This is a genomic window from Methylobacterium sp. TK31 (genome assembly GCF_055361545.1).
Genome location: NZ_CM143964.1, coordinates 3,502,300 through 3,555,694, shown reverse-complemented (window position 1 = coordinate 3,555,694; position 53,395 = coordinate 3,502,300). Strand labels below are relative to the sequence as shown.

General features: G+C 73.1%; 55 protein-coding genes, 1 tRNA gene, 1 pseudogene and 1 riboswitch (2 of these 58 running past the window's edge). Of the genes and pseudogenes, 19 read left to right on the top strand and 38 right to left on the bottom strand.

Translation table 11 applies throughout. The annotated features are described in order from the left end of the window. Positions 1–2,006, bottom strand: the 5' portion of a protein-coding gene (scpA, locus tag ACXJY8_RS16470) for a methylmalonyl-CoA mutase (RefSeq protein WP_463770747.1). 160 nt of this gene lie to the left of the window's left edge; 2,006 of the gene's 2,166 nt are visible here — the first part of the coding sequence; it begins with the start codon at positions 2,004–2,006; its stop codon lies beyond the left edge, outside the window. A 165-nt stretch (positions 2,007–2,171) separates the two neighbouring features. Then, positions 2,172–3,080: an N-formylglutamate amidohydrolase gene (locus tag ACXJY8_RS16465; protein WP_463770745.1), complete on the bottom strand. Its 909-nt coding sequence runs from the start codon at positions 3,078–3,080 to the stop codon at positions 2,172–2,174. Between the two features lie 207 nt (positions 3,081–3,287). On the opposite strand from ACXJY8_RS16465, the gene cpdR reads away from it, so the two are divergent. From cpdR to ACXJY8_RS16445, 4 genes are all read left to right on the top strand, one after another. Then, positions 3,288–3,644: a cell cycle two-component system response regulator CpdR gene (gene cpdR, locus ACXJY8_RS16460; RefSeq protein ID WP_003603128.1), complete on the top strand. Its 357-nt coding sequence runs from the start codon at positions 3,288–3,290 to the stop codon at positions 3,642–3,644. A gap of 94 nt (positions 3,645–3,738) precedes the next feature. Continuing rightward, positions 3,739–3,996 carry a glutaredoxin 3 gene (gene grxC / locus ACXJY8_RS16455; RefSeq protein WP_463770742.1) on the top strand — a complete coding sequence of 86 codons (258 nt, stop codon included), beginning with the start codon at positions 3,739–3,741 and terminating at the stop codon, positions 3,994–3,996. Continuing rightward, on the top strand, positions 3,993–4,841 hold the full coding sequence (locus ACXJY8_RS16450; RefSeq protein ID WP_463770739.1) for a carbon-nitrogen hydrolase family protein: 849 nt from the start codon (positions 3,993–3,995) through the stop codon (positions 4,839–4,841). Before grxC ends, ACXJY8_RS16450 begins: the two co-directional genes overlap by 4 nt. Before the next feature lie 36 nt (positions 4,842–4,877). Then, on the top strand, positions 4,878–5,369 hold the full coding sequence (locus ACXJY8_RS16445) for a DUF1178 family protein (protein WP_463770735.1): 492 nt from the start codon (positions 4,878–4,880) through the stop codon (positions 5,367–5,369). A 3-nt stretch (positions 5,370–5,372) separates the two neighbouring features. On the opposite strand, the gene ACXJY8_RS16440 is transcribed toward ACXJY8_RS16445, so the two are convergent. Continuing rightward, positions 5,373–5,861 (bottom strand): disulfide bond formation protein B, encoded by a 489-nt coding sequence (locus ACXJY8_RS16440; RefSeq protein WP_463770733.1) that lies wholly within the window; start codon positions 5,859–5,861, stop codon positions 5,373–5,375. A 2-nt stretch (positions 5,862–5,863) separates the two neighbouring features. After that, positions 5,864–6,445: a YqaA family protein gene (locus tag ACXJY8_RS16435; RefSeq protein ID WP_463770730.1), complete on the bottom strand. Its 582-nt coding sequence runs from the start codon at positions 6,443–6,445 to the stop codon at positions 5,864–5,866. 154 nt (positions 6,446–6,599) lie between these two features. Here ACXJY8_RS16435 and ACXJY8_RS16430 point away from each other — a divergent pair. Further along, positions 6,600–6,684: transfer RNA gene (locus ACXJY8_RS16430), tRNA-Leu, on the top strand. Positions 6,685–6,785: 101 nt separating this feature from the next. Here the strand turns inward: ACXJY8_RS16430 and ACXJY8_RS16425 are convergent. Further along, positions 6,786–6,899, bottom strand: a pseudogene (locus ACXJY8_RS16425) (IS5/IS1182 family transposase); the annotation flags it as partial. A 194-nt stretch (positions 6,900–7,093) separates the two neighbouring features. Next, complete coding sequence (locus tag ACXJY8_RS16420; protein WP_463770728.1) at positions 7,094–8,512, bottom strand: sensor histidine kinase; 1,419 nt, start codon at positions 8,510–8,512, stop codon at positions 7,094–7,096. Between the two features lie 249 nt (positions 8,513–8,761). Between ACXJY8_RS16420 and ACXJY8_RS16415 the strand changes: the two genes are divergently transcribed. Together ACXJY8_RS16415 and ACXJY8_RS16410 are read left to right on the top strand one after the other, a co-directional pair. Then, the gene (locus ACXJY8_RS16415) at positions 8,762–9,019 is read left to right on the top strand and encodes a type II toxin-antitoxin system prevent-host-death family antitoxin (protein ID WP_463770725.1); all 258 of its coding nucleotides are present in this window, start codon (positions 8,762–8,764) and stop codon (positions 9,017–9,019) included. Between the two features lie 210 nt (positions 9,020–9,229). Then, positions 9,230–9,466: a hypothetical protein gene (locus tag ACXJY8_RS16410; protein WP_463770722.1), complete on the top strand. Its 237-nt coding sequence runs from the start codon at positions 9,230–9,232 to the stop codon at positions 9,464–9,466. A 2-nt stretch (positions 9,467–9,468) separates the two neighbouring features. Here the strand turns inward: ACXJY8_RS16410 and ACXJY8_RS16405 are convergent, their stop codons facing one another. From ACXJY8_RS16405 to ACXJY8_RS16355, 11 genes are all read right to left on the bottom strand, one after another. Next, positions 9,469–10,146, bottom strand: a complete 678-nt coding sequence (locus ACXJY8_RS16405) for a response regulator transcription factor (RefSeq protein WP_463770718.1) — start codon at positions 10,144–10,146, stop codon at positions 9,469–9,471. 101 nt (positions 10,147–10,247) lie between these two features. Further along, a complete protein-coding gene (locus ACXJY8_RS16400) occupies positions 10,248–10,619 on the bottom strand; it encodes a PepSY domain-containing protein (RefSeq protein ID WP_463770716.1) in 372 nt (123 codons plus the stop codon). Between the two features lie 99 nt (positions 10,620–10,718). Continuing rightward, on the bottom strand, positions 10,719–10,928 hold the full coding sequence (locus tag ACXJY8_RS16395; RefSeq protein WP_463770713.1) for a hypothetical protein: 210 nt from the start codon (positions 10,926–10,928) through the stop codon (positions 10,719–10,721). Between the two features lie 10 nt (positions 10,929–10,938). After that, positions 10,939–11,286 carry a hypothetical protein gene (locus ACXJY8_RS16390; RefSeq protein ID WP_463770710.1) on the bottom strand — a complete coding sequence of 116 codons (348 nt, stop codon included), beginning with the start codon at positions 11,284–11,286 and terminating at the stop codon, positions 10,939–10,941. A gap of 90 nt (positions 11,287–11,376) precedes the next feature. Beyond that, positions 11,377–11,901 (bottom strand): hypothetical protein, encoded by a 525-nt coding sequence (locus ACXJY8_RS16385; protein ID WP_463770707.1) that lies wholly within the window; start codon positions 11,899–11,901, stop codon positions 11,377–11,379. A gap of 47 nt (positions 11,902–11,948) precedes the next feature. Beyond that, positions 11,949–12,575: a lysozyme gene (locus ACXJY8_RS16380; protein WP_463770703.1), complete on the bottom strand. Its 627-nt coding sequence runs from the start codon at positions 12,573–12,575 to the stop codon at positions 11,949–11,951. Positions 12,576–12,936: 361 nt separating this feature from the next. Continuing rightward, on the bottom strand, positions 12,937–14,457 hold the full coding sequence (locus ACXJY8_RS16375) for a DUF2793 domain-containing protein (protein WP_463770701.1): 1,521 nt from the start codon (positions 14,455–14,457) through the stop codon (positions 12,937–12,939). Positions 14,458–14,513: 56 nt separating this feature from the next. Further along, positions 14,514–18,407, bottom strand: a complete 3,894-nt coding sequence (locus ACXJY8_RS16370) for a baseplate multidomain protein megatron (protein WP_463770699.1) — start codon at positions 18,405–18,407, stop codon at positions 14,514–14,516. Between the two features lie 71 nt (positions 18,408–18,478). Next, complete coding sequence (locus ACXJY8_RS16365) at positions 18,479–18,934, bottom strand: NlpC/P60 family protein (protein ID WP_463770697.1); 456 nt, start codon at positions 18,932–18,934, stop codon at positions 18,479–18,481. Positions 18,935–18,941: 7 nt separating this feature from the next. Beyond that, positions 18,942–19,835: a phage/gene transfer agent baseplate hub protein gene (locus tag ACXJY8_RS16360; protein ID WP_463770694.1), complete on the bottom strand. Its 894-nt coding sequence runs from the start codon at positions 19,833–19,835 to the stop codon at positions 18,942–18,944. Positions 19,836–19,863: 28 nt separating this feature from the next. Then, positions 19,864–20,733 (bottom strand): LysR family transcriptional regulator, encoded by an 870-nt coding sequence (locus tag ACXJY8_RS16355; protein WP_463770691.1) that lies wholly within the window; start codon positions 20,731–20,733, stop codon positions 19,864–19,866. Positions 20,734–20,881: 148 nt separating this feature from the next. Here ACXJY8_RS16355 and ACXJY8_RS16350 point away from each other — a divergent pair, with 148 nt between their 5' ends. Together ACXJY8_RS16350 and ACXJY8_RS16345 are read left to right on the top strand one after the other, a co-directional pair. Next, a complete protein-coding gene (locus ACXJY8_RS16350) occupies positions 20,882–21,496 on the top strand; it encodes a glutathione S-transferase family protein (RefSeq protein WP_463770689.1) in 615 nt (204 codons plus the stop codon). Positions 21,497–22,095: 599 nt separating this feature from the next. Beyond that, positions 22,096–23,022 carry a pyridoxamine 5'-phosphate oxidase family protein gene (locus ACXJY8_RS16345; protein ID WP_463770686.1) on the top strand — a complete coding sequence of 309 codons (927 nt, stop codon included), beginning with the start codon at positions 22,096–22,098 and terminating at the stop codon, positions 23,020–23,022. On the opposite strand, the gene ACXJY8_RS16340 is transcribed toward ACXJY8_RS16345, so the two are convergent. From ACXJY8_RS16340 to ACXJY8_RS16305, 8 genes are read right to left on the bottom strand one after another with little or no spacing between them, the layout of a single operon-like run. Continuing rightward, a complete protein-coding gene (locus ACXJY8_RS16340; protein ID WP_463770684.1) occupies positions 23,003–23,656 on the bottom strand; it encodes a phage distal tail protein, Rcc01695 family in 654 nt (217 codons plus the stop codon). The genes ACXJY8_RS16345 and ACXJY8_RS16340 overlap by 20 nt on opposite strands. 20 nt (positions 23,657–23,676) lie before the next feature. Further along, positions 23,677–24,255, bottom strand: coding sequence for a phage tail tape measure protein (locus ACXJY8_RS16335; RefSeq protein ID WP_463770682.1), 579 nt, complete (start codon positions 24,253–24,255; stop codon positions 23,677–23,679). A gap of 15 nt (positions 24,256–24,270) precedes the next feature. Next, a complete protein-coding gene (locus tag ACXJY8_RS16330; RefSeq protein WP_463770680.1) occupies positions 24,271–24,489 on the bottom strand; it encodes a phage tail assembly chaperone in 219 nt (72 codons plus the stop codon). After that, positions 24,486–24,809: a gene transfer agent family protein gene (locus ACXJY8_RS16325; protein WP_463770678.1), complete on the bottom strand. Its 324-nt coding sequence runs from the start codon at positions 24,807–24,809 to the stop codon at positions 24,486–24,488. The genes ACXJY8_RS16330 and ACXJY8_RS16325 overlap by 4 nt, the downstream gene beginning before the upstream one ends. Continuing rightward, positions 24,809–25,216 carry a phage major tail protein, TP901-1 family gene (locus ACXJY8_RS16320; protein WP_463770676.1) on the bottom strand — a complete coding sequence of 136 codons (408 nt, stop codon included), beginning with the start codon at positions 25,214–25,216 and terminating at the stop codon, positions 24,809–24,811. The genes ACXJY8_RS16325 and ACXJY8_RS16320 overlap by 1 nt, the downstream gene beginning before the upstream one ends. Positions 25,217–25,245: 29 nt before the next feature. Further along, a complete protein-coding gene (locus tag ACXJY8_RS16315; protein WP_463770674.1) occupies positions 25,246–25,692 on the bottom strand; it encodes a DUF3168 domain-containing protein in 447 nt (148 codons plus the stop codon). Beyond that, positions 25,689–26,042, bottom strand: a complete 354-nt coding sequence (locus ACXJY8_RS16310; RefSeq protein ID WP_463770671.1) for a head-tail adaptor protein — start codon at positions 26,040–26,042, stop codon at positions 25,689–25,691. The genes ACXJY8_RS16315 and ACXJY8_RS16310 overlap by 4 nt, the downstream gene beginning before the upstream one ends. 26 nt (positions 26,043–26,068) lie before the next feature. Next, positions 26,069–26,638 carry a head-tail connector protein gene (locus ACXJY8_RS16305; protein ID WP_463770668.1) on the bottom strand — a complete coding sequence of 190 codons (570 nt, stop codon included), beginning with the start codon at positions 26,636–26,638 and terminating at the stop codon, positions 26,069–26,071. A 40-nt stretch (positions 26,639–26,678) separates the two neighbouring features. Here ACXJY8_RS16305 and ACXJY8_RS16300 point away from each other — a divergent pair, with 40 nt between their 5' ends. Beyond that, positions 26,679–27,476, top strand: a complete 798-nt coding sequence (locus tag ACXJY8_RS16300) for a S1 family peptidase (RefSeq protein WP_463770665.1) — start codon at positions 26,679–26,681, stop codon at positions 27,474–27,476. Between the two features lie 114 nt (positions 27,477–27,590). Next, a complete protein-coding gene (locus ACXJY8_RS16295) occupies positions 27,591–28,490 on the top strand; it encodes a S1 family peptidase (RefSeq protein WP_463770663.1) in 900 nt (299 codons plus the stop codon). Positions 28,491–28,561: 71 nt separating this feature from the next. Here the strand turns inward: ACXJY8_RS16295 and ACXJY8_RS16290 are convergent, their stop codons facing one another. The 3 genes from ACXJY8_RS16290 to ACXJY8_RS16280 all read right to left on the bottom strand — a co-directional run bounded on the left by ACXJY8_RS16290 (position 28,562) and on the right by ACXJY8_RS16280 (position 32,017). Further along, complete coding sequence (locus tag ACXJY8_RS16290) at positions 28,562–29,758, bottom strand: cupin domain-containing protein (protein WP_463770661.1); 1,197 nt, start codon at positions 29,756–29,758, stop codon at positions 28,562–28,564. Between the two features lie 349 nt (positions 29,759–30,107). Beyond that, complete coding sequence (locus tag ACXJY8_RS16285; RefSeq protein ID WP_463780707.1) at positions 30,108–31,316, bottom strand: phage major capsid protein; 1,209 nt, start codon at positions 31,314–31,316, stop codon at positions 30,108–30,110. Between the two features lie 116 nt (positions 31,317–31,432). Next, complete coding sequence (locus ACXJY8_RS16280) at positions 31,433–32,017, bottom strand: HK97 family phage prohead protease (RefSeq protein ID WP_463770659.1); 585 nt, start codon at positions 32,015–32,017, stop codon at positions 31,433–31,435. A gap of 83 nt (positions 32,018–32,100) precedes the next feature. Here ACXJY8_RS16280 and ACXJY8_RS16275 point away from each other — a divergent pair, with 83 nt between their 5' ends. Together ACXJY8_RS16275 and ACXJY8_RS16270 are read left to right on the top strand one after the other, a co-directional pair. Continuing rightward, positions 32,101–32,337: a type II toxin-antitoxin system VapB family antitoxin gene (locus ACXJY8_RS16275; protein WP_463770657.1), complete on the top strand. Its 237-nt coding sequence runs from the start codon at positions 32,101–32,103 to the stop codon at positions 32,335–32,337. Positions 32,338–32,339: 2 nt separating this feature from the next. Further along, positions 32,340–32,750 carry a type II toxin-antitoxin system VapC family toxin gene (locus tag ACXJY8_RS16270; protein ID WP_463780705.1) on the top strand — a complete coding sequence of 137 codons (411 nt, stop codon included), beginning with the start codon at positions 32,340–32,342 and terminating at the stop codon, positions 32,748–32,750. Here ACXJY8_RS16270 and ACXJY8_RS16265 read toward each other — a convergent pair. From ACXJY8_RS16265 to ACXJY8_RS16245, 5 genes are all read right to left on the bottom strand, one after another. Beyond that, the gene (locus ACXJY8_RS16265; protein WP_463770656.1) at positions 32,726–33,904 is read right to left on the bottom strand and encodes a phage portal protein; all 1,179 of its coding nucleotides are present in this window, start codon (positions 33,902–33,904) and stop codon (positions 32,726–32,728) included. The genes ACXJY8_RS16270 and ACXJY8_RS16265 overlap by 25 nt on opposite strands. A 34-nt stretch (positions 33,905–33,938) precedes the next feature. After that, on the bottom strand, positions 33,939–35,216 hold the full coding sequence (locus ACXJY8_RS16260) for a DNA-packaging protein (protein WP_463770655.1): 1,278 nt from the start codon (positions 35,214–35,216) through the stop codon (positions 33,939–33,941). Beyond that, positions 35,161–35,889 (bottom strand): hypothetical protein, encoded by a 729-nt coding sequence (locus tag ACXJY8_RS16255; RefSeq protein WP_463770654.1) that lies wholly within the window; start codon positions 35,887–35,889, stop codon positions 35,161–35,163. The genes ACXJY8_RS16260 and ACXJY8_RS16255 overlap by 56 nt, the downstream gene beginning before the upstream one ends. Before the next feature lie 117 nt (positions 35,890–36,006). After that, entirely contained in the window at positions 36,007–37,179 is a 1,173-nt protein-coding gene (locus ACXJY8_RS16250; RefSeq protein ID WP_463770653.1) for an acetyltransferase domain-containing protein, read from the bottom strand. Next, positions 37,179–39,299, bottom strand: a complete 2,121-nt coding sequence (locus tag ACXJY8_RS16245; protein WP_463780703.1) for a TonB-dependent siderophore receptor — start codon at positions 39,297–39,299, stop codon at positions 37,179–37,181. The genes ACXJY8_RS16250 and ACXJY8_RS16245 overlap by 1 nt, the downstream gene beginning before the upstream one ends. 223 nt (positions 39,300–39,522) lie before the next feature. Then, a riboswitch (cobalamin riboswitch) is annotated at positions 39,523–39,732 on the bottom strand. A gap of 212 nt (positions 39,733–39,944) precedes the next feature. Here ACXJY8_RS16245 and ACXJY8_RS16240 point away from each other — a divergent pair. Next, positions 39,945–40,361, top strand: a complete 417-nt coding sequence (locus ACXJY8_RS16240; protein WP_463770652.1) for a cupin domain-containing protein — start codon at positions 39,945–39,947, stop codon at positions 40,359–40,361. A gap of 28 nt (positions 40,362–40,389) precedes the next feature. On the opposite strand, the gene ACXJY8_RS16235 is transcribed toward ACXJY8_RS16240, so the two are convergent. Then, entirely contained in the window at positions 40,390–40,959 is a 570-nt protein-coding gene (locus tag ACXJY8_RS16235; RefSeq protein ID WP_463770650.1) for an SH3 domain-containing protein, read from the bottom strand. A 276-nt stretch (positions 40,960–41,235) separates the two neighbouring features. Between ACXJY8_RS16235 and ACXJY8_RS16230 the strand changes: the two genes are divergently transcribed. The 3 genes from ACXJY8_RS16230 to ACXJY8_RS16220 all read left to right on the top strand — a co-directional run bounded on the left by ACXJY8_RS16230 (position 41,236) and on the right by ACXJY8_RS16220 (position 43,919). After that, positions 41,236–42,240 carry a 2-hydroxyacid dehydrogenase gene (locus ACXJY8_RS16230; protein WP_463770648.1) on the top strand — a complete coding sequence of 335 codons (1,005 nt, stop codon included), beginning with the start codon at positions 41,236–41,238 and terminating at the stop codon, positions 42,238–42,240. A gap of 143 nt (positions 42,241–42,383) precedes the next feature. Next, on the top strand, positions 42,384–43,424 hold the full coding sequence (locus tag ACXJY8_RS16225) for a sensor histidine kinase (protein ID WP_463770645.1): 1,041 nt from the start codon (positions 42,384–42,386) through the stop codon (positions 43,422–43,424). Positions 43,425–43,493: 69 nt separating this feature from the next. Continuing rightward, on the top strand, positions 43,494–43,919 hold the full coding sequence (locus ACXJY8_RS16220) for a SufE family protein (RefSeq protein ID WP_463770643.1): 426 nt from the start codon (positions 43,494–43,496) through the stop codon (positions 43,917–43,919). Between the two features lie 10 nt (positions 43,920–43,929). Here the strand turns inward: ACXJY8_RS16220 and ACXJY8_RS16215 are convergent, their stop codons facing one another. Together ACXJY8_RS16215 and ACXJY8_RS16210 are read right to left on the bottom strand one after the other, a co-directional pair. Continuing rightward, the gene (locus ACXJY8_RS16215; protein ID WP_463780701.1) at positions 43,930–44,736 is read right to left on the bottom strand and encodes a DUF6456 domain-containing protein; all 807 of its coding nucleotides are present in this window, start codon (positions 44,734–44,736) and stop codon (positions 43,930–43,932) included. A gap of 304 nt (positions 44,737–45,040) precedes the next feature. After that, entirely contained in the window at positions 45,041–45,475 is a 435-nt protein-coding gene (locus ACXJY8_RS16210) for a Ros/MucR family transcriptional regulator (RefSeq protein ID WP_463770641.1), read from the bottom strand. 453 nt (positions 45,476–45,928) lie between these two features. Between ACXJY8_RS16210 and ACXJY8_RS16205 the strand changes: the two genes are divergently transcribed. Further along, positions 45,929–48,082: a S9 family peptidase gene (locus tag ACXJY8_RS16205; RefSeq protein ID WP_463770638.1), complete on the top strand. Its 2,154-nt coding sequence runs from the start codon at positions 45,929–45,931 to the stop codon at positions 48,080–48,082. Between the two features lie 9 nt (positions 48,083–48,091). Here ACXJY8_RS16205 and ACXJY8_RS16200 read toward each other — a convergent pair whose 3' ends face one another. Next, positions 48,092–51,688 (bottom strand): AsmA family protein, encoded by a 3,597-nt coding sequence (locus ACXJY8_RS16200; protein WP_463770636.1) that lies wholly within the window; start codon positions 51,686–51,688, stop codon positions 48,092–48,094. A gap of 114 nt (positions 51,689–51,802) precedes the next feature. After that, a complete protein-coding gene (locus ACXJY8_RS16195) occupies positions 51,803–52,057 on the bottom strand; it encodes a hypothetical protein (protein ID WP_463770631.1) in 255 nt (84 codons plus the stop codon). A gap of 402 nt (positions 52,058–52,459) precedes the next feature. Here ACXJY8_RS16195 and ACXJY8_RS16190 point away from each other — a divergent pair, with 402 nt between their 5' ends. Continuing rightward, a protein-coding gene (locus ACXJY8_RS16190) for an ATP-dependent helicase (protein ID WP_463770629.1) crosses the window boundary here: on the top strand, positions 52,460–53,395 show its 5' portion. The gene runs 1,431 nt beyond the window's last position; 936 of the gene's 2,367 nt are visible here — the first part of the coding sequence; its start codon is at positions 52,460–52,462; the stop codon falls past the right edge of the window.

Below are 53,395 nucleotides of genomic sequence, written 5' to 3'. Positions count from 1 at the left end.
ACGATCATCACGTCGCCGCGGCCCTGCTCGGTCAGCGCGGCCTTCAGCTCGGGCACCAGGGTCAGGTGGCCGGCGGCCAGCGACGACACGCCGACGATGTGGACGTCGTTCTCCACCGCCTGGCGCGCGGCCTCGGCGGGGGTCGCGAAGAGCGGCCCGATATCCACGTCGAAGCCGAGATCGGCGAAGGCCGAAGCGATGACCTTCTGCCCGCGGTCGTGCCCGTCCTGGCCCATCTTGGCGACGAGGATGCGCGGGCGGCGCCCGTCGTTCTCCTCGAAGGTCTCCACGAGCTTGCGAACGGTCTCGACCACCGGCGACATGCCACCCACCTCCCGCTTGTAGACGCCCGAGATCGAGCGGATCTCGGCCCGGTGACGGCCCCAGGCCTTCTCCAGGGCATCCGAGATCTCGCCCACCGTGGCCTTGGCCCGCGCCGCGCTCACGGCGAGTTCGAGGAGGTTGCCCGTCCCCTGCGCCGCCGCCGTCAGCGCCGCCAGGGCCGCGTCGACGTCGGCCTGGCTGCGCTCGGCCCGCAGGCGCTTCAGCTTGTCGATCTGCAGGGTGCGGACATTGCCGTTGTCGACGCGCATCAGCTCGATGGCGCGGTCGTCGTCCGGCTTGAACTTGTTGACGCCCACGATGGTCTGGCGGCCGGAATCGATCCGGGCCTGGGCCCGGGCCGCCGCCTCCTCGATGCGCAGCTTCGGAATGCCGGCCTCGATGGCCTTGGCCATGCCCCCCAGCTCGTCGACCTCGCGCAGGTGCTCCCAGGCGCGGGAGACGATGTCCTGGGTCAGCTTCTCGACGTAGTAGGAGCCGCCCCACGGGTCGACGATGCGCGTGGTGCCGCTCTCCTGCTGCAGGAAGAGCTGGGTGTTGCGGGCGATGCGGGCCGAGAAATCGGTGGGCAGGGCCAGCGCCTCGTCCAGCGCGTTGGTGTGCAGGGACTGGGTGCCGCCTTGCGTCGCCGCCATCGCCTCGATGCAGGTGCGGGTGACGTTGTTGAACACGTCCTGCGCGGTTAGCGACCAGCCCGAGGTCTGGCTGTGGGTGCGCAGGGGCAGCGACTTGTCGGATTTCGGCTCGAATTCCTTGACGAGCTTGGCCCAGATCAGGCGCGCGGCCCGCATCTTGGCGATCTCCATGAAGAAGTTCGTCGAGATCGCCCAGAAGAACGACAGGCGCGGGGCGAACTGGTCGATGGTCAGGCCGGCGGCCAGCCCCGCCCTGATGTACTCGACCCCGTCGGCCAGCGTGTAGGCCAGCTCGAGGTCGTTCGTCGCCCCGGCTTCCTGCATGTGGTAGCCGGAGATCGAGATGGAGTTGAATTTCGGCATGTTCTTCGACGTGTAGGCGAAGATGTCGCCGATGATCCGCATCGAACCCGCCGGCGGGTAGATGTAGGTGTTGCGGACCATGAACTCCTTGAGGATGTCGTTCTGGATCGTGCCGGCGAGCTTCTCCGGCGGCACGCCCTGCTCCTCGGCCGCGACGATGTAGAGGGCGAGGATCGGCAGCACCGCGCCGTTCATCGTCATCGAGACGGTCATCTCGTCCAGCGGAATGCCGGAGAAGAGGGTGCGCATGTCGTAGATCGAATCGATCGCGACGCCCGCCATGCCGACATCGCCCGAGACGCGCGGGTGGTCGGAATCGTAGCCCCGGTGGGTGGCGAGGTCGAAGGCCACCGACAGGCCCTTCTGGCCGGCGGCCAGATTGCGCCGGTAGAACGCGTTCGAATCCTCGGCCGTGGAGAAGCCGGCATATTGCCGGATCGTCCAGGGCTGGGTCACGTACATCGTCGGGTAGGGGCCGCGCAGGTAGGGCGCCACGCCCGGATAGGTGTCGAGGAACTCGATGCCCTCGCGGTCCTGCGGACCGTAGACGCCCTTCACCGGAATGCCCTCGGGCGTCATCCAGGGCTCGCCCGTGGGCGGCACCGGGGCCGGGACGGCATCGGCCGCGTAGGGAACGGTCGCGAAGTCGGGGATGCGAGACGTCATGGGCTCTGGCTCGTGCGGCGGCAGCGGACCTGCATTATAGGTACGCGCCCGGTCTGGGCTACTCCTAACCGGACTTGCCCCGGATGGGGTCGCCCAAACCGTCACTTTCCCGCGCGGACCGGCGAAATCTTTTGGAGCCGGCCGCAAAAGTTTCTTGGGAGCGCTCTACTCGGCGGCCATCCGCGTCGGGGAGAGACCCTGGACTTCGGCGGCGACGGCCGCCACGACGCCGCGCAGGTGCCAGACCAGTTCCGAGAAACCCGGGGTGATCGCGAGGCTGGCCTCGTTCATGTAGAGGCCCCGGTTGATCTCGATCTGCAGGGCGTGCCGCTCGACGTTCGGCTCGCCGTAATGCTCGGTGATGAAGCCGCCCGCATAGGGCTTGTTGCGCAGGACGCGGTAGCCGCGGGCGCGCAGGTGGTGCTCGAAGGCGTCGATCAGGATCGGCGCGCAGGCGGTGCCGAAGCGGTCGCCCAGGATGATGTCGGCCCGTGCCGCCTCGTCGCGCCCGAGGCTCGACGAGGGCATCGAGTGGCAGTCGATCAGGATGGCGTGCCCGAACTGGCGCGCCGTGCGCTGGATCAGCGCGCGCAGCGTGCGGTGGTAGGGCTTGTAGAGGCTCTCGATCCGCTCGACCGCGGCCTCGACGGGCAGGCGCCCGCGATAGATCTCCTGCCCGTCCGCCACGAGGCGCGGGATGGTGCCGAGGCCGCCCGCCACCCGCATGGAGCGGGTGTTGGCGAAGGCCGGCAGGCGCCCGTCGAACATGCGCGGGTCGAGTTCGTAGGGCTCCCGGTTCACGTCGAGGAAGGCCCGCGGGAAATGCGCCCGCATCAGGGGCGCGCCGAGGTCGACCACCGGGGCGAAAAGCCGGTCCACATGCGCGTCCTCCGAGCGCCGGAGGGCGAGGCCGTCGAGGCGCGAGGCGGCGAGGAAGGCGGGCGGATAGACCGCCCCGGAATGGGGCGTGTTGAACACGAAGGGCAGGGTGTGCGCGGTCGGTTCGTCCACCGTGAAGGGCGGATCGAAGGCGGCCGTTCCGGACGGATCGGGGGTCTGGGACGGCTCTGTCATCGTGGCGCGGGCGCCTCGGTGCGGACGGGACAACGCATGCCTGCACTGTGCGGTTTGCCGGCTGGCCTGTCCAGCAGGACGGGCGCGCCGAAAGGACCCTGCGGGTGCCGTTGGACACCCCGTCCGGATCGCATGGCAACGTTCTGTTTACCAAGCCGGTGCTTTGTGAAAAGAACACATCGAATCAAAGGTACGGGACGCTGCTCGATGAAGATCCTCCTGGCGGAAGACGACAACGACATGCGCCGCTTCCTGGCCAAGGCGCTGCAGAACGCCGGCTACGACGTTCTGTCATTCGACAACGGCCTGTCGGCCTATAACCGCCTGCGCGAGGAGCCGTTCGAGCTGCTCCTCACCGACATCGTGATGCCCGAGATGGACGGGATCGAGCTGGCGCGCCGCGCCACCGAACTCGACCCCGACATCAAGGTCATGTTCATCACGGGCTTCGCCGCCGTGGCCCTGAACCCGGATTCGAAGGCCCCGAAGGACGCCAAGGTCCTGTCGAAGCCCTTCCACCTGCGCGATCTCGTGAACGAGGTCGAGAAGCTGCTCGCCGCCTGAGCGTATCCGCCGGCGTCCCCACCGAATCGAGGCAGTAGGAAGAGCCCGCCGGCTCGCCTATATGCTGTTGGGATTGGGGTGGGGCGTTTCGACGATGAAGCCGGTCACGATCTACACAACCGCGTGGTGCCCGTACTGTTCGGCGGCCAAGAGCCTGCTGCGCGACAAGGGCATCGCCTTCACCGAGATCGACGTCGAGAAGACGGCCGGCTCGCGCACGATCATGGTCCAGCGCGCCGGCGGCCGCACCAGCGTCCCGCAGATCTTCGTCGGCGACACCCATGTGGGCGGCTGCGACGACCTCTATGCCCTGAACGGGGCCGGCCGGCTCGACGCGCTGGTGGCCGCGTGAGCGCGGCGCCGACCTTCACCGCCGCCTGCGTGCAGATGCGCTCGGGCCGCGATCCCCTCGCCAACCGCGACGCCGCCGTGGCCCTGGTGCGCGAGGCCGCGGGCGCCGGCGCGCATTACGTGCAGACGCCCGAGATGACCTCCCTGGTGGAGCGCAGCAAGGCGAGCCTGTTCGAGAAGGTGACGTCCCAGGACGACGACCCGACCCTGGCGGCCCTGCGCGAGGTGGCCCGCGAGCGCGGCATCGTGGTCCAGATCGGGTCCCTCGCCGTGCGCAACGGCGACAAGGTCGCCAACCGCGCCTTCCTGATCGACGCCGAGGGCGCGATCACCGCCTCCTACGACAAGCTGCACCTCTACGACGTGGACCTGCCGAACGGCGAGCGCTGGCGTGAATCCGCGACCTATACCGGCGGCGCCTGCGCCGTCGTCGCCGACACGCCATGGGCGCCGATCGGCCTCGCCATCTGCTACGACATCCGCTTCCCGGCCCTGTACCGGGCGCTGGCCGAGGCGGGCGCCACCATCCTGACCGCGCCGGCCTGCTTCACGAAGCAGACGGGCGAGGCCCATTGGCACGTGCTGCACCGGGCCCGCGCCATCGAGACCGGCTCGTTCATGATCTCGGCGGCGCAGGGCGGCCACCACGAGGACGGGCGCGACACCTACGGCCATTCCCTCATCGTCGATCCCTGGGGGCGGGTGCTGGCCGATGCGGACGGGGCCGAGCCGGGGGTGATCCTGGCCGAGATCGACCTCTCCCGGGTCGCCGATGCCCGCGCCCGCATCCCGACCCTGCAGCACGCCCGGCCCTTCACCATCGAGCGCGTGGGCCGCCCCGCCTGATCCCGCACGCGCAACCGTCCCCAAACCCCTGATCCCATGATCCGCTACACCCTCGTCTGCGAGGCCGGGCACAGCTTCGAGAGCTGGTTCCCATCGAGCGATTCCTTCGACGCGCAGGCCGCGCAGGGGCTCGTGGCCTGTCCGGTCTGCGGCTCGGCCCGGGTCGGCAAGAGCATGATGGCGCCCTCCGTCGCCCGCACGGATCGCGGGAGCCGTACCGGACCGCCGCCGGCCGAGGCGTCGTCGGACGCGGGTCCACCCGCCATCGTGCCGCCGGCCGCGCCGCAACTGACGGCCACGGAGCCGGAGCAGCGCCTGCGCGCCCTGATGCGCGCCCTGCGCGAGGAGGCGACGCGCAACGCCGACGATGTCGGCGCGCGCTTCCCCGAGGAGGCCCGCCGCATCCACTATGGGGAAGTCGAGACCCGCGCGATCTACGGCGAGGCGAGCCTGGAGGAGGCCCGCGCCCTCGTCGACGAGGGCATCGCGGTGGCGCCCCTGCCGCCGGCCTCCGACGACCGGCACTGAGCCTCAGCGCTTCAGCGCCGCGGTGCCGGCGATCGACCCGAGAACGAAGGCGATGAGGGCGTTCCAGCCCGCCAGGGAGATGCCGGCCAGGCGCCACGCCGCGGTAGAGCAATCGGCGACCCGCGTGCTCTGGAGGGCGTTCAGGAAGTCGCCGACATCGGCCGGGTTGGCGCCGGCGCCGCCGCCGCAATCGGTGGGGCCGGCCCACAGGCTCCATTCCGCGCCGGCGTGGTAGACGCTGAGGCCGGCGCCGTAGAGCAGGCCCAGGGCGGCGAGGCCGAGGACGAGCCGCGCGGCCCAGGCCGGCAGGAACAGGCCGAGAAGCGCCAGCGGGACCGCCGCGTAGTAGGGGATCCGCTCCTGCAGGCAGAGCTTGCACGGCACGTAGCCGAGCCCCCACTGGAAGTACCAGGCCCCCGCGAGCGTCAGCACGGACCCGGCGAGGACGAGGAGCGCGGCGCGGCGCAGGCGCAGGAGCGAGGAATAGTCCATCTCTACAGGAGCACCTTGAACAGAACGAAGCCCAGGATGATCACCGCGACGGAGATCGCCGCCACGACGTTGAGGTGCCGGTCGAGCACGCCCCGGATCTGAACGCCGTAGCGGCCCAGAAGTCCCGCGAGCAGGAAAAATCGTGCGCCGCGCGTCAGCAGGGACAGCACCACGAACCAGAACAGATCGTAGTGCGCGAAGCCCGACGTGATGGTCACGAGCTTGAACGGGATCGGCGTCAGGCCCTTCAGCAGGATCACCCAGTGGCCGTACTGCGCGTAGGAGGCCTGGAAGGTCTCGGCCTTGTCCGAGAGGCCGTAGACCCGGAACACCCATTGCCCGACCGAGTCGAACAGGAGGGCGCCGATGGCGTAGCCGAGGAGGCCGCCGGCGACGGAGGCCAGCGTGGTGATGAGGGCGTAGAACCAGACCCGGTCCGGCCGGCTCACCGCCATCGGCACCAGCATCACGTCCGGCGGCACCGGGAAGAACGAACTCTCGGCGAACGCCACGGCGCCGAGGGCGTAGGGCGCGGTGGGCTTGCCCGCGAGCGCGAGGATCCACTCGTAGAGGCGACGGATCATGAAGGGTCCGGGAAGGCTGGAAGGCGGGGAGGCGGCGAGCCCGAGGCTGCGCCCTTTGACCACACGCCGCCCCGTCTGGCGAGCGTCGCCCTACCGCAGCGCGAAGAAAACGGCACTGGCCGAATCCGGGAAGGTGTGCGATGAGGCGAGCGTTGCGGGCGTGGTGGAACTGGTAGACGCGCCGGACTCAAAATCCGGTTCCGCAAGGAGTGTCGGTTCGATTCCGACCGCCCGCACCATCCTTCCAAATCAGGTCAAGCTTGGCGCCCTAGGCGTGATTGCCGGGGAGGTTGTCCTCGGCCAGGGAGGTTGTCCTTGGCGATGCGGCTACTCGCCGCCGGAAGATCCCGTTCAGCACCCGCCGGTCATCCACGCGCGCCTTGCCGCGCGCGTCCGTTGGCAACAGCGGCTCGATCACCGCCCACTCGGCATCCATCCGGTCAAACCGCGCCATCCAGTCCCTCCTGCTCAGAAGGCTGACAGTGCCGCGCCTCAACCGTGCCAGCAATCGTGGGTTCGCGACCTAGGGCATCCCGGGAGGCGGGAAAACCGTCCGGCGCGCAACCGGCCCGCGGTCGGGGCGTCCCGCCAAACCGGCCCCTGCGCGGGGAAGGTCATCGCCCGGAGAAGGTCAGTGCGCGGAGGAGGTCAGTGCGCGGCCACGCCGGCCGGCGCGTCGCCCGGCACCTCGATCACCGCCCGCAGGCCGCCCAGGGTCGCCTCCTCCAGGCGGAAGCGGCCGCGGTAGAGGGTGGCGAGATCGGCCACGATCGACAGGCCGAGCCCCGAGCCCGGCTTGGTCTCGTCGAGGCGGCGGCCGCGCCCGAGCACCTCCGCCCGGTCCTCCGGGGCGAGGCCCGGGCCGTCGTCCTCGATCGCCACGCGAAGGTGGGGATAATCGTTCTTGCCCACCGCCTCGGCCCGGATCGCCACCCGGCCGTGGGCCCATTTCGAGGCGTTGTCGACGAGGTTGCCGATCATCTCCTCGAAGTCCTGGCGCTCGCCCCGGAACCGCAGGCCGGCCGGCACGTGGACCTCGTAGGCGATGTCCTTGTCGCGGTAGATCTTGCCGAAGGTGCGCACGAGGCCGGCGAGCGCCGGCTCGACCTCGGTCGAGGTGCCGAGGGTGCCGGCGAGGGCCGCCGCCCGGGCGCGGTCGAGGTGGTAGTTCACCTGGTCGCGCATCACCGCCGCCTGCTCGCGGATCTTGGCGGCGAGGTCCTCGGGCGCGTCGGCGGCGCCGACCTCGTTGACGATGATCGAGAGCGGCGTCTTCAGGGCGTGGGCGAGGTTGCCGACCTGGGTCCGTGCCCGCTCCAGGATCTCCCGGTTGGTCTCGATCAGCAGGTTCACCTCGCCGGCCAGGGGGGCGATGTCGCGCGGGTATTCGCCGGTGATGCGGTCCGATTCGCCCCGCCGGATCGCGCCGAGCGCCGTGCGCAGCTTGGCCAGCGGCGCGAGGCCGAAGCGGATCTGCAGCAGGGTGGTGAGCGCCAGCGACAGGCCGAGCAGGCCGAAGGTGACCATCAGCGAGAAGCGGAAGCGGTCGACGTCGTTCTCGATCTCGTCGGCGGGGCCGGCGACCCGCACGGTGTAGCGGCCCTCCTCGCCGAGATCGACGTCGCGCTCGATGATGCGCAGGCGGCGCTCGTCCTGGGCCCGGCCGTAGCCCTGGCGGATCTGGCCGATGCCTGCCTTGCTGTCGGGGGTGGCGGCGGCCTTCAGCGGCACCCCCACCAGGGAGCGCGAGGTGCGCAGGTCGCGGGGGCGCGCGTCGGGCCGCCCGATCTGCCAGTACCAGCCCGACAGGGGCAGGTCGAAGCGCGGGTCGCTCAGGGTGAAGGAGCGGCTCTCCGGATCGTTGGGCGAGACGAGGTCGGTGGCGAGGTTGTTGGCATAGACCAGCAGGCGGCTGTCGAAGGCCCGCTCGGTGTTCTCGCGGTACAGGGTCGTGAGGATCCAGGCGGCGATCAGCAGGATCGCGGAACTCGCCAGCAGCGCCGAGGTGGCGAGGCGCACCGCGATCGAGCGGCGGCGCATCGGGAGCCAGGAGGGGGAGGGAATCATGGGCGCCAAGTCTACGTTGCAGGCGAAGTCTACGTTTCAGGCGAAGGTCTACGCCGTAGCCAAGTGCAGGCCGGCGGCGGCAAGGGTTTCGAGGCGCATGCGCGGGCCCTGGATCCCCCCCCGGACTCCCCGGCGGGATATCCTAGCCTGCGCGCAGCCCCGTGTCTCACCTTGACGAAATCCGCAATACCCGCATAATACGGATTATGCGGAACTCCTTTCCGCCCTGTGTTCGAGGGTCGGATCGACATGAATCTGTTCAAGCTCATCGATACGGACGCCACCGACTTCGCCAAGCGAGCGGGGTTCTATCAGGACGAGGCGATCCGGAACCCGGTCGTGATCAGCAAGAACGGACGGCCGAAGACCGTCCTCGTGGCCTACGATGAATTCATCCGCCTGCGCGACCGCGACCGGCGTTCCTTCACGGTCGACGACATCCCGGACGACATCGCCGACGCGATCCTGGAGGCCAGGGTCCCGGAAGGTCTGACGGATCCGGATTAGCGCGGGCTCTCGACGGTGATCCCGGCAGAGCCGCCGATCGCCGGGACCGCAATCCGCTACGCGTTCCTCTGGTCGACCGAGGACCGCGCAGGTTTCGGGTCCGGTCAGAAGGAGAGGCCCGCCGTCCTCGTGGTTGCCCGCAAGCCCAGGGATGGAAGCTGCATCGTGGTTCCGATCACGCATCGTGAGCCGGAGGGTCGGACCGTCGGCGTGGAAATACCCTCAGCGATCTGCCGAAGCATCGGCCTCGACGACCGACGTCAGTGGGTCATCGTGTCCGAGGGCAACGACTTCGTCTGGCCGGGACCGGATCTGCGGGCCATTCCGGAACTCGACCCGCCGACCGTCGTCTATGGAACGGTGCCGCGGCGCTTCTTCGCTCTCGTGCTGGCGCACATGCAGACCCTGATCAGGGCCCGGCGCCTCGCGATCAGCCCGCGCCGCTGAGATCACCCCCGCGCCACCGGCTGGTTCGGATCGACGAGGTAGCCCAGCCCGCGCACGGTCTGGATCAGGTCGACGGCGAGCTTCTTGCGCAGGCGGCCCACGAAGACCTCGATGGTGTTGGAATCGCGGTCGAAATCCTGGTCGTAGAGGTGCTCGGTCAGCTCGGCCCGCGAGACCACCCGGCCGGTATGGTGCATCAGGTAGGAGAGCAGGCGGTACTCGTGGCTCGTCAGCTTGACGGGGTTGCCGTCCACGAAGACCCGGCCGGAGCGGGTGTCGAGCACCACCGGGCCGCAGGCGATCTGGCTGGTGGCGTGGCCGGCCGCGCGCCGCAGCAGGGCGCGCACCCGGGCCATCAGCTCCTCCATGTGGAAGGGCTTGGTGACGTAGTCGTCCGCCCCCGCATCGAAGCCGTCGACCTTGTCGGACCAGCGGTCCCGGGCCGTGAGGATGATGACCGGGGTCTTGATGCCCGCCCGGCGCCACTTCTGCAGCACGCTGACGCCGTCGGTCTTCGGCAGGCCCATGTCGAGGATGATCGCGTCGTAGGGCTCGTTCTCGCCGAGATAGCCGCCCTCCTCGCCGTCGAAGGCCTTGTCGGCGACGTAGCCGGCCTCCTCGAGGGCGTTCACCACCTGCCGGTTGATGTCCCGGTCATCCTCCACGACGAGCAACCGCACGGTCCCGAACTCCTACGATGATGGCCCGACCCGCGGGTCGCGGCGGCGCGCACGTTAGACGTCTCCGCGCCGGCGCGAAACGGCCTCCGGCCGAAAGCCCTTCACGGTCCGCTGACCTGCCCGGTGGTGGCGTCGACCACGACGTGGACGAACTGCCCGTCCCGGCGCAGGGCGGTGAGCAGGTAGACGAGGGTCTCGTCGTTCCGGCACAGGCGCGCCCGCTGGATCTCGGCCCGGGGGATCACCTGGCGGGCGGCGCGGATGGCGGCCACCGGGGCGATCACCCGCTTGTCGGCCACGGCCTCGCGCAGGTCCGCCGGGCTGAGGCAGGTCTCGCTGCGCGGGATGGCGGCGAGCGGGGCGGCGATCGCCCCGGTGCCCGCCGTCGTCTCCTCCGCGTACGTGTCGATCGAGCCCGTCGCGAAGCCCGCGACGGTCAGTCCGATCAACAGCAGGGCGAGGAGGATGCGCATGGTCTGACGTGTAGGGACGAGGCACTGAATGGGCCCTGAATGCGGAGCCAAGCCCAACCTCAGCCATTCGGTTCCCGCAGGGCCCGCGCGGCGCACCGCTCAGGCCGGTCCGGCGTCCTGGGCGGCGAGGCGCGCCAGGGTCGCGCGCAGCATCGCCCCGACGAGGGCGTGGCCGTCGACGTGGTCGAGGGCGGCCCGCCGCAGGGCGGCCGACGAGCGCTCGAAGTGCAGCCGGGCGCTGCGCAGGCGCAGGGCCGCGGTCCGGCGGCGGTCGCGGCGCCGGTGCAGCAGGTGGGCGATGCGGTCCATGGCACTCTCCTCAGGGGCGCGGCCGGGTCTCGGCGAGCCGGCGCAGGATGTCGTCCAGCCGCTCGCGCAGGCGCTCGTCGTTGCGCTCGACGCTGCGGGCGATCTCGGCCGCCACCCGCGAGAGGTCCTCCAGCACGCGGGTCCGGCTCTCCAGGGCGGCGGCCAAGGCCGCGTTGGACTGCGAGGCCCGCTCCAGGGCGGTCGCGGTGGCGCCGGCGTCGCCCAGGCGCGCCTCCTGAGCGCGCATCGCCTCCCGGTGCAGGTGGATGCAGGCGAGCCCGAGGAGGACGGCGACGATCCAGCCGGCGCCCTCCTGCGACACCAGCAGGTGCGCGGCCTCGAGGGCGATCTTGTCCAAGGCAACCTCCCTTTCGCATCTCGGGGGTTCCGGCCGAAACCCGAGCGGGACCCGGCCGGAATCCGGGTGGTGGCCCGCCGGGCCGGGTTTTCAGGGGCGGCGACCGGCCCGCGCGGCCCGCGCCGCCCGGAGGGCCGGCGCCAGGGTGTTGGCCACCGTCGCCTCCTCGGCCAGGGGCAGGCTGCGGAACACCTTCTCGCCGAGGCCGTCGACCCCACCGGCGGCGCGGATGAGCCAGCCCGGCGCCGCGTCGAGCCCGCGCTGGACCGCGCCCGCGATCACCAGCGAGCCCACCGGGACCGTCAGGGTCCGGCCGCGGGCCGCGCCGGCGACCGCGTTGACCGCGTAGTCGCCGGCATTGCGCACGAGGCGCTCCACCAGGCTGTCCGTGACGAGGACGCGCAGGGGGCCGGCGATCCGCGCCAGGGCCGCCGTCAGGGCCGTCACCGCCAGGGGCACCAGCAGGCTCCCGAGGCCCTGGATCGCCGCCGCCAGGGCATCGCCCCAGAGGAGCGTGACGTCCGCATTCGCCGCCGCGGCGGGCGCGACCGCGATCCAGGGGAGGGCGCAGCCGGCGGCGAGGGCGGCGGCGCAGCGGGCGTGGAATCGGATCATCGCGGGCTCCATCGTGGGGACGTCGAAGGGGAGGGTGAGGCGGGCGCTCAGCCGCCGCGCAGGCGGGCGCGGAGCGCCGACCACAGGCGGGCCAGGGCGCCCGGCCGCGCCGGCTCGGGGAGGCGGGCCGGCAGGGGCGGGATGCGCGGCACCGTCCGGCGCGGCGCCGGCAGGGGCGGCTGCGCCGGACCGGGGGCGGGAACCGGCGCCGCGTCGCCCCGGCGCGCCCGGGGCAGGGCCCGGTCGTAGGGCGTCCGGAACTGGTCGTGCTCGGCGCCGCGCCGCGGGATCAACTCGGCCGGCCGGTTCCACATCAGGATCGCCGCGGCGGCGCCGTCCCGGTCGCCGGCCTTCAGGCGCCGGACGACGGTGGAGCGGGCGAAGGCCGCCGGTCCGATGTTGAAGCAGAGGGAGACCAGGGCGTCGAAGGCGTGGTCGGGCAGGTCGCCGGGCACCGCGTCGGCCACGGCCCGGACGTAGCGGGCGACGTCGCGCCGGAAGAGCGCGTCGCAGGCGGCCTCGCTCAAGTGCAGGCCCGGCGTCACCAGGGGCAGCCCGGCCGCCGAGGTGTGGCCGATGCCGATGGTCCAGATCCCGACGCTGTCGCGATAGGCGGTGAGCCGGCGTCCCTCCCGGGCGATGAGCACGGCTTGCCCGATGGCACTGAGAATCATGCCCTGTCTCCGATCGATTGATTGGGCGCTGGACTTGCGCGACACTCGCGGCGGTCGCGGAATGAGGCGGACATGCTGCGAAAGCTCATCTCGGCTGCACTGGGGCGCGAGACCGGGGCCGGCGCCATCGCGCGGGAGGCGCCGCCGTCCGACGGGGACGTCCCGTCCCAGGATCTTTCGCCCCGAGATTTTCCGTCCCGAGATTTTCCGTCCCAGGATCTTTCGCTCCGGGACTTCCCGCCCATGCGGCCGCTCGAACCGCCCGCCGCCCAGAACGACAACCCGCTGGCGGCCCTGTGCGAGGCCGTCGAGGCCGACCTGCGGGCGGCGGGGTACCTGCGCTGAGCGGGGCCGGGCGGGGTCAGGGACCGGCGGCCGCCTCTTCCAGGGCGGTGAGACGCGCCTCGAAACCGCGGGCGAGGAACAGCAGGAGCTGGTCCGTGCGGAAGCCGTAGCGCTCGCCGGCCTCGCGGCCCGGAACCGCCGCCTGGGCCGGGACGGCGGGCGCGATCGCGAGGCCGTCCGCGTCGAGCACGGCCTCCGTGCCGGCGACCGCCTCGCGCGGGGCCACCGCGGGCCAGGAATCGCGGCAGACGAAGCCGTAGGCGAAGGGGTCGAGCCCCGTCTCCTCGAGCACCGCCACCGCCCGCTGGACGGTGAGCCCGACATGGCGCCGGGCCCCGTCCCCCTTTCGCGCCAGGGCTGCCCGGAACCGGAAGGTGCCGATCTCCCGGGCCAGGCGCCGCCCCGCGGCGATCTCGGTCGCGCTCAGGGGCGCGACCGGCGTCTTCTCGCGGGCGTCGGAGGTGCTGATCGCCCCGGTGCCGGCATAGAGCACCGAGACGCGCAGCGCCGGCGTGCCGAGGCTCCAGGTGTTGTCCGCGGTGTGGGCGATGATGCCGGCCACCCCGAGCTTCGTCGCCAGGGGCGCAGGGCTGCCGAGGCCGAGATTGCCGTCCGGTCCGAAGCGGGCCACCTCGCGCAGGGTGCCGGGGCGGGTCCCGTCCGCCGGCTTGACGAAGATCGCGAGGCCGCCGGGAAAGCCGCCCGGCGCGTCGGCCGAGCCGGCCGTGCCGGCGAGCCCGGCGACGTTCCAGGACAGGCCGGCGCTGCTGGCCTGCAGCGTCAGGCCGCCGGCCAGCAGGCTGCCGTCCGTGGCCAGGTCCTGGGCCAGGCGCAGGGCCGGCCCCCCCAGGAGATTCGTCGGCAGCGGGCCCTTCAGGTCGGTCCGCCCGCTGGCCCGGTCGATGCGCAGGGCCTCCCGGAAGCCGCCGGCATCGGGCGCCACCTTGATGGTGAGATCGTCGTTGCCGGAAAGTCCGATCTCGGCCCGCCCGGTGAAGGCGCTCTGGAACAGCAGGGACAGGACGTTGCCCGCGGCCTGCTTGTTGAGGGTGCAGCGCAGGTCGCCGGTACCGCCCTCGGCCGTGGTCAGGGCGGTCCAGAGGGCGGTGTTCAGCTTGGCCGCGAACGGGGTGGCGGCATCCGCCGTGGTGCCGATGCCGAGCCGCGTCAGGTCCTGGAGCTGCCGCAGGGTGGCGCGGAACCCGACCCAGCCCGCCGCCGTGCAGACGTAGAGTTCGTCCTCGTCGAGGAGCCAGGCGAGCCAGCCGGGCTTCGGCGCGAGGCCGCGCCAGCGCCCGTCCTGGAACCGGGCGATCTGGCCGGACAGGCCGGTCCAGGCCCCGGTCGGGGCGGGGCTGAGGACGAGGTAGCGGTCGCCCTCGGCCGGGCTCGCCGGCGGCGCGGCGAGATCCTTGTCGCGGCAGGCGAGCTGGACGAGGGCGTCGAGGCCGGTCAGCGCCTCGTTGTGCGTGACGTGCTTCTGCGCCTGGGCCGCCGCGATCAGCGGCAGCGCCAGGTTGGGCGTGGTCTCGGACATCGGCCGGCTCCGGGCTTCTCTCGGGGGGCGGGATCGCGAATGGCGGGATCGGGGCCTCAGGCGGGCTCCACCGGCACCTGCGCCCGGGTCTCGGGGCCGGGCCCGGCCACGGCGCCGACCTGCGCCACCGCGATATCGAGGCGGAGCCGGGGCGCGCCGAAATCCGCCGCCTCGTCCGCCGCGGCGTAGAGGAGGTCGGGTCGGGCCGCCGTCAGGGTCCGGAGGGGGCGGCCGTCGGCGGCATGGAGCGTGACCCGGTAGGCCTCGGGCTCCTCCAGCGGGATCTCGGCGGCCTCCCAGGAATCGCCGTCGCGCCGGGCCCGGCGCGTCCAGGCGAGGCGCACGCCCTCCGCCTCCCGCCGCGCCCGCAGGTGGACGGGGCGCAAGGGGGAGAGGGCGCCGAGCCCGGCCGTGGCGCGCAGCTCGACATAGGCCGGGTCGGCCGGATCGCGCTCGGCCGGGCCGATGCGGTAGCGGAAGGGGCGGCCGGCCTCGTCGAGGCGCTCGACCAGGGGCACCGGCGCCCCGTCGAGGCGCACGATCAGGCTGCCGGCCGGCGCGGTGCGGCCGGCCTGCGCCTCGCTGCCGGCGAGACCGCGCAGGAGCCCGGTGAGCCGGTAGGTCTCGGGCCCGACCAGCGCGACCCCGGCGGCCGCGATCAGCTCGACCGCCCCGTCGGCCGCGCTGCGGAGCGCGAACAGGTTGCCCCCGGCGAGCGCCGCCGCCTCGTCGATCGCCGCGAGGTCGCCCGCGTGGCGCAGGCGGACCAGCAGGGCCGCGCCCCGGTCGAAGCGCCAGAGGGGACCGGGCGGCAGTTCGCCCAGGGTCTCGCCGAGGCAGGCGGGATGATCGACGAAGCCCAGCGGGGCCAGCGGAGCGGCCTCGCCCTCCGCCCGCCAGATCGCCATCGGCCCGGGCCAGGGCTCGGCCGTCACCGCCAGCACCTGCAGGGCGGTCGGGGTGCCGCGGTCGGCCGGCAGGTCGAGGGCCACCGCGAAGGGCGGCCCGGCCAGGGCCGGTGCCGTCCGGCGGGGGCGCGGGCCGGTGGGTTCTCCGGCCCGCGGCGCCCGGCCGTGGAGGGGGACGCCCCGCGTCTCGATGGCGTGTCCGCGCGGGCTGTCGGCGATGCGCAGGATCCGCTGCGGCAGGCGCTCCCCCGGCAGGGCCAGGAGGTCGCCCGGCGCGGGGTCGATCCGGCGCGGGCTCAGGGTGAAGCGCGCGGTGTCGCGAGCCGCCAGCGCGGCGTCGAGGGCGGCCTCCGCCAGGGCCTCGGCGGCGCCGCGCCGGGTCACCACGGCGGCCTCCATCCGGGTCTCGCGCCGGCGCCGGCCGGTCGGGCGGGTCGCGGCGGCGCTGGCCCGGCGGTACTCGGCGGTCTCGCCGTCGGTGAAGCCGATCGCGAGGGAGCGCGGCAGCTCCGCCTCCTCGGCCCGGACCCGTGAAAGGGGCGCCTCCGCGTCGCGCAGGACCACGAGGTCGTCGGCCGCGATGGGCCGAGCCGCCTCGCGGCCCGGCCCGCGCACGATCATCGTGCCGGCCCGGGCGGAGACGTCGAGGCCGTAGAGCTGCGCCAGGGGCTCCAGGGCCGCCCGGGCCGACATCGGCCGGTCGACGACGTAGCCGTCGAGGGTGGCCTCGGCGGTGATGGCGGCCGGCACCGTGATGCCGAGGTCGGACAGGATCGCGGCGACGAGCCGGTCGAGTTCCAGACCCTCGATCCGCCCGGTGATCCAGTGGCCCACCGGCCAGTTGCCGGCATCGGCCCAGACGGTGTCGAAATCGGGAAAGGCCGGGTAGGGCCGGGCGTCCCAGCACCAGACGAACACTGCATCCGCCGGCACCATCGGCCCGCCATAGAGGGGCGAGACCGGGTTGTGGGCGGCCTCGAAGCCGGACAGGTCGGGGTCGAACCGCCCCAGGATCGCCGCGAGGCCGCGGGCCTGGATCAGGTCGTCGCGGGTCCCGCGCGAGCCGGGCGGGCGCGCGTTCTCGGCGGATTTCGGGTCGGGGAAGACGTTGGGGCCGTTGGTGCCCTTGTCCACCGCCGGCACCCCGATCTCGGTGAGCCAGATCGGCTTTCCGCGCGGCACCCACGCCGTCGCGCGGGTCTCGACGCCGCCGTCCCGCTCGACATGCGGGTTCGCCCACCAGCCCACCAGGTCCTTGGCCCGGAAGGTCCAGGGCTTGGCGTAGCGCCCGTCGGTGATCGGCGTGCGGACCTGCGCCGCCCGGTCGGCCGCGTCGGCGTAGAACCAGTCGAAGGCCTCGCCGGCGCCGAGCCGCCCCTTGAGATAGGCCGGGTCGTAGATCGAGTCCGCCAGCGCCAGATCGGCATGGGCGTCCCCGTCGCGCCAGTCGCTCAGGGGCGGGTAGTAGTCGATGCCGACCGCGTCGATGGCCGGATCCGCGAACAGGGCGTCGAGGGGGAAGCGGATCGTGGCGCCGCCGTCGCGCACGTCGGCGCCGTACTCGGTCCAGTCGGCGGCGTAGACGAGCCGGACGGCCGGGCCGAGGGTCTGGCGCAGGGCCGTGGCGAGGCCGCGGAAGCCCTCCACGGCGGGGTAGCGCCCGGCCTCGGCCCGCACCCGGGTCAGGCCGACGAACTCGCTGCCGAGGATGAAGCCGGCGAGCGGGACCCCCGCGGCGGCCCAGGCGGCCGCCAGCGCCGCGTAATGCAGCACGAAAGGGCGATACTGCGCGAAGAAGGCCGCCACCTGCGCGCCGGCCGCGGCGGTGCCGTCCGGGCTCGCCGGCCGCCCGGGGGCGGGATCGCAGGTGATGCGCCCGCGCCAGGGATAGGCCGGCTGGCCGGCGGCGGCCGGGTCGCGCGGGTCCGGCAGGGCGTTGCCGGCGGGCACGTCCATCATCACGAAGGGGTAGAGCACCACCCCGAGGCCGCGCCGGTGCAACTCGGCCACCAGGCGGGTCAGGCCCGCATCCGAGGGGGTGCCGCCATAGGCCGGGCCGCCGCCGGGCGCCGTGGAGACCGGCCGCGCCCCGTCGCGCCGCAGGCCCGCCACCGACCAGGCGTCGCCGCTCGTCGCCTTGGCGGCCTGGTCGACCCGGGGGGCGATCGTGCAGTGCCCGGCACGCAGGTCGTCCCCGAACCAGCTCGTCACCACGGAGACGCGGGTCAGCCGCGGGCAGAGCGCCTGGAGCGCGTCGAGGGAGGCGGTGACGTCGGTGCCCGCCTGCAGCTGGAACCGGTTGGCCGGGCGGGTGGTGCCGTAGCCCGCCTCCTCGCTGACGCGCAGCGGATCGAGGCCGAACTCGGTGGAGCCCGGGATGAGGCAGACCGCCCGAATCATCCCGGCCAGGCCCGCGACGGGGCGCAGCACCTCGAAGGCGAATTGCGGGATGCGGTTGCCGAACTCGGCGAGCGCCAGGCGCTCGAACACCACGTAGGCGAGGCCGCGATAGGCAGGCGCGGCCTCCGCCCCCTCCTTGGCGACGATGAGCGGGTCCGGCGCCTGGTCCGCGTCGCCGAGGTGCAGCCGGAGCGCCACCGTGGTCAGGTCGAGCTCGCGCCCGTCCGCCCAGACCCGCCGGATTCCCGCCACCGGGCCCTCGCACAGGCCGATGGCGAGATCGACGAAGTAGGCGTAGCTCGTGCGCTTCAGCCTGCCGCCGCCGATGCCCTTGCCGCCGGCCGGGCCGGCGGCGCCCGTGCTCGCCACCTCCAGGGGCCGGGTCGCCCAGATCAGGGTGCCGCCGAGGCGGGCCCGGCCGTAGACCCGCGGGATCGGATCGCCCTCGGTGGAGCTCAGGCCCGCCACGTCCGACAGGCGCGGCCCCTCGACGGTGCGCCCGCCGGCGAGCCCGCCGAACAGGGCGGCGTCGAGGCCCGAGCCCGCCGCCGCCCCGAGGGCGCTGCCGATGATCCCGCCGATCGGGCCGCCGAGCGCCGTGCCGGCCGCCGCCCCGGCGGTTTGCAGGATCAGCGTGGCCATGGCGGACTCCGGGAGGCGGGAGGCGGGAGGCGGGAGGCGGGAGGCGGGGGGCGAGGGCTCAGGCGGTGCGGCTAGGCTCCGCCGCCCATGCCCGGAAAGCGGAAGACCCGGGCAAGGTGGCGCCGCCACCAGCCCGTCAGAGCGACCTCGGTGACGGCGGCGCCGTCATGGGCGTGGATCATCGTGCCGGTGCCCGTGGCGATGGCGCAGTGCCGGGCCGGCAGGTGGGCGCGGAAGCGGAACAGCAGGACGTCGCCGGCCGCGGGCGGGCCGTCGACGGGCACGAGGTGGCGCGCGGCCGCCTCCGCCAGGGGATCGCGCCCGGGCGGCGCGGATTCGGCCCAGGACGCGGCGTAGGGCGGGGCCGCCTCGGGCTCCGGGCCGAGGGCCTCGCGCCAGACCCCGCGCAGGAGCCCGAGGCAGTCGCAGCCGACGCCCTTGAGGGAGGCCTGGTGGCGATAGGGCGTGCCGATCCAGGCCCGCGCCAGGGCGACGATCGATTCGGACTTAAACGATTCAGAGCTCATGGCGCCCTCACCGGAACAGGCTGCCGCCGTCGAGGCCCGGGCCGGAGCCGGGGGCGGGGCGCAGCACGAAGTCGTTGCCCGGCAGGTGCGGGAAGCCCTGGAAGTTCGGCACGTTGGCGAACCTGTCGCGGCAGGTGGCGAGGCGCTTGTCGCAGCCCGCCGTGACGCGGAAGCGGTCGCCCGGCGCCACCGGGCGGGGCGGCGCCTGCCAGAGCTCGAGGCGGATCGTCCCCGCCGCGCCGGCCTGGTCGCGGATCTCGGCCTCCTGTCCGGCCTGGCCGTCGCCGCTCCAGGCGAGGCGCCCCCCGGCGAACCACCCGGGCGCGAAACTCCCCGCCAGGGCGACGTTGAGGCGGCCGGGCTCCGGCACCGCCAGCACCGTGCCGGTGGTGGCGAAGCGCGCATCGGTGAGGTCCACGCGGCAGCGGGCATCGCCGAGATCCGCCCCGCAGGTGGCGCGGTAGGTCCGGCCGCGCTCGGCGTCGAGCTGGTCCATCAGCCCGCGCAGCTCGGCCACGAAGGCCGTGCCGGCCCGGCGCACCTCGCCCACCGTGCCGATCTCGAGGAGCAGGCGCGTCTCCGGCCGGCTCCAGTCCACCAGCCAGGTCTCCACCGAGGCGGCATCGTAGAGCCCGCCGGCGATGTCGGCCTCGGTGAGCCCCACCGCCGAGAGCGCGCCCGCGACCTCGCCGCCGCCGATGGCGAAGCCGAGCTCGGCGGTTGCCTCGGCCGCCTCCAGCCCGGAGCGGGCCGCGTAGGTCAGGCCGCCGAAGGCGAGGTCGCGGTCGTGGTCGGTGAAGCCGAGGCGGGCGCCGTCGCGCCGGGTCAGGGCCCAGCAATGGCAGAGCGTGGTCGCCCCGCCGGCCAGATGCGCGGCGAGGTCGGGGGGCAGGTCGCGCATGGCGAAAAAAATCCTCGCGGAGACAGCCTCAGGAGCGGTTCGGATTGACCCGCGGGTCGGCCCGCAGGCGGGCCACCGCGAGATCGATGAAGGCCCGTACCTTGGCGGGCGCGCGCCGCCCCTCGGGGCTCACCACGTGGACCGGCATCGCCGCCGCCTCCGGGTCGTCGAGGACGAGGCGCAGATGCCCCTCCGCCAGGGCCGCGGCGACCTGGTAGGACAGGAGCTGCGCGATGCCCTGGCCGGCGAGGGCGGCCGCCAGCACGGAATCGATGGTGTTGCAGGTCAGGCGGGGCCGCAGGGCGACGGTCCCGGTGCCGGCCGAGCCGATGACGGCGTGGTCGCGCAGGTCCCGCATCGTCGCCGGGGTCCCGTGCCGGGCGAGGTAGTCCGGCGCGGCGCAGAGCACCCGGCGCACGGTGCCGACCCGGATCGCCGCGAGGCCGGAATCCGCGAGGGGACCGATCCGGACCCCCACATCGGCGCCCTCCTCGATCATGTTGACGACCCGGTCGAGGAACAGCGCCTGCGCCGAGACGGCGGCGTGGCGCGCGAGGTAGTCGATGATCACCGGCAGCACGTAGAGGCGCCCGAACTGCACCGGTGCCGTCACCGTCAGGGTGCCGGAGGGCGTGGCGTAGGAGCCCGCCGCGGCGGCCTCCGCCTCCTCGATCTCCGCCAGGATGCGCCGGCAATCCTCCAGGTAGCGCCCGCCCGCCTCGGTGAGCTTCACCGAGCGGGTGGTCCGGGTCAGGAGTCGCGCCCCGATCCGCGCCTCGAGGGCGGCCACCGCCCGGGTCACGGCCGGCGGGCTCATGTGGAGCTGGCGCGCCGCGCCGGCGAAGCCCCCGCTCTCCGCCACCCGGACGAAGACCCGCATCGCCTGCCAACCGTCCATGCCGTCCCCCGCCGGGCCTCGATTATTCCACTTTGCGGAAGAGTGGCTTGCGGGGAAAGCGCATTCTCCCCAAGCGGGCGGTGGTCTTGAATGCGGATGACGCCGGCGCCCGGCTCGGGTGCCGCCCCCATCCCCGAGGAGACCTCCCATGAAGCTGTTCCACGTCGCCCTGTCCGGCCACGCCCACCGGGCCCGCCTGTTCCTGTCCCTGCTCGGCCAGCCCTGCGACATCGTCGAGGTCGATCTCGCGAAGGGCGAGCACAAGGCGCCGGACTTCCTGCGGCTGAATCCCTTCGGCCAGGTGCCGGTGCTCGTCGACGGCGAGACGGTCGTGCCGGATTCCAACGCCATCCTGGTCTACCTGGCCAAAAGCCTCGGCCGCACCGACTGGCTGCCGGAGGACGCGGCCGGCGCGGCGCGGGTGCAGCGCTGGCTCTCGGTGGCGGCCGGCCCCATCGCGTTCGGCCCGGCCGCCGCCCGCCTGATCACGGTGTTCGGCGCCGCCTTCGACGCGGCCGAGGTCATTGCCCGGGCCCACGTCATCCTCGGCCGGATCGAGGCCGAACTCGCCGGCCGGTCCTGGCTCGCCGCCGACCACCCCACCGTCGCGGACGTGGCGCTCTACAGCTACGTCGCCGCCGCGCCGGAGGGGAACGTCGATCTGAACCCCTACGGCGCCGTCCGCGCCTGGCTCGCCCGCATCGAGGCCCTGCCGGGTTTCGTGCCCTTCCCGCAGACCCCGGCCGGCCTGCGCGCCGCCTGAGCGTCTCCGGGGCGCCGCAGGCGAGCTCGGACCCGGAGGGGCGCGCCAGCGGCGTGCAATCCAGAACCGCCGACAGCGTAAAGTCTTGCGCCACCCGCGTTTATGGATCCCGGGCTCCGCTGCGCGGCCCCGGGATGACGGGGTGCTGCGTGTGGATTTCCGGCCCGATCGCAGCCGAAACCAACCCCGTCATTCCGGGTCGCCGCAGGCGAGCCCGGAATCCAGAGCCGCTGACGGCGTAAAGTCTTGCGCCACCTGCGTTTCTGGATCCCGGGCTCCGCTGCGCGGCCCCGGGATGACGGGGGGCTGCGTGTGGATTTCCGGCCCGATCGCAGCCGAAACCAACCCCGTCATTCCGGGTCGCCGCAGGCGAGCCCGGAATCCAGAGCCGCTGACGGCGTAAAGTCTTGTACCACCTGCGCGTCTGGTTCTCGGGTTCCGCTGCGCGGCCCCGGGATGACCCGGTGCAACGCGTGGGTTTCCGACGAGCCAATCGGCATCTGCAATCCCCCTCCTTCAAACAAAGGCAGCACTCAGCGCCCGTTCCCGCCAACGCCCTTCCTCGGACCACGATCGAGCCCCGTCTCAGGAGACAGCCCATGTCCCTCCCGGAAACCCACCCCGCCGCGCCCTGGCACGCGGGCGAGACCGCCCTCCAGGCGCATCTCGGCGTCGCCGAGCGGATGGCCGAGCTCGGCCCCCGCGTCATCCGCGACCACCTGATCGAGCAGCACCGCGCCTTCTATCGCCAGCTGCCCTACGTGGTGCTGGGCACGGTCGACCCGGAGGGCGAGGCCTGGGCGACGTTGCGGACCGGGGCGCCGGGCTTCCTCGACGCGCCCGACCCCGGGCAGCTCCGGGTCCGGGCCGCGCCCGAGCCCGACGATCCCGCCGAGGCGGGGCTCGTGGACGGGGCCGCCGTCGGCCTCCTCGGAATCGACCTCGGCACCCGCCGGCGCAACCGCCTGAACGGCACCGTGGCGCGGGACCGGCCGGACGGCTTCTCGATCCGCGTGGCGCAGAGCTTCGGCAACTGCCCGCAATACATCCGGGTCCGGACCGATCCGGAGCCGGTCCCGGCCTCGCCGGCCGCGCCCCAGGTGTCGGATCGGCTCGACGCGCAGGCCCGGGCCCTCGTGGCGAGCGCCGAGACGTTCTTCGTCGCCAGCTACGCCCCCGGCGCCGACGGCACCCGGCAGGTCGACGTCTCGCATCGCGGCGGCCCAGCCGGCTTCGTCCGGGTCGGCGCCGACGGGGTCCTGACGGTGCCGGATTATTCCGGCAACCGGTTCTTCAACACCCTGGGCAACCTGCTCGCCAACCCGCGCGCCGGGCTGCTCTTCATCGATTTCGCCACCGGCGACCTCGTGCAGATGACCGGGCGCGCGCAGGTGATCCTCGACGCCCCTGACCGCGCGGACTTCCCCGGCGCCGAACGGCTCTGGCGCTTTGCGCCCCGCACGGTGGTCCGGCGCCCCGGCGCCTGGCCCCTGCGCTTCGCCCCCGCTACGGCACGATCTCGATGAGCGGCACCCGCGGGATCTCGCCCGCGGCGAAGGCCGACAGGTCGACGGTGAGGTCGTCGGTGTCGAAGCGGACCGGGACGTCGAAGGCGAAGCCCGCCGTCACGCGCGCGCCCGCCCCCGGTACGGCGTCGGCCGCGAAGGTGAGGCGGCCGGTGGCGGCGTCGCAGGCGACCTTGGCCGGCGGCACCGCGACGCCGTCCACCGCCACCCGCACGCTCTCGGCCACCGGCTTGGCGATGGTCCGGCGGTAGGGCGAAGGCCCGCTGCCGTAGGTCTTGGTGAGCTGGAACACCCGGGTGGCCCCGTCCCCGAGGCCGAGGAGCTGGTCGGTGGCCGCGATCCCGCGCGAGGGCGGGCCGGAGGTCGAATCGACCCGGTCGCGGTAGCGGAAGCCGTAGAGCCGGCCCCGCCGCTCCTCGAAGAAGCTCAGCACCGCGTGCAGGGCGTCGAGGGTGCGGATGCCGAAGCCGGCATCGTAGCGCCGGCGCGAATCGGCCCAGCGGCTGTTGCGGTGCTCGCGGCCCGAGGCCAGGGTCACGATCTCGGTCAGCCGGCTCGGGCCGCCGCTGCCGCGCAGGGCGACATCGAGGGGAAAGCGGACCTCGTGGAAGTCGCTCGGCGGGTCGTCGGCCATGGTGCGGTCCTCCTTTCGCCTCACAGGCCGCGGCGGCCGCGCGCCACCGCGCGGGCGAGGCCGGCGGCCACCTGCGCCTCCGAGCGGCGGAAGCTCTCGAGGTCGGGGGTGGCGATGTGGATGGACACGGGGGCGGAGGCCTGGCTCCCCGTCGCGACGCCCAGGCGCCCGTCGCTGCCGCGCTTCAGGGGCAGGATCGCCTCCGGCCCGGCCTCGCCCATCAGGCCGAGGCCGTCGCGCATGGGAAAGTAGGTGGGGGCGGCCACCACGCCGCCGGCCGCGAAGGGGCGCACGCGGCCCTGCTGCAGCGCGCCGCCCCGGGCGAAGGCCGTGTCCGTGCCGCTCACGGCGCCCGCGCCGATCAGCCCGTTCACCAGCCGGGTGATCCCGGACTTCACCGGATTGAGGGCCGCCGTGATCGCCACGCCGGAGAGTTTGGTCGCCAGGGTGCCGAGCACGCTGTCGAGCTGGCGCCCGGCCCCGACATTGAGGCTGAGCGCCTTCGACAGGCTCTGGCCGAAGCGCTGGGCGAGGCGGTCGAGGGTCTCCAGCTGCCGGGCGCGGGCGGCGGCGGTGCGGTCGGGTTCGGTCTCGGCCATGGCGGCCTCCTCGGGTCAGGTCGGGTCGGGGTAGCGGGCGATCAGGTCCCGCAGGGCCGCCCCGTCGAGGGTGGGGCGGGAGCCCGTCAGGCCGGCGGCGGCCATCAGTTCGCGCGGCGTGGCGCGCCAGAAATCGCGCGGGCGCCAGCGCAGGCGGCCGAGGCCCAGCGCCAGCGCCTCGTCCCACGGGAAGGCGGAGGGGGGCTCCGGCGCGGTCCCGCCCGTGGGGCTCAAGGGCTTTCGGAGGCCTCGCCGAAGGCCGCCGCGAGCACGGCGCCGATCGCCGTCCCGATCGCCTCGAGGTCGCCGGCCAGCGGCAGGGCCGCGACGGCGGCATCGTCGAGGGCGTGGCCGCCGCCGCGCAGGGCCGCGCCGAGGAGCGCGACGAGGTCGCGGCTCTTCAGCCGCCCGTCGCCGAAGCGGGCGGCGAGGTCGGTCAGGTCGGCGGCCCCGAGGGCATCCTCGAGTTCGGCGAGCGCGCCCAGGGTGAGGCAGAGGGTGTAGCGCTCGGGGCCCAGGGCCAGGGCCACCTCGCCGCGCCTGCGGTTGGCCATCAGGCGGCCGTGAAGGCGAGGGGGCCGGCCGAGTCGAGGGCCATGTCGAAGGTCACCTCGCCGGCGTGATCCCCCCGGTATTCGAGGCTGGTGATCTGGAACGCACCCTCCAGGGTGCCGAAGCCCGGCACCACGACCTGGTAGGTCTCCAGGGTGCCCTCGAAGAACACCTGCCGCAGGCGGGCGTCGGAGGCCTCGTCGCGGAACACGCCGGAGCCCGAGAGGGCGGCCCGGCGCACCCCCGCCCCGGCCAGGAGCTCGCGCCAGCGCCCGGCGGAATCGGCGTTGGTGACGTCCACGGTCTCGGCGTTGAAGGCGACCTGGCGGGCGCGCAGGCCCGCCACCGCCAGGAAGCCCGCGCCGTTCGAGATGCGGATGAGCAGGTCCTTGCCGCGTTGGGCTGCCATGGGGGGCTCCGGGGTTCGAGGGGCGTGGATCAGGCGGGCAGGCGCTCGGTGATCGCCCGCAGGGTCAGGGTGGCGCGGGCCTCGCCGCTGGCGGGGTCGCGCCGCACGGCGATGGCCTCCAGGTCGAGGCGCACCAGGGCGTGGCCCGAGAGGGCGAGGGGCGCGTCCTGCAGGAGGTCGGCGATGCGCTCGGCGGCGTCGACCGCGCTGCGGAGCGAGCCCGGCCGGGCGTAGACCGTCAGGCCGAGGGCGTGCCGGTGGCGCCGGGCGCCGTCGACGGAATCGTCGCGGATCTCGGCATCGCCGAACAGGGCGTAGACCGGCGCGACGCCCCGCGGCGGCTCGTCGGCGAGGCGCAGCGAGCCGCCCATCAGGCGGGCCAGGGGCGCGTCGGTGGCGAGGTAGGCGAGGATGGCGGCGCGCAGGGCCAGGAGCGGGCTGGTGGGCGAACCGGCGGGGGACGGGCCCGGGCTCATGCGGCGGCCTCGGCGGAAAGTTCCTCGACCTGGCAGACGAGGTCGCGCCGGCGCCCGTCCGGATCGCCGGCGCTGCGCACCGCGAAGCGGCGCGGGCCGCTGGCGAGGCGCATCGCCGGCGTGATCGTGGGCCCGAAGCGGAAGCGGACCCGGTGGGTGGCGACCGTCTCGGCGCGGCCGAACAGGAGCCGGTCGACCGGGCGCAGGGGCTCGATCGCGCCCCAGAGCAGCGGGCCGGCCTCGAAGCGGCGCACCACGCCGCCGAAGCCGTCGGGCGTCTCCACGGGGCGTTCGAGCACGAAGCGGCGGCGCCGCGCGCCGATCGGCACGCGGGTGAGGGGCTGCAGCATGGCGGGGATCTCCGGGGAGAAGGGCGCTACAGGCGCATCCGCCGCAGCGGCGCGACGAGGCCGGCGAGGGCGGGCGGGGGAACGGCGTCGCCGGCCCCGTCGCCGCGATGCTCGAAGGCGTGGGCGACGAGGAGCCGGACCGCCTGGGCCAGGTCCGGGGGAACCGGCGGCCCGGCCCCGCCATGGCCGGCATCGACCTCGATCAGGGCGGCGCGCCGGTCGAGGGCGGGGACCGCCGGATCGATCAGGAGGCCGGGCGCCTCGATCCCGTCCTCGCCGAGCCGGACGAGCCCGGCGGCGAGGTCGGTGACGGTGCCGCCGGCATCGACGAGGCCCGCCCGCGCCACGGCCACCAGGGGGCTGAGCGGCAGGGGCAGCCGGCCGTCGCCGGGCCAGGCCGTGAGCATCAGGCGATAGCGCCCGGGCACCAGGATGCGGCGGGTCGCCGCCTCCACCTGGGCCCGGGCCGCCGCGATCAGGCGCTGCACCAGGGCGTCCTCGGCGCCGCCGTCGTCGGGGTCGAGGCGCAGGACGCCGCGCATCTCCGCCAGCGTGACCGGCTCGACGAGGGCGCTGTCGACGCGTATCGGGGTCATCGTCGTCTCCGTGTGGGGGCCGTCCGAAAGAAGGATCGCGATGGCGCGCAACTCTGGCCGGAGCCGCCGCGCGGCGCGGCGCGGCGCCCCGGCGCTGCCGGGGTCCCTGCTGCTGGGGTCCCTGCTGCTGGTCCTGGGTCCTGAGGCCTCCGGGCCGGCCGGCGCCGTGGTGGGCGGCCGGCCAACCCCCGAGGAGGCGGGCTCGGCCGTGATGGTGCTGTCCTCCAACGGCGGCGTCTGCACCGGCATCGTCGTGGCGCCGGACGCGGTGCTCACCGCCGGCCACTGCGTGGCGGCCCGGGCCGAGCACCGGGTGCACTACAAGGACGCGGCCGGCGCGCCAATCCTGGCCGAGATCGCCGCCCGCGCGCTCCACCCGGGCTACGATGCCGGCGCGGTGGCGGGCCGCCGCCGCTCCGTCGACCTCGCCCTGGTGCGCCTCGCCAGTCCCCTGCCGGCCCGCTTCGTGCCGGCCGCCCTCAGCGCCGCGATGCCGCGGGCGGGCGAGCGCCTGACCTTGTCGGGCTACGGGGTCGCCGCGGCGGGCGACGCCCGCAGCACCGGCACCTACCGCAGCGTCGACCTCGCCGTGGTCGAGCCCTACGGGCCGAGCCGCATCCTGGTCTGGCTCGGGGCCGGCCCCGGCGGGGCCAGCGCCTGCCAGGGCGATTCCGGCGGACCGATCGGCGCGGACGCGGCCGTCCTCGCCGTCTCCGCCTGGGCCGCCGGCAAGGCCTGCGGCGGCGTCTCCCAGGGCGTCCTCCTCGGCCCGCAGCGCGACTGGATCGACCGCACCCTGTCGGGCTGGGGCGCCGCCGCCCGCTGGTCCGGCGCCTGAGCGGCGCGACGGATGACGAAACGTCCGCGGAACCAGAGCTTGGCCGATCCATTGCCTTCCGATACGTTCCATTCCGTTCTCGTCCAGACCATCGCCGGACGCGGGAGAGACACGATGTTGCCGACCGCGTTGCGCAAGGCTGCCCCCAGCACGACCGTCGCCCGCCGGCGCACCCGGATCGGGGCGGCCTGCCTCGCCGCGGCCCTCGGCGCGCTGGCGCCGCTGCCGGCCTCCGCGGTGATCAACGGCGAGGTCTCGCGCGATCCCAACGGCCTGCGCGCCTCGGTGGTGCGGATCGAGAGCACCCAGGGCGAGATCTGCTCGGGCACCCTCATCGCCCGCGACCTCGTGCTCACCGCCGCCCACTGCGTGATGCATCAGGCCGGCTACAGCGTGGTGGCGGTCGACCGGGCCTTCCGGCAGCGCCGCATCAACGCGATCGCCTTCGCCATGCATCCCGATTTCGTGCCCGGCACTACGCCGGAGGACCAGCCCGGCATCGACCTCGCGCTGATCAAGCTCGCCGAGCCCCTGAGCGCCGACTTCCAGCCCCTCGATCCCCGCGGCGGCGCCATCAACACCGGCGACGCCGTCGACATCGCGGGCTTCGGCGTGGTGGCCGAGAACCGGCGCAACACCGCCCGCACCCTGCGCCAGGCCCACCTCGTCTCCATCGGCTCGCTCCAGGTCGCCAACCGGGTCACGGTGGTGACCGACCGCCGCCGCATGGCCGAGACGGCGGGCGCCGGCGCGTGCCTGGGCGATTCCGGCGGCCCGATCCTGCGCGGCGGCCCCGGCGGCTACCAGATCGTCGGCGTGGTGAGCTGGTCGAGCGGTGCCATGCGCCAGGACAAGAAGGCCCGCACCGCCTGCGGCGGCTTCACGGCCGTGACGCCCACCGGCGAGCATGCCGGTTGGATCAACGCCCGCGCCGCCGAATTCGCCCGCATGCCCTCCGGCGCCGCCATCGGGGCGACCCGGTCGGACTGGATGGCCAAGCCCGGCCGACGCTGAAGCCCGGCCGGAGATAAGCCGGGCCGGCGCTGAAGCCCGGCCGGCGCTGAAGCGCGACCGGCGGCGCGGTCTCAGGCCGATCTGCCGAAGGTCTGCGCCGCTGCCGGGAAGCCGGCGACCTCCGGCTCGCCGAGGCCGAGATTGGCGGCGAGCAGGTGGCGCGGCACCTGCGCCAGCCAGGTCGAGAGCGAGGTCTCGGTGTAGGTGGCGCTGTCGTGCACGCCGACGATCTCGGCCGTCTCCGGCCCGATATTCTCCACCGAATGTCCGCAGGACCGCGGCAGGTAGGCGCAGTCGCCCGGGCCGAGCTCCGCCAGGGCCATGCGCTTGTCCTGGCCGAACAGGGTCACGCGCGTCCGCCCCCGCACAACGTAGTGCCATTCGTTGGCGGCGGGATGCCAGTGGGGCGTGTGGATCGCACCGGATGCGAGGGTCATCAGAAGTCCGGTCATGCCCGAGGAAACCGGGAACGCGCGCGCCGGAGCCACCCGCAGGGCGCTGCCGCCCGCCTCGGCCACCGCCCGGGTCTCGGCGATGGCGAACCGATGCGAGCGCGCCGGCGCCAGCGGCTTCGCCGCGCGTGCGGCTGGGCCTTCGCGGGGCGCGACGGGCCCCTGCATGATGTAGGTCTCGCCCGCGGGCATGGCCGCCAGGGTCGCGTTCGGCACGCCGAGGGCGTGGCCGAGCGTGGCGGAATCGAACCGGCTCATCCAGTCTGTCAGTCCGAAGGTGCCGTGCTCGCCGTAGAGGCCGTCGTCGAAGGCCAGGATGGCGTGGCACGGATCGGCCCCCAGCGTCTGGATCGCGTGCGCGTGGCCGGCGGGAAAGTACCAGGTCTCGCCGGGCGCGAAGTTGACGACCTCCATCTCGCCCGCGGCGTCGATCACCGTCGCCTGGCAATGCCCGGCCACGATGTAGCCCCACTCGGACGAGGCGTGCCAGTGCATCTCGCGCACGCCGCCCGGGTTGAGGAACAGGTGCGCGCCCGCGATGCCCGTGGCGATGGGAAGCTGGCGGGTCGTGACGTCGCGGGCCCAGCCGCCGGAGGTGGCCTTGATCGGGCCTGCATCGAGCGAGGCCGTGAAGGCGGCGGCCGCGCCGGGCTTGCGCGGGATCGTCCGCAGGAAGCTGGAGGCCGGGGCGACGTCGGCCCCGGCGGCATGGCCGTCCTCCGCGGCGGGGGTCGGGCCCGCCGCCACGCTACGGCTCACCAAGCCACTGCCGGCCGCGAGGGCCCCGAGGAAGAAACGGCGATTGGTCTGGTCCATCGGTGCCCCCTTGGCCGAGGGGCGTCCCGTCGAGGCGTGCCCCACGCCGATCGGTCCGCCCCGGTCGGAGGTCATCACCTCAGCTTGGCCGGAACATCATGCATTTGATGGACGTCTCGGCGTGATCCCCTGGCCGCGAAGGCTCGCCCGATCCTCGATCCGGGAAACGCTGCGGCGCCCGTCATCGCCTCGACGCCGGACAACGATGCGATCGGGCCGCCGTCCGCGGCACAGATCGGCGACTCGCTGTCGCCCCCGTGAGCGGAAGATACCCTTGAGTTGTCCCCCCAATTCAACACCCGCGCTTCCGCGTGGGGGCCCCGGTCCGCCGGGACCGGGGCCCCGGCGTTCAGGCCGTGAAGGACAGCAGCTTGATCGCGTCGAAGTCCTGCACGCCGCCGCCGACGCGCTTGGTGGTGTAGAACAGCACGTAGGGCTTGGCCGAGTAGGGGTCGCGCAGCACCCGCAGGCCGGCGCGGTCCACCACGAGGTAGCCGCGGCGGAAATCGCCGAAGGCCACCGAGAGGCTGCCCGCCGCGGCGTTCGGCATCGCCTCCGCCTCGGCCACGGGGAAGCCCATCAGGGTCGCGGCGGCGCCGGCGGCCAGCGGCGGCTGCCACAGGTAGTTGCCGTCCGCGTCCTTGAACTTGCGGATCGTGCTCTGCAGGCGGCGGTTCATCACGAAGGTGGCGTTCTGGCGGTAGCCCGACCGCAGGGCATAGACGAGGTCGAACAGCACGTCCGACGGGCTGGCGGCCGGGAAGGCGCCGGCGGCCCCCGTCGGCACCGTGCCGATCCGGCCCGGCACCCAGGCGGTGTTGGCCACGAGGTCGTAGGTCAGGAAGCCGCGCGGCCGGCCGACCCCGTTGCCGGTGACGAAGGCGGTGCCTTCCTGCTCGGCGAAGGCCGTCTCCACCTCGTCGGCGAGCCAGGAATCGATGTCCACGATGGCGTCGTCGAGGAGCGTCTGGGTGGCGGCCGGCATGGCGTAGAGCTCCATCGCCGGGAAGGTCAGCTCGGACAGGACCGGCGTGTCGGTCTGCGGCCGCGCCGCCGTGTCGGCGACCCAGCCCGAGACCGCGTCGCGCACCGAGACCGCGCGCTTGTACTGCCCGCCGGAGATCACCCGCACGGTGGCCAGCGCCCGGATCGGCGAGAGGTTGGCGAGGCGCGTCAGCACCATGCGCTCGACCTCGGCCGGCACCAGGTAGCCGCCATCCGGCCCGGAGCCGGACGACAGGGCCTTCTCCTCCAGCCGCTTCAGGCCGGCGCTCTCGCCGGCCCGGACATAGAGGTCGAAGGCCGCCTTGTGCTCGATGCCGGCGGCGTCGCGCGGGGCCGGGGCACCGCTCCCCGAGGATGCGGGGTTCGCCAGGGGCGGGCGGCGGCCGTCGAGGGTCAGGCGGTCGAGCCGGGTGCGCGCCGTGTCGAGGGCGGCGTCGATGCGGGCGAGCTTCTCCTCGGTGAGGACGTCGCCGGAGGCGCGGCCCTCGATCGCGGCCAGCCGCGCGTCGTTGGTCTCCTTGAACGCCTCGAAGGCGCGGGCGAGCTCGGCCATGGCGCTGCCCACCGCCGGATCGTTCGGGCCGGCGGCCTTGTCCTCCAGGAGCGGCAGCGCGCCCTTCACCTCGGGTGCGTGCGGGGCGGCGTGGGTCTCGGAGCGGACGTGGACGGTCATGCGAACCTCGCGGAGCGGACGGGACGGAGGGCGGCGGGCCGGAGCCCGGGCCGGGTGGAGGGGGGAACCGCGCGCCGGGACGGCGCCATGCGGTGGGCCAGGGCCCGGATGTCGCGTGCCAGGATCGCGTCCGCCGGGGCGGAGCCGGTCGCGGCCCGGGCGGCGGCCGTCTGGGCCGGGGCCGCGATCCGCGCCCCGGTCTGGAGCGGGAACGTCACCAGGGAGATCTCCCAGAGGTCGATCGCCTCGAGCCGGCGGGTGCCGCCGCGCTCGGGACGGGCGCGCACCGTGCGAAACCCGATGGAGAGCCCGTCGAGGCCGCCCGCCCCGAGGAGCGCGTCGAGCTCGCGGGCGCGCTGGACGGAGAGGTTGAGCTGGCCCGCCACGAGCAGGCCGCGGCCATCCTCGCGCAGGGAGAGCCAGCGCCCCACGGGTTCGGCCGGATCGTGCTGCCAGAGCATCCGCACCCCCGCGACGCCCCGCGCCGCGAGGCTCGCCGCGAAGGCGCCCGGCGCCACCACGTCGCGCCCGAGATCGGGCACGCCGAACAGGCTGGCATAGCCGGTGAAATGGCCGTCCATGGGAGACTCCGCTGACAAGGTCCGGTGACAGCCGGCCAGGGGTGGGATATCCTCGCTACATCGAGGGATATTCGGAGGCGCCGATGCCGCTCTACATCAAGGACGACCGCACGGCGGCGCTGGTCGCGCGTCTCGCCGAGAGGGCCGGGGTGACGAAATCGGAGGCGGTCTACCGGGCCGTCTCGGCGGAGCTCGCCCGGATCGCTCCCGTCGTGCCCCTGCGCGAGCGGTTCGCCGCCCTGCGCGCCCGCCATCCGCTGCCGGCCCCGACGGGCGAGGCGGCCGACAAGGCGTTCTTCGACGACCTGAGCGGCGCGTGACGATCTTCGTCGACGCCTCCGCCCTGATCGCCATCATCACCGGCGAACCGGAGGCCGATGCCCTGAGCGACCGGCTGGAGGCCGACGCGGATCGCCTGTGCTCCGCCCTTTCGGTCTGGGAGACGGTGGCCGGCCTCGTTCGCAGCTACGCCTTCACGGTGGAGGCGGCCCGGGCGCAGGTGCGTCTCTACCTCGAGGCCGGCGCCATCCGCTTCGTGCCCCTCGGGGAGGCCGAAGCCGACCTCGCCATCGCGGCCTATGACCGCTTCGGCAAGGGCCGGCACCCGGCCGCCCTGAACATGGGCGATTGCCACGCCTATGCCTGCGCGCGGGCCCACGGCGCGTCCCTCCTCTACAAGGGCGACGACTTCGCGCGAACCGATCTCGCTCACCCGCCCGGCATCGGCCCGTAGCCCACCGCCTCGCGCTTCTCCGCCTCGGTCAGGAAGTCCGCGGCCTGGACCCGGCGCCACAGGCTCTCGCGCTCGGGGGCCAGGGCCTCGATGGCGTCGAGGTCGGGCTCCAGGCGGGCGGGGCCGAAGGCCGGCTCCAGCCATTGGGCCAGGGCCTCGGCGGTGCGCCGCACCAGCGGGATCACGGTCTGGCGGTAGAAGGCGCGGTTGGCCTCGGCGTAGTTGGCGTGGGTGTTGTCGCCGGGCAGGCCGAGCAGCAGGGGCGGCACGCCGAAGGCCAGCGCGATCTCCCGGGCGGCCCCGCTCTTGGCCTCGACGAAATCCATGTCCTTGGGCGAGAGCGCCAGGGGCTTCCAGTCGAGCCCGCCCTCCAGCAGCAGCGGCCGCCCGGCATTGCCGGCGCCCTGGTAGTTCGCCTCGAGCTCGCCCTTGAGCCGGGTGAACTGCGCGTCGCTCAGGGTGGAGCCGGCGGCGGTGGCGAAGACCAGGGCGCCGGAGGGGCGCGCCGCGTTGTCGAGCAGCGCCTTGTTCCAGGCGCCCGCCGCGTTGTGGATGTCGAGGGCGACCGCCGCCGCCTCCATCGGCGAGAGGCCGTAATGGTCGTCGGTGGGGTGGAACAGGGTGAGGTGGAGGATCGGCGGCACGCCGTCCCCGCCCTGGTCGAAGCGCAGGGTGCGCCCGCCCACCGCGTAGTCGTAGGCCGCCGGCCAGCCGTCGGGGCCGGCCACCACCCGCATCCGGTCGGGGCGCAGGGCGTGGAGCTCGCGGGGCACGCCGTCGAGGCCCGACGCCTGGAGGTAGGCGTTGCCCGAGACCATCAGGTGCCCGTAGAGCGATTCGAGGAGCGCCGCGCCGCCCTGGCGCGGGTTCGGCCGGGCCAGCAGCGCCGCCAGGGGATGCGGCCCGGCCGCGCCCGCCCCCACCAGCCCGAGCGGCAGGGCCGCGGCGGCCTCGGCCACCAGCCGCACCGCCCGGTGGACGATGGCGTTGCGCTGGAAGCCCTCGCGGGCGAGCGCCCCGATGTTGCGCGGCGTCCAGGAGGCCCGGCCCTCGCCGTAGAAGGCGACGCCGGCGCCTCCGAGGGGGCCCGCGAGGGGCGCCGCTTTGGTGGCGGGCACGGCGCGGCGCACGAGCCGGGAGAGGAGGTTCGCCATCGGGGCCTCGCGAGGAACGGATCGGATGCGCGACTTACAGGCGCCGGATGCGCGGCTCGGGGCCGCGCAGGAGGAGGTGCGTCAGCGCCCAGACCAGGGCGTCGAGGCGGTCCGGCGAGGCGCCGGAGGAGAGGCCGTCCGGCCCGAAATCGCAGAGCTCGTCCTCCAGCGCCGGCAGGGCGCCGACATGGTGGACGCGTCCTTGGGCGTAGAGCACCGAGACCGGCTCGGCCCTGAGATACTTGCCGCGCGTGGCCCGCACCGCCGTCACCGGCACCGCGGCATCGACCTGGTTCAGGACCGCGGTGGCCATCTCGCCGCCCTGATTGACCTCGACCACGAGGCTGTCGGCGGCCAGGCGGTGGTAGAGCGCCAGCGCCGCCGAGGCCCAGGCCTCGGGGGCGGCCCTGCTTAAGGTGGCGTCGGCCAGCACGTAGGCGTGGCCGGCATCGTCGAGGCCGGCGGCGACGATCCCGCAGGCATCCGCCCCGGCCTTCGAGGAGGCCGGCGGGTCCACCGCCACCACGATGCGGCGCAGCTCCGCGGGCGCCGCCGGAACGCGGGCGGCCTCCAGGCCGTCCCGGGTCCAGAGGCCGTCGGCCCGGTCGGAGATCAGCTCGCCGTCGAGTTCCTGGCGCCCCAGGCGGGTGCCGGCATAGCGCCCCACCACCGCCTCGAGGAAGGCCGGGGCGAGGTTGGCGGCGTTGTCGGCGGTGCGCGCCCGGCTGACCACGGTGAGCGGGTCGGCCAGGATCCGCCGCAGCAGCGGGATCGGCCGGGGCGTGGTGGTGACGAGCCCGCGCGGGTGGTGGCCGAGGCGCAGGCCGAACTGGATCATGTCCCAGGCGGCCTCGGCGTAGCGCCACTTGGCGATCTCGTCCGACCAGGCCGCGCCGAACTGGGGCCCGCGCAGGGAATCCGGCTCCTCGGCCGAGAAGGCGAGGCCGACCGCGCCGTTGTCCCATTCCAGGCGCCGGCGCGAGGGCGACCAGCGCGGCCGCCGCCCGGCCAGGCCGAGGAGGCCGGAAGGGCCCTCCACCATGACGTCGCGGACATCCGCGAAGGTCTCGCCCACCAGGGCGATGCGCCCGACCGGCCGGGCGGTGAAGGCCGGGTCGCCGAGCGCCAGGGCGCGCACCCACTCGGCCCCCGTGCGGGTCTTGCCGGCGCCGCGCCCGCCGATCACCGCCCAGGTGGTCCAGTCCGCCAGGGCCGGGCAGGGCGGGAGCTGGTCGTCGCGGGCGGCCAGCAGCCAGTCAGTCGCCAGGGCCCGGATCTGGGAGGGCGGCAGGTCCGCCAGCAGCGCCGGCATCCGCCCGCTCGCCGCCGAGCGCCTCAGCGCGGCGCGCGATCTCCGCGCGCAGGGCGGGCAGATCGTCGGCGGGCAGATCGTCGGCGTCGCCGTTCCCGCCCGGCTCGTCGAGACCCGGCCCATCGCGTCCTCCCCGCCCGTCTTCCGTGGTCTCGTCGAGGAGGCGCTTCAGGCCGCCGAGGTCGCGCAGGACCCGGGCGCTGTCGAAGGCCGGAACGCCCGCCGCCCCGTTCAGCGCCGCGTCGAAATGCAGGATCTGGCGGGCGATCTGCGCCCGCAGCGCCGCCCGCATCCTTCGGGGGTCGGCGTCCGGCCCCAGGGCGCGCCCGACCTCGCCGGGCCGGCGCCCCTCCAGGCCGCACTGGGCGAACAGGGCCTCGGCCCGGTGCCGGGCCACGCCGAGCGCCACGGCGAGGTCGCCGATGTCGATCCAGTCCTCGCGGTAGAGCCGGGCCACCGCCGCCCGCCGGGCTGGCTTCCAGCGCTCGGGGGTGAAGGCCGTGGAGGCCGTCGCCGCCGTGGGGCGCCAGCCGTAGCGCTTGTTCCAGGTCCGGATGGTGGTGACCCGCACGCCGGTCTCGGCCGCGATGTCGGTGACGGGCCGCTGGGTCTCGCGCATGGCCGCCTCGACGGCCCCGCGGATCGACGCGACGATCGGCACCAGCGTGGTCATCGCCGCCTCCCTCGCCACTCACACTTCCTGAGCGTGCCCTCTTGATACCTCAGGAGCGTCGCGGTGTCAAACATAAAATCCTATGTTCGGACTTTATTCTAAAGGCGCGGCTGGGTGCTAGAGGTAGCTCAGGCCGGGCCAGGCGGCGCGGCGCTTGAGGCCGACCATCCAGCGGCAGGCGAGCCAGAGCGGCGGCGCCAGGGCCGCCGCGACCAGCCAGATCTGCCACGGCGCCTCCGCCTCGATCCGCCCGGAGGGGCCGCTGAGGCCGAGCGCCAGGGCGCCGTCGTGGAGCAGGCGCAGCAGCCAGAGATGGGCGAGGTAGAAGAACAGCGGCGCGCCGCCGAAGACGCACAGCCAGCCGAGGCGTCGCGCCGGCACGGCCTCGAACAGGGCGAGGAGGACGAGGCCGAGCCCCAGCGTCAGCAGCAGGAAGTCGGCCGAGGGCGGATACTTGGTCAGGTTCAGGAAGGAGAGGGCGGTCAGGAGCGGTGTCGCCCCCGTCCGCCACGGCACCGGCTCGCCGTAGCCGTCGAGGCTGCGCAGGATCAGGAAGGCGGCGAGGGCCGCGCCGCCGAGCGCCAGCAGCCCCGCGCGGCGGGTGGCCGGCGCGACCCCGCCGGCGAAGAGCGGACCCAGCGCGTAGCCCGCCGCGATCACGCCGAACCAGGGCAGCACCGGATAGGAGGTCCGCGCCGCGCCCCAGGGCAGGTCGACGACGCCGCGCTGGTGCAGGATCGACCAGAGGACGTAGCCGGTATCGCCGGGCCGGAGCAGGAGCCCATCGAGCCCGTTGTGGCCGAGCATCACCGCCACGGCGAAGAGGATCAGGCCGGCGCGCGGCAGCCAGAGCAGGCCGGCCAGCGCCACCATGCTGAGGCCGATCGCCCAGATCACCTGCAGGTAGAGGATCGGCGGCAGGAGGCTGCGGGTCCAGGCGAGGTTCACCAGCGTCACCTCCAGCAGGATCAGCAGGAGGCCGCGCTTGAGCAGGAAGGCGCTGGCCGCGCCCCGGTCGCCGTGCTTCTGGGCGTAGAGGCTGGCCGAGAGGCCGGTGAGCAGGATGAAGACCGGCGCGCAGAGGTGGGAGGTCAGCCGCGTCAGGGCGAGGTCCGGCGGGGTGAGGCCGAGATCCATGGGGTCGCGGACCTGGGCGTGCAGGTAGACGAACTCCCGCACGTGGTCGACGAGCATGAGCAGCATGACGAGGCCCCGCAGGGCGTCGATCGAGGCGAGGCGGGCGGCGGCAGGGGGCGAGGCGGCGCCGGAGGACGCCTGGGCGGGGCGCATCAGAACCGCACCGAGAGCGTGCCGGTGAAGCGCCTGGGCGCGCCGGGATAGACCCGGAAGGCGTTGTTCGAGCTCTCGTAGTAGGTCGCGTCGAAGAGGTTCTCGATGTTGAGCCCGAAGCGCATGTTCTCGTAGCGGTAATAGGCCAGGGCATCGACCGCGATGTAGGCCGGGAGCATGAAGCCGGAGCCCGCCGCGTCCCCGGCCCGCTCGCCGACCCCGCGCACCCCGCCGCCGAGGCCGAGGCCCTTCCAGGGGCCCGCCTGTACCTCGTGCACGGCGAGCAGGCTGCCGGAGTGGCGCGGGATGTTGATCAGCGGCGCGCCCACCGGCAGCACGTTGTCCTTCGTGACCACGGCGTCGGCGTAGACGTAGCCCGCCAGGAGCTTGATCTCCGGGGTGATCTGGCCGGCGGCGGTGAGCTCGAAGCCCTGGCTGCGCACCCCGCCGGCCGCCAGGGAGAAGCCGCTGTTGTTGGGGTCGGCCGTGAGCACGTTCTGCCGCTCGATGCGGAAGGCCGCCGCCGTCAGGCCGAGCGCGCCGCCGAACAGGTCGAGCTTGGCGCCGACTTCGTAGCCGAGGCCGGTCTCCGGCTCGAACGGCACGGAGCGGGCCACCGCGAAGGCGTCGGGGCCGATATTGGGCCGGAAGCTGGTGCCCACGTTGGTGTAGAGGGCGAGCTCCGGCAGGGGCTGGTAGACGAGGCCGGCGCGCGGCGTGGCCGCCACCCGGGTCTGGTCGACCTGGGTCGCCGTGGTGCGCTCGCGGAAGGATTGCTCGAAGAAGTCGAACCGGACCCCGAGCAGGGCCTTCCACTCGGGACTGAGGGCGATCTGGTCCTGGGCGTAGAGGGCCGTGCTGGTGATCCGCTCGAGGTTGTTGCGCCGGATGGTGAGCGGCGGCAGGGCCTGGCCGTAGCGCGGATCGTAGATGTCGAGGCTGTAGGGGCTCTGGCGGAAGTTCGAGCGCTCGTAGACGACGCGGCTGTCGGTGCTCTCGCGCTCGAAGCCGAGCAGCACGGTGTGGCCGAATGCGCCGGTGGCGAAGCGCCCGACCACCTCGGCCTGGCCGATCGCCGTGTCCCAGCGGTAATCGCGAAAATTCCGGTCGCGTAGCACCGTGCGGTTGTCGGCGGCGATGGCCCGGATCTCCGCCGATTCGCCCAGCAGGGAGCCGGTGTTGAAGTGGGTGGCCAGCCGCATCTGCCAGTCGGCGTCGAAGCGGTGCTCGACCCGCACCTGCATGGTGTCCGAGCTCTGGTACGTGCTCTGGCCCGGCTCGCCGAGGAAGCGCGAGATCGGCAGGAAGCCGAGCTGCCTGTTGATCGCGATCACGCCCCGGTCGAAGACGACGCGGTTGCGCAGGAACTCGGTCTCGACGGTGACCTTCGTGTCCGGCGTGACCTGCCAGCTCACCACGGGCGCGACGAGGAGCCGGTCGCCATCCACGAAATCGCGGAAGCTGTTCTGGCGTCCGCCCGCGAAATTGAAGCGGTAGAGCAGCGTGCCGTCCTCGTTCAGGGCGCCGCCCGCATCCACGGTGCCGCGGAATTGCTCGAACGAGCCCCAGAGGCCGCCCATCTCGACGAAGCGCTCGGCCGTCGGCTGCTTGGTGACGAAATTGACGAGGCCGCCCGGGTCGCTGCGCCCGAACAGGCCGCCGCCCGGGCCCTTCAGCACCTCGATGCGCTCGACGTTCTGGGTGTCGGGCGGCGGCGGCGAGCCCCGGTTGATCGGAAATCCGTTGCGGTAGAGTTCCGAGGTCGTGGTTCCGCGCACGGCGTAGCTGAACACCGTCAGGCCGCCGAAATTATTCTGCTGGGCGACGCCGGGCGTGTAGTTGAAGACCCGGTCGACCCGGGTGGCGGCGAGGTCGGTGATCACCGCGCGGGGCGCGACGGTGACGACCTGGGGCACGTCGCGCTGGGGCGTGTCGGTCTTGGTGCTACTCACCGCCCGATCGGCCCGGTAACCCGGCGTGGGGCCGATCAGCCCGATCCCGGGGGCGAGGCCCGCAGCGCCCGTGGCCGGGGCGCCGCCCGCCCCCTCCACCGACAGTTCCTCCAGAGTGACGGACTCCTGCGCCCGCGCCTCCAGGGCCGGCGAAGCCGCCGAGAGCATCGCCGCGAGCGCGCAGCGCGAGCCCCGCCGCCCCGACCGCCGTCGCGCGTCGGCCGCGCGGGGCGGGTTCGGGATCGCGGCCTTCGCGGCGGACGGGCTCGGACGGAGGGACACCGGTGGCGCTCATGGTTGTCGAGCGACGGCCGAGCGGGTGCCCTCGCGGAACCGGGTGCGTCGGCAGCCGGGCCCGGTCCAGCGCTCCGCCGGGACACCCCGCCCGAGAGACGTAACGTCGTGCAAGGCAGGTCTCCTGGCTCGCGGGTCGTCGCCCTCGCCTCGGCCTTCCCGGTGATCGGCACCAGTGACGCTGGACGGAAAGAGCTCACCGCTGACAGTTGCGGGGGCAGCTTCGGAAACGCCCCTGCGAGCGCCCCGAATTCCCTCTTAGCCCCCGGGCCGACGACCCGCGGGAACCTTGACCGTTCGACCTTGTCCCGTGGGCGGCCGGCAAGTCAACGGGGGTGCGCCCGGATTTTTGCAATGTTGTAACATTATGAAGTGTCGGCCCGATCACGTTCGCGCGGGTCCCGCCGCGTCGGGGCGGCCGAACCGGTCGTGCGGCCGGCGGCGCTGGCTGCCCGGCGGCGATTTTTCGGCTAGGCTGCGGGGCTTTGGGAACGACGGGCAGGGAAGGACACGCGGGCCATGGATAGGGACAGCCTGACGGCGCACGGCGTCTTCGACGTGGCGGAGCAGGCCGCGCGCCTGCCCGAGACCTCCGACACCATGGTGGCGGATCACCGCTTCACCGACGATCCGGCGGCCAGCGCCCGGGTCTTCCGGGTCTACCGGCCGACGCCGCCGCACAGCCACGCCTCCTGCGACGAGTACCTCTACGTGCTGTCCGGGCGCTGCCTGATGAAGTTCGGCGACGAGGCCCCCGTGGAGGTCGGCCCCGGCAAGCTGGTCTTCTTCAAGCGCGGGGTGGTGCACTCGGTCCCCGAGATCCTCGAGCAGCCGATGGTGTTCCTCTCCGTCGACACGCCCCGGCGCGAGCCCCGCGACATCCGCTTCGTCGCCGACGGCACCGGCACGCCCGACACCTTCATGCGGCAATCGTGAGCCGCGGCCGCCGCCGGGGGCGCGCGGCCTACTCCACCTTCTCGTTGGGATAGACCCCCCAGAGCCGGTCCTGGCGGATGTAGCCGTCGACGTCGCCGCGCCGCTGGGGCATCGCCACGATGATCCGGCACCAGCTGCCGGTACAGGCCTTGACGCTGCCGATGACGCCGGCCTGGAGGCGGGCCTCCTCGCCGGAGGCCTCGTCGGCCTTGGCGTAGAGCGGCACCGGGGCCTTGTCGCCGCCCTTGTCGCTTCCCTTGCCGGCGGTGACGATGGAGGTGCGCCGGCCCGAGAGCAGCGAGTGCAGCACCCAGCCCTCGGTGCCCTCCGAATCGCGGATGCGGCGCCAGGTCTCGAACTCGGCCACGATCTCGACGGGCAGGCCGGCCCGCTGGAACACCCAGAGGGTGCGGTGGTCCTTCGAGGGGCCCTCGCGCAGGTTGACGCGGTCGGTCTTCAGGCTGGCGTAGCGCGGCAGCGGCAGCTTCGTCACCGGGCCCAGGGCGACGTCGGGCCCGGCCCCCGGCGCCGGGGCGGCCGCGGCGGCGCCGGCCGACAGGAGGGTCGCGAGGGTGAGGAGCAGGGCAGGCGCGCGCATCGTCCGGTGATCCTTCACGCTGTCCGGAGCAAGCCGCAGGGTGACGGCCGGCCCCGGCGTGCATTGTGTTCCGCGGCCTCTCTGGTAGAGAGGCCTTAGGGTCGACAGGACCCTGGGGTCGCGGCCTTCCGGCCGCCGGCCCGGTCGTCTCGAATGTCTTGACCGGTGCGTGGTTAACGCACGGTAAGCCTGCGGCGCCGCCCCCGCATCGGAGATCGCGCCGGAGACCGGCCGGGTCGGATGCGGGCCGGTCGACGCCGTTCGCGGGGAGGGTGCATGTCGTCGTTGAAGCGCAAGCCGCTGGTGGTCGTCACGCGGCGTCTGCCCGAGGTCGTCGAGACGCGGATGCGCGAGCTCTTCGAGATCCGGCTCAACACCGACGATGCCCCGATGGCGCCCGAGGCCCTGATGGCGGCCCTGCGCGAGGCCGACGTGCTGGTCCCGACCGTGACCGACGAGATCGATTCGGGCCTCCTCGCCCAGGCCGGCCCGAACCTGCGGCTGATCGCCAATTTCGGCAACGGCGTCGATCACATCGACGTGGCCGCGGCCCTGGAGCGCGGCATCACCGTCACCAACACCCCCGGCGTCCTCACCGAGGACACCGCCGACATGACCATGGCGCTGATCCTCGCCGTCGCCCGCCGGGTCACCGAGGGCGCCCGGATCATCCCGGACGACGCCTGGACCACCGGCTGGTCTCCGACCTGGATGCTCGGCCGCCGGATCACCGGCAAGCGCCTCGGCATCGTCGGCATGGGCCGGATCGGCCAGGCCCTGGCCCGCCGGGCCAAGGCCTTCGGCCTGCAGATCCATTATCACAACCGCCGGCGCGTTCCCGCCCAGATCGAGCGCGACCTCGACGCGACCTACTGGGAATCCCTCGACCAGATGCTGGCCCGCGTCGACATCGTCTCCGTGAACTGCCCGCATACCCCGGCCACCTACCACCTGCTCTCCGCCCGCCGCCTCAAGCTCCTGAAGCCCGAGGCCGTGGTGGTGAACACTGCCCGCGGCGAGGTCATCGACGAGACTGCGCTGGCCCGCCTGCTGGAGGCCGGCGACATCTCCGGGGCCGGCCTCGACGTGTTCGAGCAGGAGCCCGCGGTGAGCCCCCGCCTCGTCAAGCTCGCCCGCGCCGGCAAGGTCGTGCTCCTGCCGCACATGGGCTCGGCCACCCACGAGAGCCGCGTCGACATGGGCGAGAAGGTGATCATCAACATCAAGACCTTCATGGACGGGCATCGCCCACCCGACCGGATCCTGCCGAGCATGCTCTGACGGTCGTGCCGTCCCGCCACATCCCAGACACCTGAGGATAAGGCCCTCATCACAACGTAGGATCGGAACGGGCCCATGCCCGGCACGTTGACCGGCGCTGGCTGTGGCGGGGCCGGTGCTTGGAACGGGTGGATCGAAAAATCATGGCCGCGGACACACCGTCGACCGAGGCGGCATCGGTGAGTGTTATGGGTTGCGGCGAGTTCCGGCGTTTTGCGGATTTCGTGCCCTTGATGATGTGGCGGGCCGATCCCCAGGGCGCTGCCGTTCACCACAACGAATCCTGGCTCGCCTTCACGGGCCGTTCGGTCGAGGAGGAGCTTGGTCACGGCTGGCGCCGGGGCCTGCATCCCGACGACCTGGAACGCCATGCCGCCATCGTGGCCAAGGCCTTCGCCGCGCAGGAGCCGTTCACGTCCGAGTTCCGGCTGCGGCGCCACGACGGGGCCTACCGCTGGCTCCTCGATACCGCCAAGCCCTTGCGCGAGAACGGCGATTTCGTCGGATTCCTCGGCACCTGCTTCGACATCACGGACCGCAAGCATGCCGAGGAGCATTCCGAGCGCGCCCTGGTCGAGAAGGAGGCGCTGCTCGCCGAGGTCTATCATCGGGTGCGCAACAACCTCCAGGTCATGGTCAGCCTGATCGGGCTCTACGGCCGCGCCGCGCCGCCCCCCTGCCGGGGCAGCTTCGAGGCGCTGGGCCAGCGGGTGCGCGCCATCGCGTTGGTGCAGCAGCACCTGCACGAAGCACCCCACATCGCGTCCATCGACCTGCGCGACTATCTGCACCGGCTCGCCTCGGGTCTCGGTCAGCTGCGCCGGGCCGGGCGCATCGGGGTCACCGTCGGCGGTCACGGCACCAGCCTGGTCGAGCCGCGCACCGCCAATGCCCTCGGGATGATCGTCGCCGAGGTGGTCTCGGAATGCCTCGACACCACCGCCGAGACGGTCGCCTGCACCATCGCGATCCAGATCGATGCGGCGGCCGGCGGTCCCGTGCGCCTCAGCATCGTTTCCGGAGCGGGCGAGGGCGCCGCCCCCGGCAAGCTCGAAGTTCCCAATCTCGGCCCCCGCCTGATCGCCGCCTACGCTTCTCAGGCCGAGATCGCCGTGAGGGGGATCGGCACCCCCGCCGAGCCCCTGGAACTGCAACTGCCCGAGGTGCTGGCGCAGTCGGTCTGAGGATCGCATTGGCGCAGGCATGGACTATATGCGCAGGGGTGCCGCCGCACAGGAGCCGTTCCCCCGACCATGCTGCCAGACATCGAGACGATCATCGACAATTTCAGCATCCTCGACGAGGGGCCGGACCGCTACGAGTACCTGATCGAACTCGGGCGCGCCCTGCCGCCGTTTCCGGAAGAATTGTTGACCGAGGAGAATCGGGTCCACGGCTGCGAGAGCCAGGTCTGGGTCGAATCCCACGTCGACCGCTCCGAGACGCCGCCCCGTCTCCATCTGCGCGGAACCAGCGACTCGGTGATCACCAAGGGGCTGATCGCCCTCGTCATGGCCCTCCACGAGGGCAAGGCGCCGGAGGACATCGCCAAGGTCGACGTCTTCCAGACTTTCAAGGAGATCGGTCTCGGGGCCCACCTCACCTCGAAGCGCTCCAACGGCGTCCGTGCCATGGCGGAGCGCATCCACCGGGATGCGATCCGCCTGACAGCCGCCTGAACGGCCAGCGTCAGCTCCGCTGCGCCGCCGGGTTGGATGCCGCCCGCCACAGGCGCGGACGGCTCCGGTCCGGTCCGACCGCTTCGCGTTCCAGCCCGTAATGTTCGGCCAGCCTCGCCAGGGCGATGCGGGCCACCACCTTGGCCGAGCGCGCCGGCCAGCGCCGCTCCGCCTCGATCCGCTCGAGGCCCTTGAGGAAGCCGCACAGGTCGATCAGCAGGCCCGACAGGTCGTTGCCGACGGCATCGAGGGCCGAACGGACCCGCTGGCGCGCAGCCAGCATCGCGTCGGAGCCGGCGGCCGGATCGCGCGGCCCCGATCCATCGACCTTCACACCGCTCCAATCCTGGCCCATCCGCGGCAGGAGCGCCGCTCCGGTGAGATCGCGGCGCAAGCGCTCGCCCGCTTCGAAGCAGGCCGTATCAATGAGGGGCGTGCCGTCGCGACCCCGACGCCGTGCCATCCAGGCCAGAGGACTCTCGGAGGCGTCGCGGGCCGGTCGGTCCGGCTCGCCCGCGGTGCCGACGAGATCGAGATGCTGCGCGAGGTAGGGTGTCTGCGCGCCGGCGAGCTCCCGTCGGATCCTGGCCCGCCCCGCCGGGCTGATCGTCAATCGGGCCCTGCGTCCCGAACCGCGCTCCGCCAGATCCTGCGCCAGAAGCTCGGCGCCCGCACCTTGCCCGAAGCGGCCGCCCCCGAGGGAAATGCCGGTACCGCCCTCGCGAACGATCCAGCCCTCGCTCTCGGTGGGATCGGGGAGGGCGTAGGCGCCCTCCTGCGCCAGGGCATTGAGCATCCGCCGAGATTCGGGATTCATCGTGCCGGTGCCGAGGCGCGGGACCCGGGCCTGTGCGGCGCCGGTGCGAGGCACCCGGACCGGGCCAGTAGCGCCGATCGATGGAAAAGTCCGATCAATGTTCATGATTTGTTCCAGTACTCAGGACAAGGGCGGCGGCCACCGTTGCTCGGACAGTACGGGAAAAATATCCTAGTTCAAGTCTTGACGGCTTTTTCGCTGACCGCGGGTCGCGTGCTAGAGACGTCGGCCATGGTGCGACCGTGGCGTCTTCGCACGCAGAGCGTGGCTCCGGAGAAAGCAGGATCTCCGGAGCAGTGCCGGATCAGGCCGCCTCGTCGTAGTTCCCGTTGCGGGTCTGTCCGAGACCGATCGCCTTCGCGAGGTCGGAGCGTGCCTTGGCGTAGTTCGGGGCGACCATGGGGTAGTCCGGCGGCAGGCCCCACTTGGCACGGTACTGCTCGGGGCTCATGTCGTACTTGGCGCGCAGGTGACGCTTCAACGATTTGAAGGTCCGCCCGTCTTCCAGGCAGACGATGTGATCGGCCGTCACCGACTTCTTGACGGAAATCGCGGGCTGAAGCGGCGCGGCAGACGCCTTGGATTCGACTTGTCCGCTGGCGATCTGCGTCAGAGCCCCGTGGATGCGCGTGATCAACTGGGCCAATTCGCCGGGAGGCACCGGGTTGTTGCTCACATAAGCCGATACGATGTCGACAGTCAGCTCAACAAAATCCGCGGAGTTTTCGATATCGTTCATAATCGGAAGAACTCTCCTGACGCGATGCACTGATAGGGTACCCAGGCAGTCCGACCGCCTTGGTGTCGGTGCTGGCTTGTTCCGCGGATCGATTCCGCAGCGTCACCGTTTGATCCACGTGCGCTATAGAATGCTCAGCAACTTCGCCTGCTATGATGTCTTCGTATTCTATTCTGCGCAACGTCGCAAGACGTGCGTGCGCACTTCGACAATATCAAGCAACCGGTGAGAATAATATTTCAACCATGCCGACTTCACGGAATTTCCCGTCCGGACGGCTGGGCACGCATCGTCGTTGATCTCCCAGACAGATTGCCGCAGAAGCCGGTGGCATAGGTCAGGTCGCTCCTTCGATCTTCGAGCGCTTGCTTGCCGATAGCGTCCGCGCCACATGGCACGGCAACATGGAGCGACAGCGCCCCGTGTCTCGACTCCGCGCCAGGATTTTTTGCGATGGCCTCCCAGTCAACCACCATCTCGGTTTCAGCCACCGCTCCCGTCGCGGAAGTGCGTCCGCACACCTACGAAGTCCATGGCCGGGTGATCCGCGACGACTATGCTTGGCTCAAAGCCGACAATTGGCGGGACGTCCTCAAGCACCCGGATACCCTCCCCGAAGATATCCGGGAGCACCTGGCAAGCGAGAACGCCTATTCGGAAGCCGCACTGGCGAGCACGGCGACGCTGCGCAAGACCCTCGTCGCCGAGATGCGTGCCCGCATCCGCGAGGACGACAGCAGCGTGCCCGAGCCGGACGGGCCCTTCGCCTACTACACCCGGCATCGCGAGGGCGGACAGCATCCGCTCGTCTGCCGGCGGCCCCGCACCGTCGTGGTGATCCCCGGGCAGGGAGCCGAAACCGCAGCCGATGGCGGCCCCGAGGAGGGAGAGGTCATCCTCATCGACGGCGACCGCGAGGGCGAGGGCCTCGCTTTCTTCGAAATCGCGGCGGCGGTCCATTCCGACGATCACCGGCTGCTCGCCTGGGGTGCCGATACCAAGGGGTCGGAACTGCACGGCATCCGAATCCGAGATCTCGAGAGCGGCACGGATATGCCGGACTGCGTCGAGGCGACGACCGGAGAGGTGGTCTGGACCGCCGACGGTCGCGCGTTCTTCTACGTCGCGGTCGACGACAACCACCGCCCCGCGCGGGTGATGCGCCATCGCCTCGGCACCGCCCAGGATGCCGACACCCTCGTCTATGAAGAGGCCGATTCCGGTTTCTTCGTCCATATCGAGGAGACCCAATCGGGCGATTACCTGATGGTCACCGCCAGCGATCATGAGACGTCCGAGGTTCATCTCCTCGACCGTCGGACGGGGGAGGGCGCCCTGACCGTGGTGCAGCCGCGTGAGCCGCTGCTGATCTACTCGGTCGAAAACTGGGCCAACCACCTCTTCATCCTGACCAATGCCGACGGCGCCGAGGACTTCAAGATCGTCACCGCCCGGGTTGAGGCGCCCGGCCGCGAGAACTGGACCGACGTGATCGCCTACCGCCCCGGTGTGATGATCCGCCACCAGCACGTGATCGCCGATCACCTCGTGCGTCTGGAGATCGAGAACGCCCGCCCGCGTCTCGTCGTGCGCGACACCAAGGGCAACGAGCACGTGGTCGCCTTCGCCGAGGAGGCCTATTCCCTCGGCCTGCAGCCCGGACATGAATTCGAGACGGCGGTGATCCGCTTCACCTACTCGTCGATGACCACGCCCGCGGAGACCTACGATTACGACTGCGTCACCCGGGCCCGGCAGCTGCGCAAGCGCCAGACCGTTCCCAGCGGACACAACCCGGAGGATTACGTCACCCGGCGCCTGTTCGCCACGGCGCCGGACGGCGAGACCGTGCCGATCTCGCTGCTGCACCGGCGTGACTGCGCCCTCGACGGATCGGCGCCGCTGCTGCTCTACGGCTACGGCTCCTACGGCACGCTGATGCCGGCGGCCTTCCGCACCAACCTTCTCTCGCTGGTCGATCGCGGCTTCGTCTACGCCATCGCGCATGTCCGCGGCGGGACCGAGAAGGGCTGGCGCTGGTATCTCGACGGCAAGCGCGAGAAGAAGCCCAACACCTTCTCGGATTTCGTCGCCTGCGCCCGGGCGCTGATCGATGCGAACTATACGGCACAGGGCCGGATCGTGGCCCATGGCGGCTCCGCTGGCGGGATGCTGATGGGGGCGGTAGCCAACCTCGCGCCGGAACTGTTCGCGGGCATCGTCGCCGACGTACCCTTCGTCGACGTGCTGAACACCATGCTCGACGGCGAACTGCCTCTGACGCCGCCGGAATGGCCGGAATGGGGGAACCCGGGCGAGAGCCTCACGGCCTTCGAGACCATCCTGGCCTACTCCCCCTACGACAACGTGGCGGCCAAGGCCTATCCGGCGATCCTGGCGCTCGGCGGCCTGACCGACCCCCGCGTCACCTATTGGGAGCCCGCGAAGTGGGTCGCGCGCCTGCGAGCGACCATGACGGGGGGCGGTCCGATCCTCCTGCGCATCAACATGGAGGCCGGCCACGGCGGCGCCGCCGGTCGCTTCGACCGCCTGGAGGAGGTCGGTCTGATCCAGGCCTTCGCCCTGCTGGCCGTCGGCAAGGCCTGAGGAGCCGCATCAAGGCTGTGGCGCCGCTTCGGGCTGCGGAGGATTGGCCTCCGGAGGCGGCTGGCGACGCGCAGCCTCGGTTTCGCGCGCCTGCGCCCCACGGGCGGCCTCGTCGGCCGCCTGCTGCGCCCGCAGGCGTGCCTGGCGCGCCGCTTCCTCGGCCGCCAGCTTGTCTGCCGCAGCCTTGATGGCGAGCGCGCGGGCCTTGTCCATCTCGATGCGGGCGCGGCGGCGCAGGCGTTCGCTCTGATCGGCCTCGAACAGCTCGATCTTCTCCAGTTCGCGCTGAAGCACCAGGGCGGCGAGCCCGTTGGTCACCGGTCCGGCATCGACGCTGCGCTCGGGGTTGCGGATCGGACCGGCGAAGCCGAGCTGGATCGACGGGTTCGCCCCGCTCCAGCCCTTGGGCGCCTGGCCGGCGACGAGCGTCCCGCGCGCATCGAGTCGCGCGTCTCGCAGGTCGATGCCGAGGGTGCCGCTCCAGCGCGCGGCGCCGAGGGCGAGCGTCAGCGGACCGGCGCGCAGGCTGCCGCCGACGAGGCTGGCGGGGGTCGTGACCGGCCCCGCCACGGTCAGCGGTCCTGCGCCGAGCTCCTCGACGACGAGGGCCTGCAGCCGGCCTTCGCGCAGGGGATCGTCTTCCGCCAGAGCCCGTCCGAGCGCCCGGTCGAGGCCGGAGGGATCGGCGCCGGGCAGGCTGAGGCCTGCGAGCGTGAGCGTGCCGCTGCCGCCGAGGTTGTTCATCAGTCCGGTGAGGCTCTCGCCCGAGCTGCCGAAGCGCAGCTGGGCCGTGACCCGGCCCTCGACCGGTCCGGCCCCGACCAGACCGGGGATCTCCGCGTCGGTGATCTGGCCCTCGCCGGAGAGCGCGGCGGCGCCGCCCTGACGTGTCGAGGTCGCGCGTCCCGCGACACGTCCGCCAGCGAGGGTCGCGTCGAGGTCACGCAGGGTCAGGGTCTCGCCGTCGAGGGCGACACCGAGGGTCGCGCCGGTGGCGGTGAGTCCGCGTCCGAGGTCGAGACTGTCGACCCGGAGGCTGAGGGAGACCGGCGGACGCCCCGTCGGAACCGGCGCGAAACGGGCGCTCGCGGGGCTCTGTCCGGGTCCGCGCGGGGCCTCGGCCGGCAGGATCGTGGCGCCGGCGAGCAGCGGCAGGGACAGCCGGGTCAGGGTCGCGCTGCCGCCGATCGCGCCATCGGGTCCGGCGGTCAGGTCCGCCGAAACGGGCTGGCCGGAGATTCGGCCGACGAGGCCGAGGCGCGCCTCGGCTCCGGTGCGCGACAGACGCAGGCCGAGTTCGGCCGGCAGGGGGCCGGGGATCGCCGTGGCGCTGCCGGCCAGAACGAGGAGCGGCGCCAGGTCGGGCAGGCCGACCTGCAGCTCGCCCGCCCGGGGCAGGGGGTCGGCGGCGTCGAGGACGACCGGCTGCACCGTGGCGACGGAGATGTCGGCGATCGTCCCGCTCAGGCGCAGGGCGAGGCCGGGGCCCTGTCCGGGACCGTCGGCCGGGGCGGGAGCCCCCGTGATGCGCAGGCGGCCGGGCCGGCGCAGGGCCGGGATGTCCGTGCGTCCGAACCAGGGTGCCGCGTTCGCCGTCGCGATGGTCAGGTCGAGCGTGTCGATGCGGCCCGCCCGGCTCAGAAGGTCGAGATCGAGGGTGCCGCCGGCGGCATTGCCCCTGGCGCCGACCCGCAGCGTGTCGGCGGCGCCCGCATCCCGCTCCAGGCTGACGGCGAGGTCGAGGGCGCCGGCCCGCAGGAAGGCCGGGACCCCGCGGGCCTCCGCCACCCAGACCCGGTCGAGCAGGGCGAACAGGGGGGCGGCCACCGCCGCCGAGACCTGGCCGGCGATCCGCCCCGTGCCGTCCGGGTTGATCCGGCCCGAGAGCCTGGCATTGGCTCCGGCGAGATCGGTGATGGCGAGGCTGTCGACCACGAGGCTCGGTCCGTCCGACTGAATGCTCGCGGCGATCGTGCCGTTGCCCGGCTGGGTACCGGCGGGGCCGTAGCGCACGTCCCGGGCCTGGAGGGTGATCCCGACATCGTGGCCCCGCAGATCGGCGAGGGTGCCGCTCAGCACCGGCAGGGCGGCGATGTCGAGGCCCTGTGCGGCGAGCTGCGCGTCGAAGCGTCCCCGCTCCGTGCCCTCCGGCGCCGTGTAGCGGGCGTTGCCGGTGATGCGGGCCTCGCCGAGGCCGAGGCGCAGGTTGCGTAGGGACACCGTGCCGGCCGCCACCGACAGGTCGGTGGTCAGCTGCACCGGGCGCCCGTCCATCACCGCCACGGCCGGTCCCTCGAGCCCGAGGCGGCGCAGGTAGCGGCCGAACCCGTCGGAGGCCGGCGTGTCCAGGGACAGGTGTCCGGTGAAGCGCGCGCCCGCCTCGATGTCGATCTCGCCGCTGGCGCCGACGGCCGCGGCGCCCGGGGCGGTCGCGTCGAGACGGCGCAGGACCACGCCGCCCGTGCGGTCGAGGGTGCCGCTGGCGCCGACGCCCGTCCACTCGTCGAGGCCGAGGATCAGGCTGTCCACCGTGAGGTCGAGGTCGACCATGATCGGCAGCCCGAGCCCGTTGCGACCGCCGGTGGCCGGCACGCCGCGGGCGATCAGCGCCTGCCCGGCCGCCGAGGTCAGGAAGGCGTCGAGGTCGAGGCGCCGGGCGGTGAGGGCGAGGGCGCCGCGCCATTGTTTGAGGTCGATCTGGCCCGTGCCGCCGAGGCGCAGGGCCTGCCCGCCGGGATCGATCTCCAGGGCGACGTCGGTGAACCGCGCCGTCAGGCCCCGGCCCTTGAACTTGCCGGCGAGAGAGAAGGGGAGATAGGCGCCCGCTGCCTGGACCGGCGGCCCGACGACGATCCGGGCGCTGCCCTCGGCCACCGCCGCCGCCAGGCGCCGCCCGCCCGTGCCGGTGCCCGCGGGGGCGAGGCCGATGCGGGCGTCGGCCTCGAACCGGGGCTGCGTGTCGCCGCCGCCGGCGATCTTCACGCCGACGCCGTCGGAGCCGATCTCGCCCGTGGAGACGCGGAAGGGCACGCCCCGGCTCGTCCCCTCGGCCCGCCAGGGGCCGGCGAGGGCGGGCGCCGAGATCTGCAGGGCCTCGGCGTAGAACTGCTCGGTCCGACCCGTCGCCGGCACCTGGGTCGTCAGCACGAACTGCCGGATCGACAGGTCCTCGATGGCGAGGTCGCGCCGCAGGGCGGCCGAGAGGCCGCGCGCAGGCAGCAGGATCGCCTCGCCGTCGGTGACGGGAAGCTTGACCTCGGCCCGGCCGACCCGCGTCTCGGTGAAGCGGATCTCGCCCTTCAGGAGCGGCGCCAGGGCGATCTCGGCCTTGATCCACTGCAGGTCGAGCTGGGGCTGGTCGAGGGCGGCCCCCGGCGCAGCGCCGGTGCCCGGGCCCAGGCGCAGGCGGTCGAGCTTGAGGCGCGGCGAGGGCAGGAGCCGGAGGCCGATGCGTCCCTCGGTCTGCGCCGCGATCCCGAGGGAGCGCGCGATCGTGCGGTCGAGCGTGCCCCGATAGCTCTCCCAGGCCACGAAGGGCGGAACGGCGAGGGCCGCGACGAGGAGCAGGATGACGGCGCCCGCCAGCGCGGTCAGGATGTCACGCACCGTCTCTGTTCCGCCTCGTCACCCGGGCCGGGACCCGCCCGCCGGCGGACATAGCACAGGGAATGCCGGTGCGCGCCAGGGCCTGCGCGGCGCGCCCGGCCCGGCCGTTCGGCCTCAGCGGCGGCCCGGAACCACGATCGGGGCGGCGGGCGCACTCGGCCGGAACAGGTCGCTGCGCTGGATCTGCATCCGCGTCTGGTTGGTGTCGAACTGCTGGCGCTGCTCGATGCCGCGCAGTTCGCTGCGGGTGGAGAGGCGCTCGTTCGTGTCGTTGAGGCTGTCGACGCCGCGGGAGGAGACCTGGGCGAGAGCCGGACCGGCGGCGAGAACCGCGAGGCCGGCGAGGAGGAGGGCTGCAGAGCTGCGCATGGCGTCGTCCTTGTCCGGTGGACCGTGATGTCTTGATCTGGTGAGACGACTCGTCCGCGGGAAGGCGGGTTCCCGCAGGTGGTTTCCCGCAACTCTGCGTGAGACTGCCGCATCGCTCTTCGGAGGCGGCGCCCGGCCCGTGTGGGCGTGGAAGCGGAAACGGCCCGCGCAGCGCCCGCACGACGTGATTGGGCGACGGGAGGTCGGCACTGCGCAGGCGCCCGACCCTTCGGCGCTCCCCGTGATCAGGCCCGTGGCGATCCACTCGGCGAAATCCACGCGGTCGGGCAGGTCCTCGCGCCACCGCACGTCTAGGACGGCGGGACCCGTGGTGGATGCCGGGTGGTTACCCGAACGCGCGCGACTCTCGACGCCGTTCGCGTTTTGGTCCAGGGATGCGCGATGACTCAACGCTTCGACGCGGCCGGCCCCACCGCCTCCGACGCCGCCCCGACCTCCATCGCCGCCCGTGCCATGGCCTCCCTGCGGCCGCAGGGCAGTCCCTACCTGGAAGGGCTGAACGACGAGCAGCGCCGCGCCGTCGAGGCGACGGACGGGCCGGTGCTCGTCCTGGCCGGGGCCGGCACCGGCAAGACCCGGGTGCTGACGACGCGAATCGCCCACCTCATCGCCACCGGCAAGGCGCGGCCGTTCGACATCCTCTCGGTGACCTTCACCAACAAGGCCGCCCGCGAGATGAAGCACCGCATCGGCGGGCTCATCGGGCCGGCCGGCGAGGGCATGCCCTGGCTCGGCACCTTCCATTCCATCGGCACCAAGATCCTGCGCCGGCATGCCGAGCTGGTGGGCCTGCGCTCCGATTTCACGATCCTGGGCATGGACGACCAGCTGCGGCTGATGAAGCAGGTCATCGTCGACCAGAACATCGACGAGAAGCGCTGGCCGGCCCGGGCCCTGTCCTCGGCCATCGACGGCTGGAAGAACCGCGGCTTGACGCCCGAGCAGGTGCCGCCGGGGGAAGCCCAGGCCTTCGCCTTCGGCAAGGGCGGCGCGCTCTACGCCGCCTACCAGGCCCGGCTCCTGACGCTGAACGCCGCCGATTTCGGCGACCTGCTGCTACTCTGCCTCAAGCTCTGGCGCGAGAACCCGGACGTGCTGGAGAATTACCAGCAGCGCTTCCGCTACATCCTCGTGGACGAGTACCAGGACACCAACGTCGCCCAGTACCTCTGGCTGCGCCTGCTGGCGCAGGGCCACCGCAACGTCGCCTGCGTGGGCGACGACGACCAGTCGATCTATGGCTGGCGCGGTGCCGAGGTCGACAACATCCTGCGCTTCGAGCACGATTTCCCCGGTGCCGTGGTGGTCCGCCTGGAG

Coding starts and splice junctions, on each gene's coding strand:
- ACXJY8_RS16240 (WP_463770652.1), top strand. CDS start 39,945: ATGGATAGGGACAGCCTGACGGCGCACGGCGTCTTCGACGTGGCGGAG.
- ACXJY8_RS16300 (WP_463770665.1), top strand. CDS start 26,679: ATGGCGCGCAACTCTGGCCGGAGCCGCCGCGCGGCGCGGCGCGGCGCC.
- ACXJY8_RS16325 (WP_463770678.1), bottom strand. CDS start 24,809: ATGGCCAACCGCAGGCGCGGCGAGGTGGCCCTGGCCCTGGGCCCCGAG.
- ACXJY8_RS16310 (WP_463770671.1), bottom strand. CDS start 26,042: ATGCTGCAGCCCCTCACCCGCGTGCCGATCGGCGCGCGGCGCCGCCGC.
- ACXJY8_RS16335 (WP_463770682.1), bottom strand. CDS start 24,255: ATGGCCGAGACCGAACCCGACCGCACCGCCGCCGCCCGCGCCCGGCAG.
- ACXJY8_RS16195 (WP_463770631.1), bottom strand. CDS start 52,057: ATGCGCAGCTCTGCAGCCCTCCTCCTCGCCGGCCTCGCGGTTCTCGCC.
- ACXJY8_RS16355 (WP_463770691.1), bottom strand. CDS start 20,733: ATGGACGGTTGGCAGGCGATGCGGGTCTTCGTCCGGGTGGCGGAGAGC.
- ACXJY8_RS16365 (WP_463770697.1), bottom strand. CDS start 18,934: ATGAGCTCTGAATCGTTTAAGTCCGAATCGATCGTCGCCCTGGCGCGG.
- ACXJY8_RS16440 (WP_463770733.1), bottom strand. CDS start 5,861: ATGGACTATTCCTCGCTCCTGCGCCTGCGCCGCGCCGCGCTCCTCGTC.
- ACXJY8_RS16215 (WP_463780701.1), bottom strand. CDS start 44,736: ATGAATCCCGAATCTCGGCGGATGCTCAATGCCCTGGCGCAGGAGGGC.
- ACXJY8_RS16235 (WP_463770650.1), bottom strand. CDS start 40,959: ATGCGCGCGCCTGCCCTGCTCCTCACCCTCGCGACCCTCCTGTCGGCC.
- ACXJY8_RS16465 (WP_463770745.1), bottom strand. CDS start 3,080: ATGACAGAGCCGTCCCAGACCCCCGATCCGTCCGGAACGGCCGCCTTC.
- ACXJY8_RS16280 (WP_463770659.1), bottom strand. CDS start 32,017: ATGGACGGCCATTTCACCGGCTATGCCAGCCTGTTCGGCGTGCCCGAT.
- ACXJY8_RS16415 (WP_463770725.1), top strand. CDS start 8,762: ATGAATCTGTTCAAGCTCATCGATACGGACGCCACCGACTTCGCCAAG.
- ACXJY8_RS16370 (WP_463770699.1), bottom strand. CDS start 18,407: ATGGCCACGCTGATCCTGCAAACCGCCGGGGCGGCGGCCGGCACGGCG.
- ACXJY8_RS16350 (WP_463770689.1), top strand. CDS start 20,882: ATGAAGCTGTTCCACGTCGCCCTGTCCGGCCACGCCCACCGGGCCCGC.
- ACXJY8_RS16400 (WP_463770716.1), bottom strand. CDS start 10,619: ATGCGCATCCTCCTCGCCCTGCTGTTGATCGGACTGACCGTCGCGGGC.
- grxC (WP_463770742.1), top strand. CDS start 3,739: ATGAAGCCGGTCACGATCTACACAACCGCGTGGTGCCCGTACTGTTCG.
- ACXJY8_RS16420 (WP_463770728.1), bottom strand. CDS start 8,512: ATGATTCCCTCCCCCTCCTGGCTCCCGATGCGCCGCCGCTCGATCGCG.
- ACXJY8_RS16445 (WP_463770735.1), top strand. CDS start 4,878: ATGATCCGCTACACCCTCGTCTGCGAGGCCGGGCACAGCTTCGAGAGC.
- ACXJY8_RS16285 (WP_463780707.1), bottom strand. CDS start 31,316: ATGGCCGAGCTCGCCCGCGCCTTCGAGGCGTTCAAGGAGACCAACGAC.
- cpdR (WP_003603128.1), top strand. CDS start 3,288: ATGAAGATCCTCCTGGCGGAAGACGACAACGACATGCGCCGCTTCCTG.
- ACXJY8_RS16375 (WP_463770701.1), bottom strand. CDS start 14,457: ATGTCCGAGACCACGCCCAACCTGGCGCTGCCGCTGATCGCGGCGGCC.
- ACXJY8_RS16305 (WP_463770668.1), bottom strand. CDS start 26,638: ATGACCCCGATACGCGTCGACAGCGCCCTCGTCGAGCCGGTCACGCTG.
- ACXJY8_RS16225 (WP_463770645.1), top strand. CDS start 42,384: ATGGCCGCGGACACACCGTCGACCGAGGCGGCATCGGTGAGTGTTATG.
- ACXJY8_RS16245 (WP_463780703.1), bottom strand. CDS start 39,299: ATGCTCTCGGCGGCTTCGCCGGCCCTGGAGGCGCGGGCGCAGGAGTCC.
- ACXJY8_RS16345 (WP_463770686.1), top strand. CDS start 22,096: ATGTCCCTCCCGGAAACCCACCCCGCCGCGCCCTGGCACGCGGGCGAG.
- ACXJY8_RS16205 (WP_463770638.1), top strand. CDS start 45,929: ATGGCCTCCCAGTCAACCACCATCTCGGTTTCAGCCACCGCTCCCGTC.
- ACXJY8_RS16315 (WP_463770674.1), bottom strand. CDS start 25,692: ATGAGCCCGGGCCCGTCCCCCGCCGGTTCGCCCACCAGCCCGCTCCTG.
- ACXJY8_RS16360 (WP_463770694.1), bottom strand. CDS start 19,835: ATGCGCGACCTGCCCCCCGACCTCGCCGCGCATCTGGCCGGCGGGGCG.
- ACXJY8_RS16295 (WP_463770663.1), top strand. CDS start 27,591: ATGTTGCCGACCGCGTTGCGCAAGGCTGCCCCCAGCACGACCGTCGCC.
- ACXJY8_RS16380 (WP_463770703.1), bottom strand. CDS start 12,575: ATGATTCTCAGTGCCATCGGGCAAGCCGTGCTCATCGCCCGGGAGGGA.
- ACXJY8_RS16395 (WP_463770713.1), bottom strand. CDS start 10,928: ATGGACCGCATCGCCCACCTGCTGCACCGGCGCCGCGACCGCCGCCGG.
- ACXJY8_RS16260 (WP_463770655.1), bottom strand. CDS start 35,216: ATGCCGGCGCTGCTGGCGGACCTGCCGCCCTCCCAGATCCGGGCCCTG.
- ACXJY8_RS16290 (WP_463770661.1), bottom strand. CDS start 29,758: ATGGACCAGACCAATCGCCGTTTCTTCCTCGGGGCCCTCGCGGCCGGC.
- ACXJY8_RS16255 (WP_463770654.1), bottom strand. CDS start 35,889: ATGACCACGCTGGTGCCGATCGTCGCGTCGATCCGCGGGGCCGTCGAG.
- ACXJY8_RS16230 (WP_463770648.1), top strand. CDS start 41,236: ATGTCGTCGTTGAAGCGCAAGCCGCTGGTGGTCGTCACGCGGCGTCTG.
- ACXJY8_RS16265 (WP_463770656.1), bottom strand. CDS start 33,904: ATGGCGAACCTCCTCTCCCGGCTCGTGCGCCGCGCCGTGCCCGCCACC.
- ACXJY8_RS16250 (WP_463770653.1), bottom strand. CDS start 37,179: ATGCGCCCCGCCCAGGCGTCCTCCGGCGCCGCCTCGCCCCCTGCCGCC.
- ACXJY8_RS16435 (WP_463770730.1), bottom strand. CDS start 6,445: ATGATCCGTCGCCTCTACGAGTGGATCCTCGCGCTCGCGGGCAAGCCC.
- ACXJY8_RS16210 (WP_463770641.1), bottom strand. CDS start 45,475: ATGAACGATATCGAAAACTCCGCGGATTTTGTTGAGCTGACTGTCGAC.
- ACXJY8_RS16275 (WP_463770657.1), top strand. CDS start 32,101: ATGCCGCTCTACATCAAGGACGACCGCACGGCGGCGCTGGTCGCGCGT.
- ACXJY8_RS16340 (WP_463770684.1), bottom strand. CDS start 23,656: ATGGCCGACGACCCGCCGAGCGACTTCCACGAGGTCCGCTTTCCCCTC.
- ACXJY8_RS16320 (WP_463770676.1), bottom strand. CDS start 25,216: ATGGCAGCCCAACGCGGCAAGGACCTGCTCATCCGCATCTCGAACGGC.
- ACXJY8_RS16220 (WP_463770643.1), top strand. CDS start 43,494: ATGCTGCCAGACATCGAGACGATCATCGACAATTTCAGCATCCTCGAC.
- ACXJY8_RS16385 (WP_463770707.1), bottom strand. CDS start 11,901: ATGATCCGATTCCACGCCCGCTGCGCCGCCGCCCTCGCCGCCGGCTGC.